At 70.1% G+C, this 57,671-nt stretch carries 41 protein-coding genes (2 of these 41 cut by a window edge); 25 read left to right on the forward strand and 16 right to left on the reverse strand.

The annotated features are described in order from the left end of the window. The 3 genes from ACFSVL_RS10570 to ACFSVL_RS10580 form a co-directional block, all read left to right on the forward strand. Window positions 1–36, forward strand: partial view of a hypothetical protein gene (locus tag ACFSVL_RS10570; RefSeq protein ID WP_378302928.1) — the end only. It extends 1,824 nt beyond the left edge of the window; the window shows 36 of its 1,860 coding nt (coding positions 1,825–1,860); its start codon lies beyond the left edge, outside the window; the stop codon is at window positions 34–36. A gap of 636 nt (window positions 37–672) precedes the next feature. Next, complete coding sequence (locus ACFSVL_RS10575) at window positions 673–2,343, forward strand: Eco57I restriction-modification methylase domain-containing protein (RefSeq protein WP_378302930.1); 1,671 nt, start codon at window positions 673–675, stop codon at window positions 2,341–2,343. Next, complete coding sequence (locus ACFSVL_RS10580) at window positions 2,333–3,058, forward strand: PaeR7I family type II restriction endonuclease (RefSeq protein ID WP_378302931.1); 726 nt, start codon at window positions 2,333–2,335, stop codon at window positions 3,056–3,058. The genes ACFSVL_RS10575 and ACFSVL_RS10580 overlap by 11 nt, the downstream gene beginning before the upstream one ends. Window positions 3,059–3,789: 731 nt before the next feature. On the opposite strand, the gene ACFSVL_RS10585 is transcribed toward ACFSVL_RS10580, so the two are convergent. Beyond that, complete coding sequence (locus tag ACFSVL_RS10585; protein WP_378302933.1) at window positions 3,790–4,044, reverse strand: hypothetical protein; 255 nt, start codon at window positions 4,042–4,044, stop codon at window positions 3,790–3,792. 398 nt (window positions 4,045–4,442) lie between these two features. Between ACFSVL_RS10585 and ACFSVL_RS10590 the strand changes: the two genes are divergently transcribed. The 6 genes from ACFSVL_RS10590 (at window position 4,443) to ACFSVL_RS10615 (ending at window position 14,438) form a co-directional block, all read left to right on the forward strand. Continuing rightward, window positions 4,443–5,822: a DUF4158 domain-containing protein gene (locus ACFSVL_RS10590; protein WP_378302935.1), complete on the forward strand. Its 1,380-nt coding sequence runs from the start codon at window positions 4,443–4,445 to the stop codon at window positions 5,820–5,822. A 122-nt stretch (window positions 5,823–5,944) separates the two neighbouring features. Then, entirely contained in the window at window positions 5,945–6,355 is a 411-nt protein-coding gene (locus tag ACFSVL_RS10595; protein ID WP_378302936.1) for an SCO4402 family protein, read from the forward strand. Between the two features lie 1,478 nt (window positions 6,356–7,833). Then, window positions 7,834–11,604: an nSTAND1 domain-containing NTPase gene (locus tag ACFSVL_RS10600; RefSeq protein ID WP_378302938.1), complete on the forward strand. Its 3,771-nt coding sequence runs from the start codon at window positions 7,834–7,836 to the stop codon at window positions 11,602–11,604. Window positions 11,605–11,919: 315 nt separating this feature from the next. Next, window positions 11,920–12,384: a hypothetical protein gene (locus tag ACFSVL_RS10605; RefSeq protein WP_378302940.1), complete on the forward strand. Its 465-nt coding sequence runs from the start codon at window positions 11,920–11,922 to the stop codon at window positions 12,382–12,384. Between the two features lie 342 nt (window positions 12,385–12,726). Next, window positions 12,727–13,317 carry a TetR/AcrR family transcriptional regulator gene (locus ACFSVL_RS10610; RefSeq protein ID WP_378302942.1) on the forward strand — a complete coding sequence of 197 codons (591 nt, stop codon included), beginning with the start codon at window positions 12,727–12,729 and terminating at the stop codon, window positions 13,315–13,317. Continuing rightward, on the forward strand, window positions 13,314–14,438 hold the full coding sequence (locus tag ACFSVL_RS10615) for a glycosyltransferase (protein ID WP_378302944.1): 1,125 nt from the start codon (window positions 13,314–13,316) through the stop codon (window positions 14,436–14,438). Before ACFSVL_RS10610 ends, ACFSVL_RS10615 begins: the two co-directional genes overlap by 4 nt. Before the next feature lie 750 nt (window positions 14,439–15,188). On the opposite strand, the gene ACFSVL_RS10620 is transcribed toward ACFSVL_RS10615, so the two are convergent. Then, the gene (locus ACFSVL_RS10620; RefSeq protein ID WP_378302946.1) at window positions 15,189–15,617 is read right to left on the reverse strand and encodes a HEAT repeat domain-containing protein; all 429 of its coding nucleotides are present in this window, start codon (window positions 15,615–15,617) and stop codon (window positions 15,189–15,191) included. A 246-nt stretch (window positions 15,618–15,863) separates the two neighbouring features. Here ACFSVL_RS10620 and ACFSVL_RS10625 point away from each other — a divergent pair, with 246 nt between their 5' ends. The 3 genes from ACFSVL_RS10625 to ACFSVL_RS10635 all read left to right on the forward strand — a co-directional run bounded on the left by ACFSVL_RS10625 (window position 15,864) and on the right by ACFSVL_RS10635 (window position 18,864). Then, window positions 15,864–17,330 (forward strand): hypothetical protein, encoded by a 1,467-nt coding sequence (locus tag ACFSVL_RS10625; protein ID WP_378302948.1) that lies wholly within the window; start codon window positions 15,864–15,866, stop codon window positions 17,328–17,330. A 268-nt stretch (window positions 17,331–17,598) separates the two neighbouring features. Beyond that, the gene (locus ACFSVL_RS10630) at window positions 17,599–18,240 is read left to right on the forward strand and encodes a VanZ family protein (protein WP_378302950.1); all 642 of its coding nucleotides are present in this window, start codon (window positions 17,599–17,601) and stop codon (window positions 18,238–18,240) included. 273 nt (window positions 18,241–18,513) lie between these two features. Continuing rightward, window positions 18,514–18,864 (forward strand): hypothetical protein, encoded by a 351-nt coding sequence (locus ACFSVL_RS10635; RefSeq protein WP_378302952.1) that lies wholly within the window; start codon window positions 18,514–18,516, stop codon window positions 18,862–18,864. Between the two features lie 73 nt (window positions 18,865–18,937). Here ACFSVL_RS10635 and ACFSVL_RS10640 read toward each other — a convergent pair whose 3' ends face one another. Continuing rightward, the gene (locus ACFSVL_RS10640; RefSeq protein WP_378302954.1) at window positions 18,938–19,699 is read right to left on the reverse strand and encodes a 2-keto-4-pentenoate hydratase; all 762 of its coding nucleotides are present in this window, start codon (window positions 19,697–19,699) and stop codon (window positions 18,938–18,940) included. 59 nt (window positions 19,700–19,758) lie between these two features. Between ACFSVL_RS10640 and ACFSVL_RS10645 the strand changes: the two genes are divergently transcribed. Continuing rightward, window positions 19,759–20,178, forward strand: coding sequence for an MmcQ/YjbR family DNA-binding protein (locus ACFSVL_RS10645; protein ID WP_378302956.1), 420 nt, complete (start codon window positions 19,759–19,761; stop codon window positions 20,176–20,178). A gap of 36 nt (window positions 20,179–20,214) precedes the next feature. Here the strand turns inward: ACFSVL_RS10645 and ACFSVL_RS10650 are convergent, their stop codons facing one another. Both ACFSVL_RS10650 and ACFSVL_RS10655 read right to left on the reverse strand, forming a co-directional pair. Further along, window positions 20,215–21,894 carry a DUF885 domain-containing protein gene (locus ACFSVL_RS10650; protein WP_378302958.1) on the reverse strand — a complete coding sequence of 560 codons (1,680 nt, stop codon included), beginning with the start codon at window positions 21,892–21,894 and terminating at the stop codon, window positions 20,215–20,217. Between the two features lie 82 nt (window positions 21,895–21,976). Next, entirely contained in the window at window positions 21,977–22,588 is a 612-nt protein-coding gene (locus tag ACFSVL_RS10655; protein ID WP_378302960.1) for a helix-turn-helix transcriptional regulator, read from the reverse strand. Between the two features lie 543 nt (window positions 22,589–23,131). On the opposite strand from ACFSVL_RS10655, the gene ACFSVL_RS10660 reads away from it, so the two are divergent. From ACFSVL_RS10660 to ACFSVL_RS10680, 5 genes are all read left to right on the forward strand, one after another. Next, window positions 23,132–23,887, forward strand: a complete 756-nt coding sequence (locus tag ACFSVL_RS10660; protein ID WP_378302962.1) for a DinB family protein — start codon at window positions 23,132–23,134, stop codon at window positions 23,885–23,887. 255 nt (window positions 23,888–24,142) lie between these two features. Next, a complete protein-coding gene (locus tag ACFSVL_RS10665; RefSeq protein WP_378302964.1) occupies window positions 24,143–25,939 on the forward strand; it encodes a PA domain-containing protein in 1,797 nt (598 codons plus the stop codon). A 40-nt stretch (window positions 25,940–25,979) separates the two neighbouring features. Next, window positions 25,980–27,521: an NAD(P)/FAD-dependent oxidoreductase gene (locus ACFSVL_RS10670; RefSeq protein WP_378302966.1), complete on the forward strand. Its 1,542-nt coding sequence runs from the start codon at window positions 25,980–25,982 to the stop codon at window positions 27,519–27,521. A 2-nt stretch (window positions 27,522–27,523) separates the two neighbouring features. Next, window positions 27,524–27,799 carry a phosphopantetheine-binding protein gene (locus ACFSVL_RS10675; RefSeq protein WP_378302968.1) on the forward strand — a complete coding sequence of 92 codons (276 nt, stop codon included), beginning with the start codon at window positions 27,524–27,526 and terminating at the stop codon, window positions 27,797–27,799. Window positions 27,800–27,844: 45 nt separating this feature from the next. Then, complete coding sequence (locus tag ACFSVL_RS10680) at window positions 27,845–29,368, forward strand: amino acid adenylation domain-containing protein (protein WP_378302970.1); 1,524 nt, start codon at window positions 27,845–27,847, stop codon at window positions 29,366–29,368. Between the two features lie 369 nt (window positions 29,369–29,737). On the opposite strand, the gene ACFSVL_RS10685 is transcribed toward ACFSVL_RS10680, so the two are convergent. After that, a complete protein-coding gene (locus ACFSVL_RS10685; RefSeq protein ID WP_378302972.1) occupies window positions 29,738–30,763 on the reverse strand; it encodes an IopA in 1,026 nt (341 codons plus the stop codon). A 281-nt stretch (window positions 30,764–31,044) separates the two neighbouring features. Between ACFSVL_RS10685 and ACFSVL_RS10690 the strand changes: the two genes are divergently transcribed. From ACFSVL_RS10690 to ACFSVL_RS10720, 7 genes are all read left to right on the forward strand, one after another. Beyond that, a complete protein-coding gene (locus ACFSVL_RS10690) occupies window positions 31,045–32,016 on the forward strand; it encodes a fatty acid desaturase family protein (protein WP_378302973.1) in 972 nt (323 codons plus the stop codon). A 31-nt stretch (window positions 32,017–32,047) separates the two neighbouring features. Further along, on the forward strand, window positions 32,048–33,811 hold the full coding sequence (locus tag ACFSVL_RS10695; protein WP_378302975.1) for a SidA/IucD/PvdA family monooxygenase: 1,764 nt from the start codon (window positions 32,048–32,050) through the stop codon (window positions 33,809–33,811). Continuing rightward, window positions 33,808–34,035 carry an MbtH family protein gene (locus tag ACFSVL_RS10700; RefSeq protein WP_378302977.1) on the forward strand — a complete coding sequence of 76 codons (228 nt, stop codon included), beginning with the start codon at window positions 33,808–33,810 and terminating at the stop codon, window positions 34,033–34,035. Before ACFSVL_RS10695 ends, ACFSVL_RS10700 begins: the two co-directional genes overlap by 4 nt. A 78-nt stretch (window positions 34,036–34,113) precedes the next feature. Further along, entirely contained in the window at window positions 34,114–35,934 is a 1,821-nt protein-coding gene (locus ACFSVL_RS10705; RefSeq protein WP_378302979.1) for an ABC transporter ATP-binding protein, read from the forward strand. Beyond that, on the forward strand, window positions 35,931–37,724 hold the full coding sequence (locus ACFSVL_RS10710; protein ID WP_378302981.1) for an ABC transporter ATP-binding protein: 1,794 nt from the start codon (window positions 35,931–35,933) through the stop codon (window positions 37,722–37,724). The genes ACFSVL_RS10705 and ACFSVL_RS10710 overlap by 4 nt, the downstream gene beginning before the upstream one ends. 41 nt (window positions 37,725–37,765) lie before the next feature. Next, complete coding sequence (locus ACFSVL_RS10715) at window positions 37,766–42,730, forward strand: amino acid adenylation domain-containing protein (RefSeq protein ID WP_378302983.1); 4,965 nt, start codon at window positions 37,766–37,768, stop codon at window positions 42,728–42,730. Continuing rightward, window positions 42,730–46,488 (forward strand): non-ribosomal peptide synthetase, encoded by a 3,759-nt coding sequence (locus tag ACFSVL_RS10720; protein ID WP_378302985.1) that lies wholly within the window; start codon window positions 42,730–42,732, stop codon window positions 46,486–46,488. Before ACFSVL_RS10715 ends, ACFSVL_RS10720 begins: the two co-directional genes overlap by 1 nt. Window positions 46,489–46,818: 330 nt before the next feature. Here the strand turns inward: ACFSVL_RS10720 and ACFSVL_RS10725 are convergent, their stop codons facing one another. The 10 genes from ACFSVL_RS10725 to ACFSVL_RS10770 form a co-directional block, all read right to left on the reverse strand. After that, on the reverse strand, window positions 46,819–47,487 hold the full coding sequence (locus tag ACFSVL_RS10725; protein ID WP_378302987.1) for an FMN-binding negative transcriptional regulator: 669 nt from the start codon (window positions 47,485–47,487) through the stop codon (window positions 46,819–46,821). 14 nt (window positions 47,488–47,501) lie between these two features. Continuing rightward, on the reverse strand, window positions 47,502–49,268 hold the full coding sequence (locus ACFSVL_RS10730; protein ID WP_378302989.1) for a gamma-glutamyltransferase family protein: 1,767 nt from the start codon (window positions 49,266–49,268) through the stop codon (window positions 47,502–47,504). Between the two features lie 38 nt (window positions 49,269–49,306). Continuing rightward, complete coding sequence (locus tag ACFSVL_RS10735; RefSeq protein WP_378302991.1) at window positions 49,307–49,705, reverse strand: cupin domain-containing protein; 399 nt, start codon at window positions 49,703–49,705, stop codon at window positions 49,307–49,309. 36 nt (window positions 49,706–49,741) lie between these two features. Further along, window positions 49,742–50,755 carry a class I SAM-dependent methyltransferase gene (locus ACFSVL_RS10740; protein ID WP_378302993.1) on the reverse strand — a complete coding sequence of 338 codons (1,014 nt, stop codon included), beginning with the start codon at window positions 50,753–50,755 and terminating at the stop codon, window positions 49,742–49,744. 7 nt (window positions 50,756–50,762) lie between these two features. Then, window positions 50,763–51,746: a hypothetical protein gene (locus tag ACFSVL_RS10745; protein ID WP_378302995.1), complete on the reverse strand. Its 984-nt coding sequence runs from the start codon at window positions 51,744–51,746 to the stop codon at window positions 50,763–50,765. Next, window positions 51,733–52,257 carry a VOC family protein gene (locus ACFSVL_RS10750; protein ID WP_378302997.1) on the reverse strand — a complete coding sequence of 175 codons (525 nt, stop codon included), beginning with the start codon at window positions 52,255–52,257 and terminating at the stop codon, window positions 51,733–51,735. Before ACFSVL_RS10750 ends, ACFSVL_RS10745 begins: the two co-directional genes overlap by 14 nt. Before the next feature lie 44 nt (window positions 52,258–52,301). Then, the gene (locus ACFSVL_RS10755) at window positions 52,302–53,165 is read right to left on the reverse strand and encodes an aspartyl/asparaginyl beta-hydroxylase domain-containing protein (protein ID WP_378302998.1); all 864 of its coding nucleotides are present in this window, start codon (window positions 53,163–53,165) and stop codon (window positions 52,302–52,304) included. Between the two features lie 74 nt (window positions 53,166–53,239). Continuing rightward, window positions 53,240–54,130 carry an LLM class flavin-dependent oxidoreductase gene (locus tag ACFSVL_RS10760; RefSeq protein WP_378303000.1) on the reverse strand — a complete coding sequence of 297 codons (891 nt, stop codon included), beginning with the start codon at window positions 54,128–54,130 and terminating at the stop codon, window positions 53,240–53,242. Then, window positions 54,127–55,542 (reverse strand): FAD-binding oxidoreductase, encoded by a 1,416-nt coding sequence (locus ACFSVL_RS10765; protein ID WP_378303002.1) that lies wholly within the window; start codon window positions 55,540–55,542, stop codon window positions 54,127–54,129. The genes ACFSVL_RS10760 and ACFSVL_RS10765 overlap by 4 nt, the downstream gene beginning before the upstream one ends. After that, window positions 55,520–57,671, reverse strand: partial view of a non-ribosomal peptide synthetase gene (locus tag ACFSVL_RS10770; RefSeq protein ID WP_378303004.1) — the 3' portion only. The gene runs 230 nt beyond the window's last position; only the last 2,152 of its 2,382 coding nucleotides appear in the window; its start codon lies beyond the right edge, outside the window; it ends in the stop codon at window positions 55,520–55,522. The genes ACFSVL_RS10765 and ACFSVL_RS10770 overlap by 23 nt, the downstream gene beginning before the upstream one ends.

Raw genomic sequence — 57,671 nt, forward strand, 5'->3', positions numbered from 1 at the left:
CACTGGGACGACCTGACGGTCATCGGCAGCGAGTAACTTCAGGCCCGCGTGGGCCGAGCCCGCTGGGGATACGGGGTGTGCCGCCGACCTGCTCGCGGTTGAGGCGCGCCCTCCGGTCTTCCGCCTCTGCGGACGGACCTTCCAAGTCGGCTCGCGGGTCGGGCTGGGTGGTGTCGACCTTGCAGAACATCACCCCGGCGGCGGCACCGGCACAGCGTCCTGGTTCGTGCGATCGGTCGATTCCGGACGTCAGGGGAGTGGGGTTGGTTGCAGAAGTCCCCGGGACAGCTGATGGGACGTGCTATTGGATCCGAAGGACGTGGCGGCCGGGAACGTCGTGCGACTCCGGCGGGCAGTGCGGGACCGTGTCGTCCGCTCTCAATCTCGCTCGTGGACGTCGCTCAGCGTTCGCAGACCCACTGAAGAGCGCCTGGAGGGGCGGATGCTGCGGCAGAAGATCTGGCGGATGACTCCGGCCGGCGCAGCGTCTGGGAGCGCAGAGGTCGATCAGTGCGGCCCTGACCAGGTTGCAGAATCTGCGCGAGGGGGATCGGCATGGAACTGCTTTGTGCGACGGACGAGCGAGGGTGTTGCAGCAGGTCGAGGACATTCGGACGCTATCGCGGCCGTGTCGGACGCAGAACTGTCAGTGGCCGTCTCTAGAGTGGCGGGGTGACCCGGACCGCTTCCACGCTGACGATCAACTACGGCGAGTTCTTCACTCGACGTTGGGTCGTCGACGTTCTGCTCGACATCACCGGCTATACTGTCGATCGCGACCTTGGCTCGATGCATCTGCTCGAACCGTCGTGCGGATCTGGGGCGTTCCTCGGCCCGGCGGTTGAACGCCTGATCTCGTCAGCACGAGCCCGAGGCCGGGACTTGGCACTGCTCGGCGACGCTGTCCGTGCGTATGACCTGCAGCCGGAGCATGTGAAGACTGCCCGCGGCCTTTGCCGCGACTTGCTGGTCGCCGCAGGCGTACGCGAAGAGACGGCTACTAGCCTCGCATCGACCTGGGTGCGTCATCAGGACTTCCTGCTGCCGGGCGTCGCCGACCTGGCGGCGGACGTCGCCATTGGAAACCCTCCGTACATCCGCTACGACGACCTCGACGCCAGCACTGCGGCCGAGTACCGCCGCGCTTGGACGACGATGAAGGGCCGCGGAGACATCTACGTCGGTTTCTACGAGCGCTGCCTCGCGATGCTGAAACCTGGCGGACGAGTCGGCTTCATCTGCGCCGACCGCTGGATGAGGAACCAATACGGTGGGGTGTTGCGCGACCTGGTGGCCTCCCGGTATTCGGTCCAGCACGTCTGGACTATGCACGATGTCGACGCTTTCGAGTCTCCGGTCTCCGCATACCCGGCGATTACGGTGCTGGCGAATCAAGCGCAGGGTACGGCGGTCGTAGCGGACACGACCGCCGCCTTCGGTGAGTCCTCCGCGCAGGCGCTGGCGAAGTGGTCGCGCGACGAATCTCTGACGCACTTCGCCGACTCCGGGGTGACTGCTCACCGCCTCCCGCATTGGTTCCCATCCGGCGAGATGTGGCCCACCGGTTCGCCGGCGCGCCTCGCGCTGATCGAGCGGCTCAACGACGGCTTCGCCTCGCTGCACAACGAGGCCACTGGTACTCGCGTTTCCATCGGCATCGCCACCGGCGCCGACAAGGCCTACGTCACCAAGGACGCTGACGCGGCGGAGCGGGATCGAATGCTGCCGCTCTCGATGCGACGAGACCTGATGTCGGGCTCGTTCAAGTGGCAAGGCAACTACCTGGTGAACCCGTGGGACGCAGACGGCAACCTTGTCGATCTTGCAGACTACCCACGCCTCGCCGCCCACTTGAGTGCGCACCCGGCGATCAAAGATCGATTCGTCGCGAAGAAGAACCCGGATCGTTGGCATCGCACCATCGACAAGGTGAACGCATCGATCATCGACAGGCCCAAGCTACTGGTGCAGGACATGAAGGCGCGTATCCACCCGGTTCTGGAACCGGGTGGATACTACCCCCATCACAACCTCTATTATGTCGTCTCGGACACCTGGGACATGGAAGTCCTTGGCGGAATCCTGTTGTCCCGGATCGCGCAGGCCTTTATCGAGGCATACTGCGTGCGGATGCGCGGCGGGACCTTGCGCTTCCAGGCTCAGTACCTGAAGAAGATCCGCGTGCCTGCGCCAACTGCGATACCCGGCGAGCTGGCTGACGAGCTACGCCTTGCCTTCCACGCGCGCGACGTCGAAGCCGCTACGCGGGCGGCGGCGCGAGCTTACGGAATCGACACTTCGGACTACGAGCTAACCGATATGGTTCCGGACTATGACGCGTGATATCGAACCGCTCTTGGTCAACTGGTGGAAAGAGAAAAACGAAGCCGTCGCCCGGCTGGTTGCCGACGGTAAGTCGGACACCGGCGCGCAGGCGCGCAATGCGCGACACATGCAGAGTATTGCGATGTTCGTCAAGCAGATGTTCGTTGACGCAGGGCTCGACGAGTCGGACGTCAGCTTGGACTGCGTAGTTCCGGGCTACTACCGGCGCTCGAAGAACTGGGACGTGGTGGCAATGCACAAGGGCCACCTGGTGGGCGTGGTGGAGCTGAAGTCGCAGGCCTCGAGTTCGGGTAACAACGCGAACAACCGGATCGAAGAGGCGATCGGAAGCGCCGTCGACGCGAAGGCTGTGCAGGAACTCACGGGAGTGTTCGGCAATCTCGGGGTCTGGGCCGCGTGGTGCATGACGTTCAACCGAGACGCGGAGAGCGGCAAGCCTATTCGTTTGAGGGTCGTGCAGAAGTCGAGGAGCCGCTTTCCCCTCAACGACTCTGCGTTCGAAAATATGACGTACGCGAGCCAGTACGCCACCGCGATCGAGCGGCTCATCTCGCAGAGGGTCTATGACGCGGGCTGGATGCTGACGACCTGGGTCAGGGCCGACGGCACCATCGGCCACGACGAGCCGATCCCGACTGCGACAGCCGAAACGCTGGCTACTCAGATCGAGGCGCGGGTTAAGTTTGCGATTCAAGCCCTGCGCAACGAATAGCCGGATCGGCGGAGCCTCCGCGGGTGGCAAACGGGTTTGAAGCAAGCTGGTTCGTGCGCTGCCATCCGCGGTGCGGCCGGGAAGACTCCGCGCCCCGAGTGTCCACACCGGACTCGGGGACCCGTGGAATGCCAGTGCCCGCACGGACGACGGCACTCCAGGCTCACACCACCTCGACCGAGATTCCGCCCACTTCGCTGATCTCCGCTCCAGCCGGTCGCCGGTCTGGATCGGGGCGTTGAGCGTTCCGCTGAGCACGATGTCGCCTGCCTCCAAAGACGCGATCCTCCGGCTGGAGTCGTCCGTCCCTGTCATCGCGGCGATGAGCTCGGCCTTCCCGGACGAGATGGGCATCGAACCCGGCGGTGTAGCCAGCACGGACGAGTGCTCGGGTATGCCCGGAAGCCGCAGCCGGACCGTCCGTGAACGTCGAGCAGGACGCATCGTTCCTGATTCATTTCTTGTCCTTCCAGTGTCCGGCGCGGATCGGGTGGCCGTCTTCGCCGAGCAGGGGCGCGCGATGCGACGGCCGGGCTGGGGTGCGCTAGAACTTCAGCGGCTGTCCTGCCACCTGGTAGCTGCGCCCGGTACCGGGTGGTCGAGTTCGACGAATGTTTCGCGGGCCTTGACATGCGGATCGGCGGCGGGGTCTTGCCGGTTGCCTCCCGCATCGCCGATGGGCCGTCGGTGCTGGCCGTTGCCGTGGCAGCAACGGCCAGCACCGGTCGTCGTCAACGTCCGATCACTCTCAACGGGCCGAGTTCGACGTTCACTCGCAGCAGCCAGATACCCGTGATGACCATGCCCAGCACGGTGACGGTGATCGCGATCAGCCGCCAGGTATGGCTCCAGCTCGACAACGCGTTGTGCAGGGTCCGATTAGTCTCGCTGGTCGCCTCGGACTCCTCGGGCAACCGTCCATCGCTGTCGGGCGACTGGTCGTCGTCCGGCTCTGGTTCCGGTTTGGTGGTGGGCCGTAGTGTCACTGGCGTGTCCTTTCACACGGGACAATCGGTGCCGGGGCGACGACAACGTCAGCAGCGACGTCGGCCCGGCGATGGGCGGTTGCCCGTGGCACGAGGACACACCGGTGATCGAGAGACGAGAACGATCACCGCGGGGCGGTTCCCCTGGCCGGGGGAGCCGCCCACCTTTTTGGTCTGGAGCGCCAGACGGGCGTGGTGAACGCTAAGCGGTCGGCAGGCCGGAACAGAAGCGAAACCGGCGTCAGATCGGTGACCGCTGGCGGTTCCACGGTGAGTGGTCAGTGGAGTTCGGCCCGCCTGAACGGCTAACTGCACAATGCGCGGATAATCCAACGGAATAGGCTCTGAGCAGCGTAGATGGAATCCTGCGCGACAGCGGCGGTGGGAGGCGACACTCGGTGGCGACCCGGTTCTTCTCGGCGGGCGAGATACGCGAGCTGGAGTCCTGGCCCGCGGAGGCGGGGTGGGCTGAGCTGGTGCGCCGCTTCCGGATGACGACCGCGGACGTGCAGTGGGTTCATCGCTCAACCCGGGGTGCGCCGAACAAGGTCGGGCTGGCGCTGCAGCTGTGCGCGTTGCCATGGCTGGGATTCGTTCCCGCCGACGTGCGGGCGGCGCCGACGGCCGCAGTGACCGATGTGGCCGCGCAGTTGGGGCTGGAGGCCGGGGCGCTGGCCTATTACGGCCACCGCGAGCAGACCCGCTCGGATCATCTGCGCCTGGTCATGAAGCGTCTGGGATGGCGGACCGCCGAGGAGGATGAACGGGCCGGGTGGAAAACGCTGCGCGAGTTCCTGGCCGACCTCGCCGTCGAGCGCGACCTGCCCGGCGAACTGTTTCGGCGGGCGACTGTCCACCTGGCCTCGGACCGGGTGCGGATAGTGCGGCCTGGCGTGGTCTCGCTGATGGAGGAGGTCGCGGCCGCTCGGAAGATCGCCGAGCGGGAGGTGTTCCGCCGGATCGAGCCTCTGCTGACCGAGCCGCGGCTCGCGGATCTGGACGGGCTGCTCGAGATGGCGCCGGAGATGCCGATGACTCGGCTGACGTGGCTGCACCGCCGCCCGACGAAGTACTTGCCCACGGCGATCCGCGCCGGTGCGGACAGACTGGTGTTCCTGCGCGACCTCGACGTGCACACATTGGATCTGTCGACGATCCCGGATTCCCGGCGGCGGCGACTGGTCGAGTTGGGCCGCCAGTTGCGCAGCCAGCCGCTGCGGGCGCGACAGCGGATGTCGAAATATCCGATCCTGCTGGCCACGGTGGTCGAGTGTTACGCGGAACTGCTCGACGAACTGGTGGAGATGTTCGGCCAGGCAATGTCGGATGCCGAGGATCAGGTGGCGGAGAAACGGGAGCGGCTGGAAGAGAAGTGGTACCGCAAGCATTCGTGGAATTGGTTCCCGTACCGCGGTCCCGGGACTGTGGACCTCATCAGCGACGGGGATCCGTTCACGTACCTGCGGCGATTCGCGCCGGTGGTGCTCGGGGAGATCGAGTTCGCCGGCAGCCGGGAAGCCCAGCCGCTGCTTCAAGCGGTGGAGATCCTGCGCGCCCTCTACAGCCAAGGCCGGCTCTGCGTCCCAGACGGGGCGGAAACCTCGTTCCTGTCCTGGTCCTGGCGGTATCATCTGGAGAGGGCCGCTGAAGCGGGAAAGCCGGTGCGGTATCGGTACCTCTGGGAGTGGAGCACCTTGATCAACCTTCGGGACGCACTGCGGCGGGGAGAGGTATCGGTGCCCGGTTCTCGTCGGCATGCGAACCGCTCGCATTCCTGAGCTTGCTTCGCGAGGACGGTCTGCGGCAGTGAACGATCGACCGATCGAGTACACCCAGGCCACGGATCTCGTCGAACGCGGGTCGATGATTTCGGAGTAGACACCCGCATTCCCCTGAGCGAATGGTTGAAGTGGAGAACGTGGAACAAGCCGTGACAAATGTCCAGGTGCCAGGCCTTCGGGCCTTGGTCGTCGAAGCCGTGCAGGCCCTGTCCGATCGCGAGCACCAGGAGCGCGTGTGGATACGGCTGGAGAGGCCGCATCCGGGTTATGAAGACAACCTGGACATGAACATCAGCATCCTGTTCGACGACACCAGCATTCTTCCGGACCCGCTGTCGGGTGTCGGCTGGTACATATATCCTGACGAAGTGGAGCCGTTGCGCGAGCTTGGCTCCGTCCTCGATCCGATGATCGATGAAATCGGCGATGCTGCCGACAGCGCCTATCTGGCTCATCCTCGGTGGAATGAGGTCGTTCGTCTCGCGGGCGTTGCATTGCAGGTCATGCGAACGCACGAGGGCGCGGTGTGACACACGGCGGTCCGCTGCTGCTGGACGTCAGGGTCCCGTGGACCGGGACATGGCTGAAGCTGGGTGCGCGCTTGGCCTTGATGCGATGCCGAACGGAAGGCGATCGAAGCGCAAGCCCCGCCGATCTGCTCGGTGGTCGCGCACAACCTTCCGCAAGGGTGCCGCGTACTCAGATCACGGTCGACGGTGTATCGGATCGCCGCAGCGCGACCAGACTCTTGTCGTCGTGCCGCTTGGCGCGGGGGAGTTGTTGGGCGGAGGGATCACCATAGCGTTCCCAATCCTCGGGCCGGGCGAGAAGCCGGTACGGCCCGCTTTCGTCCATCGTCGCCAGCCGCGGCCCAGGCGCCGCAAGGGTTTGCAGGCACCGTCGGTGGCGAGCATGGCCCATGGGATCTCGTCGGCGGGGAAGCGGTGCACGAGGGCGTGTCGGCGACCCCCTCCTTGCCTGCCCGTCCTTCTCAACAGCGTGGCTCTGAAGCCCGCTCGTGGGAGAGCGTCGAGTACAGCACGGAATCTCGCCAGTCCCCGACGAACTCGCCGGATTCCGCGTCATCGGGGAGAAACGCAACGCCGGATACTCGCTCGGCCGACCCAACTCGAAACCGGTCCCAGCGATCGAGCCGCGGCGGGTGAGGCACTGCCAGACCGCCCGTTGGTCTCGCCGACCGCGTGCCCCTCCGCATCTGGACATCCGCGCCACCCTGCATCGCTGATCGGGTTATTGCCGCCGTGACAGCGATCTGCCCGGGATCGTGGCATTCGACCGTCCGCGTCCGGCCCGATCAGAACAGAGATCTCCGCGTACACACGATCGAGCCAGTCGCTGAACGGTTATTGCTTCGTCTCGTGCCAGAGCGAACTGCGCCGAGGTGGGTTACAACGTGGCTGATCCTTGTCCTCGGCACGCTGCTGTTGCTCGGTTGGCTTGGCGGCCCCTGGCTTCCGGCAGTTTCGCGGGCGGTTCGCTCGCCGTCAGCGGACGCGTCTTGGCTCACTCACGTTCGAAGCGCTGATTTCCCGGCACCGCACGGGGCCGGTTTGAGAAAGACATCTTCTCCGAAGCACACGGACGCAGCGAGGTCGTGTGTCTTCCTCCGAGCGGGGTTGCCTCCGCGATCGTGTGGCGGAGAATGTCCCCGTCGGAGCGCGACGAACTGGGCGACCGCACGGAGATCCTCGCCAAGGTTGCCGAACTCTCACGCGAGTCCGCGCAGGTGCCGATCGAAGGCGAACATGGGCGCACATACGGCAAGTCCCGCGGTGGCTTCAGTACGGCGCGTGGCGGGCACTCCTGCGGAAGGCGCGTTCGGGCAGTCCTCTGAATCCGGATACCCGCGCCGTGCCGGTGTGGCTGCTTGCGGCAGATGATCAGACCCCGGCTCGCATGCAGCAGGTTGTCATACATCACCCGGCAGGCACGATGTACCTGGCGGAGCGTTCGGTGCGATGCACGGCGTGAGGCGGGGGTGGCTCGGGTGCCGCGTGAAGAGAACCCGTTGGCTGCGGGGGACGGGCCGCTGGTGGAGTTCGCGCGCGATTTGCGGTTGTTGCGGGAGAAGGCGGGCAAGCCTCCTTACCGGGTGCTGAGTGCGCGGGCGCATTACTCGGAGGCGGCGCTGTCGCAGGCCGCTGCGGGGCGGAAACTGCCCAGCCTGGACGTGACGCTGGCGTATGTGCGGGCGTGCGGCGGCGATCGCGGCGAGTGGGAGCGCCGGTGGCGCGAGGCGTCCGGAGCGTTGCAGCCGTCCATGCCGCCGGACGAGGCCGAGTCGCCGTACTCCGGACTCGCGCCGTTCGGGGTTGCGGACGCGGCACGGTTCTTCGGCCGGGAAAAACTGGTCGAGGACGTGCTCGCCTGCCTGTCCGCGCAGCGGGTGGCGGTCGTCGTCGGTGCCTCGGGCACCGGCAAGACGTCGTTGCTGCGGGCGGGAGTGGTGCCGAAGCTGACCGGGCCGGCGGTGGTGCTGACGCCGGGCGCGCATCCGTTGGAGGAGTGCCATATCCACTTGGCGCGCCTCGCTGGCACGCCCGTGGCAGCGCAGTCCACGGAACCCAGAGGACTGCATCAGGCCGTGCGGCGGTGCGTCGCGGAGGGCAGCGAACTGGTGCTGGTCGTCGATCAGTTCGAAGAGGCGTTCACGCTCTGCGCCGACCACGCCGAGCGGGCCCGGTTCATCGACCAACTGCTCACGGCGGCCACGACTGCACACAGCGGCTGCCGAGTGATCCTCAGCGTGCGCGCGGACTTCTACGGGGACTGCGTCGAGCATCCCGCTCTCTCGCGAGCTTTGCGCGACGGACAGGTGACGGTGGCCCCGATGACGGCCGACGAATTGCGCGTGGCCGTTGTCAAACCCGCAGTGCGGGCGGGCTGTGTTGTGGAGACCGCACTGGTCGCCCGCATTGTCTCGGACGCCGGTGGGCAGCACGGCGTGCTGCCCTTGGTTTCCCATGTGCTGATGGAGACGTGGCGGCGTCGCCGTGGTACGACGCTGACCTTGAAGGGCTACGAGGCCGCGGGCGGGATCGAGCACGCTGTGGCGCACACGGCCGAAGTCGCGTTTACCGCGCTTTCCGCCGAGCGCCGCAACACCGCTCAGCAAGTGTTGCTGCGGCTGTGCACGCTCGGTGAGGGGATCGAGGACACCAAGCGGCGGGCAAGGCGGGACGAACTGGACCAGCTCGGCGGCGACGTCCGTCCGGTGCTGGAACACCTGGCGGCCGCGCGGCTGGTGGTGCTGGGCGAGGACAGCGTGGAGATCGCGCACGAGGCTCTCATCCGCTCGTGGCCGCGCCTGCGCGCATGGCTGGCCGAAGATCGCGAAGGGCTGCGGGTGCACCGCGACCTCACCGACGCCGCAGCCGCCTGGCGGGCGCTGGACAAGGACCCGGGCGCGCTGTACCGCGGTGTGCGGTTGGCTCTGGCCCGGTCGTGGGCCGAGGACCGCGACCGGGCCCTCAGCAAGCCCGAGCGGGACTTCCTGACCGCCTCGGTGGCTGAAAACACGCGCGCCGAGGCTGCCGTTCGGCGGCGGGCGTCCCAGTTGCGCGGACTGGTGGCGTTGCTGATCGTTCTGCTCCTGATCGCGGCGGGTGCTACCTGGTATGCCCTGCGAGCCGCGCAGATCACCGCGGCGCAGCGCAACTCCGCGCTCGCGCAGAAGGTGGCCACGCAGGCACCGGCGCTGCGCACGGCCGATCCGGCGCTGGCGGGACAACTCGCTGTCGCGGCCTTCCGGTTCGACCCGACCGCCGATACCCGCGGCAGTCTGCTCAGCACCGTCCTCGGGCCCCGCACCACGGTCCTGACCGGCGACGCGGCCCGGCGGGCGGTGGCGTTCGGGCAGGGCGGCAGGGTGGTGGCCAGCGCCGGGGACAGCCGCACGGTCCGGCTGTGGCGGCTGCCCTCGCCGCACGCCCCCGAACTCGCCGCGGAGATCACCGGCAGGTCGGAGCGAGTGGAGTCGCTGGCCTTCAGCCCCGACGGAGCACGGCTGGCCGCCGCCGGGCACGACGGCGTGCTGTCGCTGTGGAATGTGGAGAATCCCGCCGCGCCCCGCCTGCTCGCCGCGGTGCAGGCTCACCGCGAAGCGGTGTACCACGTCGCTTTCAGCCCCGACGGCACCGCGCTGCTCACCGCGAGCAACGACGGCACCGCTGCGCTGTGGAACGTCCGCGACCCGAGCACACCCACCCGCGTCTCCGCGCTGACCGGTCACCACGGCTCGGTCGCCTGGGCCGAGTTCGCCCCTGGCGGACGCCGTGCGGTCACCGCGTCCGACGACGGCACCGTCGGCCTGTGGGACGTCACCGACCTTGCCCGGCCCGCCCTCACAACCCGGTTTCCGGCCCACTCGCCGATGGTCACTTCGGCGGTGTTCAGCCCCGACGGCACGCTGCTGCTCACCGCTGGGTTCGACGCCAGCGCCCGCCTGTGGGACCTGCGCGCCGAAGGCGAGCCCCGGCTGCTGAGCCGCCTGGCCCAGCAGCGGGACTCGGTTCAGGCGGCGCGGTTCTCGCCCGACGGCAGGACCGTCGTCACGACCGGTTGGGACTACACCGCGCTGTTGTGGGACGTGTCCGCCCCGGCCGCGCCCACTGTGCTTGACACCATCGCCGGCCACACCAACGTCGTGTGGACCGCCGATTTCAGCCCCGACGGCCGGGTGGTCGCCACCGGAGGCAACGACGGCACAGTCCGGCTCGCCGACGTGCCCGGCCGGGTCCTGGGCGGGCACACCGACACCGTCCGCGCCTCCGTCGTCTCGGCCGACGGGCGCACCGCCGCGACCGGCTCCCGCGACGGAACCGTGCGGCTGTGGGACGTGCACGACCCCGACCGGCCGCGTCGGCTGGCCTTGCCCGCGTCGGCCATGAACCAGGTCCGGTCCCTGGCACTGAACCGGAACGTGCTGGCGGCCGGGGACACCGACGGGCTCGTCCGGCTGTGGGACGTTTCCGACCCGGCGCACGCCCGCCTGCTGCCGCGCACGATCAAACATCCCGGCACCGCCCGGACGATCGGGTTCAGCCCAGACGGCGCGCTGCTCGCCGTCGGCGGCGACGATCCCGAACACGTGATCCGGCTGTGGTCACTGCGGGAGCCGTCCGCGCCGGTTCTCGCCGGGGAAGTCACGGGGGCCACCGACTTCGCTCCGGCCCTCGCGTTCTCCCCGCGCGGTGGCCTGCTCGCCGCCGCCATGTCGAACACCGTGCGCCTGACCGACGTGTCGGATCCCGCCCGGCCCCGGCTGGTGGCGACGCTGCAGGGCCACACCGACCGCGTGCTCGCGCTGGACTTCGCTCCCGACGGCCGGCACTTGGTCTCCTCCGGCCTCGACCGCACCGCACGCATCTGGGACGTGCACGACCCGCGTGCACCGGTGCCAGTGTCCACGCTGACCGGACACCAGGGCGCGGTGCCCGCGGTGGCCTACTCGCCCGACGGTTCCCGCATCGCCACCGCCGGGTACGACCACACCGCCCGGCTGTGGGAGGTGCGCGACCTCCGCGCACCCACGCCCTGGGCAACGTTGTCCGGGCACACCGACGAGGTGCACACGGTGGCGTTCTTCCCGGACGGCCGGAACCTGCTCACCGGCGGTCGCGACGGGTCCGGTCTGCTGTGGCGGATCGACCAGGACGACGCCGCGGCCGAGGCGTGCGCTCTCGCCCATCCGCTCGCCACAGCCGAGCAACTCAGCTCCTATTTCCCCGACGCCGACGTGTCCGCGCCCTGCCGATGACGCCCCGCTGAGAGCAGCACAGCCACGACGCGCCTGCCCGGCCTCCGGACACAGCGGGCCGCCCCTCGCCGAAATCCGGGTCGTCTTGCCTGGTCAGGCTTTTTCCATTCTTCACTGGTCATTCTTGACCGCTCGGCCGCCGATCGTGAACAACCTCGCGTCGCTACACCTGAGACATCCGCCTCGATGCGACCGGCCGCGCAGCCCGGCAGACGACCGCCGGATCCGCGGCGCACGGCCGCACCGGGGCGAGGCATCACGGGAATCCTCGTGCGATCGAGCGCACGAGATCCACCCAAGGTTGAGGAGGGAACCATGCGTTCGTCTGTTGTCGTGCGATCCCTGGCCGCGCTCGCGGTGGTGGTCGCCAGTGTCGGGTCCGGGCTCGCTGCCGCGTCGGCCGCGCCCGCGCAGGCATCGCCGTCGAGCGGATCCTGCGAGGATGGAATCGACCCGACGCGCTACCCGCCAGGCGAGAACTTCACGGTGGATTCGGTCTTGTTGCGCGGCAAGCCCGACAACACGCTGATCGAGCTGCGCGCCCACGACATCTTCAAGGAGCACTGCGAGTGGGGCAAACTGACCAGCGGCAGAGTGGGCGATCTGGTGTGGGTCGACCGCAGCTATGACGGCGGCACGACCTGGGCCCAACTCGGCATCACCCGGGTGGACACCGGGAAGTCCAACCACACGCCGGGATACGCCCCCGGTCTGATGAGAGCCTGCGGCCTGCCTGCCGGCGGGCGTCCACAGGACGTTCGCTGCACTCCGTGGTCGTGAAAATCAGCGCACCGAGAGATCCCCGGGCGCTCGTGGAAGTTCCTGAGGGCGACGGAACCCGGGTGGGGTGGCCGAGCCGGTGGTGACGTCGGCCCAGGACGTCGGCAGCATCCCGGGACGACTGCCTGACAGCTGATCCGGTGAGATCGCTGGCCTCGGCGTTCTCAACGCCCTGCGGCCCCCTTCGGCAACGCCGCCGGAGGGGGCCTTTGGCTGGGCTCGCGTCAGTCGGCGATACAGACGTGCCGAAGGCGAACGTGTCGAGGCTTCGCGCCGACTGCCGCCGACCTCCATGACCACGGACGGCACCGCTCGCACCAATTTCATGTTAAGCTTACTAACATGAATTCTGCGCGGCCGTACCGGATGCGGGCCAGGGCGGAAGCGGCCGAGGACACCCGGAGGCGGGTGTTCGACGCGGCGGCCGGTCTGCTGCGGCAGCGGCTGCGCGCGGACATCCGGCTGGAGGACGTCGCGACCGGCGCGGGGGTGACGGTGCAGACCGTGCTGCGGGTGGCCGGCAGCAAGGCAGAGCTGTTCCGGGTGGCCTTCGAGCACATCCTCGCGGAGATCGCCGGGCAGTTGCAGGGCGCGGAGCCGGGTGATGTCGACGCCGCCGTGCGGACCTGGTTCGACCACTACGAGCAGTTCGGCGACGTGGTCGTCCGCACCCTGGCCGACGAAACGGATCCGGCTGTCGGCCCGATCGTCGAAGTCGGCCGAGCCAAACACCGGCAGCGGGTGGACCACGTGCTGGGGCCGCTGCTGGCCAACCGGGCGGCGGACGAGCGGGCCCGCGTCCTCGACGCCCTGGTCTGCGCCTCCGACGTCTACACCTGGAAGCTGCTGCGGCGTGACTTCGGCCGTTCGCGTGCCGACGCCGAAGCGGCCATGCGGCTGATGATCGAGTCCATCGCGGGGAGCCGGCGATGACCCGGTTCCTCTTCTTGACGTGGCCCGGTGCGGGCAACCAGGTGCCCGCGATCGGTGTAGCCGCCGCGCTGCGGGAGGCCGGGCATCAGGTGACTTTTGCCGGGTACGCGGCACAGCGTGAACGGTTCGCCTCGTTCCCATTCCGTGTGCTGCCCGCGGCCCAGCGACGATGGCCGGCGCAGCCGCCGCGGGATTGGATGCCGGTCCTGGCCGACGCGGTGTGGGCGTGTCGCGAGCACCTGGACGACCTCGGGCAGCTGCTCGTCGACGAGCCGGTCGACATGCTGGTCGTCGACTGCCTGATGTTCGGCGCACTCGCCGCCGCCGAACGCGCCGGTATCCCGACGGCGGTGCTGGTGCACAGCTGCCCGAGCGCGTTGCTGCCGCCGACCGGCCCGTGGGAGCAGTCGCTTCTGCCCGCCGTCAACAAGGTGCGCGCGGCTGGGGGTCGCGCGCACCTCCAGCGGTTGTGGGAAGCCTGGAGTCCCTTCCGCACGCTGTGCACCAGTGTGTCGGAGCTGGATCCGCTGGCCGGGCGACTGCCCGCCGGGTTCACCTTCGTCGGCCCCGTCGACGAGCCGTGCGAGCCGTCCGGCTGGACGCCGCCGTGGCCGGTCGACGACCCGCGCCCGCTGATCGTGGCCAGCTTCTCCACCGGCCCGGCATGGGACCAGACCACCCGCGTGCAACGCACCCTCGACGCCCTCGATGACGGCTCGCACCGGGTACTGGTCAACGCCGGGATGGTCGACCTGCGTCGGGTTCGCGTGCCGGGCGACGCCGCGGTCGTTCCGTTCATCCCGCACGCCGAGGTGCTCCCGGACGCGGCTGCCGTGGTCACCCACGCAGGCCACGGCACAGTGGCGGCGGCCATGCGACACGCCGTGCCCGTGGTCGCGTTGCCCAACCAAGCCGCCGATCAACCGGCACTGGCCGCACACCTCGCCGAGCGGGGTGCCGGAATTGCGCTCGACGGCGAGCGAGCCAGCCCGGCGGACATCCGCGCCGCCGTCGGCAAAGTGCTGGGAGACAACGGCTACCGGGACGCGGCCGCGGTCATCGCCGCGGCAATCGCCGCCGCGCCTGGTGCGGCCGGGGCCGCCAGCCTGCTCGCGAGCTGAGAGCTTCCGGCCCGGGGACGGTTGTCTGACGGGCAACCAGAGTGGTGGGCGGAAAGGGAGGCCGCCCACCACCGCTTCGCCCGGCTTGTCCCCGCTGAACCGCTACCTTCGGAGCCGTTCCAGGTCGAACCAGTAGACATCGAGCAGTGCGAGGAAGGCATCGTACGGCGGCCGCCCCCGACGCCGGAGGTTCGCTTCCAGCTCGCTAACGACGGGCCGCTTATCGTCCACTGTGGACACGTGAGGTCAAGTCACCTCCGCGACACCGAGCGACGAAGGCATTCGACAGTCGCGACGGTGGAAGCGGGACGGTGCCGTCGATATCCGGAGGTGCCCTCATGGGCGCGCCGGGCGGCTGGCCACACCTCCGGCCCGGTCGGTCCGGCTTTCCGTTGTCGTGGCCGCTCTTCGCGAGGTTTGGCGTGTGCGGCAAGCGCGCACCGCCGACTGCCTGCCGTGTACCGACGGGAGCGGCGGCCGACGTCGGTCATACCCCCGTCGGGAGCCGCTCTGACGGCGGTGCGCGGAGAAGGCCTGTCCTCGGCTGTCAGCAAGCGAAATCAAGAGGGCCGCGAGAATGCTGGATCTCCGCTCCCGCCCGCCTGCGGTCAGCTCGGATCGAACGTCCATCGCTGGTAGCGTCCGTCATTGCAGGAAAGCGGAGCGCATTGGCCCGCACGGTCCGTTGAAGCCGTTTCTTCGCCGGGAAATGCCGCAAAAGACGGGCTGAGCGGTTTCGGTCGCGCTTCGTCAGGATCGCCGGAGGAACAGGTTGAGCGCGGCGGACACGTTGTCGCGCACGAATTCCTCCGGTTCGGCGGCCAGCACGGCCCGCATCGGCTCGACGCTGCTTTCCGCGCCCGGCACGTCGAACACGGCGCAGCCGGCGGCGTTGCGGACGTCCCAGTCGTCGTCCTCGCGGGCGAGCCGGAGCAGCGTGTCCCGGCATCGGCCGGCGAGGTCCGGTTCGGTGAAGTCCAGCAGCGGGATCGCCCGGATGGCCTCGACGCGGACCAGGTCGTCCTCGGCGGCGTCGTTCGCCGTCGCGATCAGGAACGGGCCGAGCACCGGCGAATCTCCCGTGCCGGGGACCAGCAGCCGCAACGTCTGGAAACGGTCGTCGTCGGCCATCTGGCCGAAGCGGTCGACCAGTTCGCGGGCGGTCGGCTCGGCGGGCATGGTCCTGATCGTATCGAGACGTCCGGCTCGGGGAAGCGCGCGGTCGCGCCGATGTGCCATGATGGTGCCGGTCCCGTGGGCGTTGCGGACGCCCGCGAGACAGCCGCGGTGTGGCTAGTGGAACCCACTAATCCCCGGGGACACACCCGGGCGATGGCTGCGGGCGGCTCCCTATTTGGTTCGGCCGGGGGAGCCGTATGCCCAAACGCGATATCGCCGATCGGCGTCGGTGCTAGCGTGCGGCGGGTGTCCAGCGACAGGAAGTTCTCGCGAATCTACCGCGAGTTCGGCGTCGTCCAGTTCCCGATCGCTGATCTTCGCGGGCTCGCCGAGGCGCCGACCGGACGGCTGAGCAGGCCGAGCTGGCCGGATCCGATCGCGGGCGCCGAGTTCGTGCGCGGCGCCGGCGCGGTGCGGGACCGGCCGGGCGGCGCGATCCGCGACTGGTCGGGGGAGCGCGCGTTCTGCGACGCGGCCGGGCTCCTGCGGTTCCCCGCACCGCATTCCCGGATGGCCAGCCGCCCGGGATTCTCCCCGCAGGGGGACGACGACGCGATCGCGATGATCCCGTGTTACCGGCGGCTGTACAGCGATCGGCTGTCGACGCGGATCGACGTCGCGTTCACCTCGCGGTGGCCCTTCATGACCTGGGCGTTCGCGCACCGCACGGACCTCGACTACCTGTCCGTCCCGGTCGGGCTGCCCTGGCGAGGCGACGGCACGTCGCCGCTCGGGTCGGTCGGCCGACGGCTGGCGCGGCGATTCGCCGAGATCACCACCCGGCACGGCAGCGAGGTGCGCTACGACCTGGTCGAGGCGGGCACGCCGATGGTGCTCACCGAATGGCACACCGACAAAGGACTCCCGCCGACCGCCGCGCGGCGGGACGGGGTCCACTTCCGCTGCCGGCCCGTGCAGTTCAAGGGGCAGCGGATGCCGTCCTGGAGGATCACCTTCCTCCCGCACTGCGACGGCAACCGGGCCCGGCAGGTCCGGGGAAACCTGTGGCGGCTGCACACCGAACGCGAGTCGCTCCGCGCGGCGATCCGGGCGTGGCGACGGGGCGAGACGGCGCTGGACCGCGAGCGCCTGCGGGACTACCTCGCGGAGCGGCTGAAGCTCCTCAACCGCGAGCACCGGGCCGGGGTCGAACAGGCCCCTCTGCTGGACATGGCGCAGCGGATCGAGTCGCTCGCACCGCCGGACGTGATCGACGACCTCCGCCGGGAATTGCGCCGCGAAAGCCTGGGTCTCCTGCGGTCGCTGGACCGCGTCATCGAGAAGACCATCGGCCACGACTACGCAGTGCCGGTCGAGCCGAGCCTCACCATCCACGTCGAGCACGGAGGACACATCACCATGAGCACCGGCGACACCTACAACGTCCACGGCGGAGCCTACGGAAGCGCGTTCGGCCCGCACGCCCAAGTGCACAACCGGGACTTCACCGTCGCACCGATCAGCAGCGAGGAGCTTCGCGGCTTGTCGGAGCGTGTTTCCGAACTGTCCAGGCTGGTGCCGGACGAGCAGCGGCAGGAACTGGCCGAGGCGCATGCCGAGCTTGAACAGGCCGCCAGCACGGATGATCAGAACCCGGGGAGGATTCGCGCTGCTGCTGAACGGCTTACGCGCGTCGCGTCGACTCTCGGCACTGTCGGGGTTCCGCTGCTGGAAGCGGTCACGAAGCTGCTCAACGCGTCCGGTCTGACCTGAGGGACTCGCCCCGCGGGTACCCGGCGGGATGCCCTTGCTCCGGGGGATAAGCCGCACTCCTCTCGCGGCCCCTTCGGCTACACGACTGGCGTAATTGCGTTAACCGGTCACCGAGTCCCGGACTCGCTGAAACCGCTGCAAGACACCGCATTCGGCCCCACGGCCGAGGCACGGCCTCCACCAGGTTGGGTGATCGTGACGACGCGACACCCTCTCCGGCCGATGCGAAGGTGATCTTGCCAGGGGTGTTCAGGGGAGGGGTGCCGGGATGGACTCGGTGGTCGGACGCATCATTCCGGTGACGGTCGTCGCGCTGCCGTTGTCGCAGATCCTGTGGGTCGTGCTGGCGGTGCGCCGCGGCCGGCGCTGGCCGGCCTCGATCGCGACGTTCACCGCCGCGATCGACACCGCGATCCTGCTCTGCGGCGGGCTGCTCGTCGTCCTGGTCACGGCACCCGCCGGGGATGCCGAAGGCAGCACGCTGCATGTGATTCCGGGCCAGGACGTCGCCGCCCTGGGCGACGATGCGAGCTGGCAGATCGCGGGGAACCTGGTTCTGCTGGCACCGCTCGCGGCGCTGGTTCCGTTTCGGTTGCGCTGGTTGCAGTCGCTCGCACGGGTAGCAGCGGCGGCGGCGCTCGTCTCGATCGGAATCGAAGCCGTGCAGTACCTGTTGGACGCTGGCCGGGTCAGTGCCACTGACGACGTCCTGTTGAACACCATCGGTGCGACCGCCAGCGCGAGCCTGACTCGCGGTCTCTGGGGTGCGCTTTCCCCGACGATCCCTCGTCCGCGCGAGGGTGTCGGGACCGTAGCCTCCATCCCGGCAGCACGCACTGGTGGGTCGGCGGATTTTCGGGCTGCGGCTCGGTCGGGGAACTCGGACTCGCGTGTCACCGATCAGCGTTAGAGCCTGGCCGCGCGGCCGTGCCGGGGCGTAACGCCGGCAAAAGCGCGGCCGACAAGAGATGGTGGGTCCGCGGACGAATGCGCGGCGGGCAAGCTGAGGTGTCTTTGACGCCGCGTGGGGAGTCTCCATGGTGGGTCGGATCCTGTGCAGTGCGGTATGTGCCGTCGGTGCGGCCTATCTGGTGCCACCGGCGCAGCCATGCTCTGGTTTTCGAGAACCGGAGCCGCCGCTGATCGCTGGTATTCGACTCCAGGCGCGGTAGGCATTCTCCTGGTGGCCGTGTTCTGCGTCTGGATCTCCGTGAATTCCTGGTGGACGATCTACTACTGGGCGGAGTTCGCTCCGGCGTACCTGGAAATATCGTTCCGGAAGGGCCGGCGTACCGAACGCGAGCACATCACCATTCCGTGGGCGCACCTCGCGAACATCTGGTCCGAAGACTCGGGAGGGCTCTGGGTGAAAGCGAATGCCGACGCGCCGGAGTTCCGGTGGAAGGGCGAGTCGAGCAGCTTTGCCGGAAGCCCCCAACGCGTGCAAATACTGGACAATTGGAACTTCCGCGATTCGGTGCGTATTCGGCGCGCGATCAACACCTATGCGAGCGAGATCCACCGCCGGGCATGAGGCATAAGTTTCCACAGTGGACTCTTGGAGCCGCGGAATGCCAGTGGCCACACTGGACTCCAGCACCCCGGACTCACACCACCTCGACCGAGATCCCGCCCACGCCGCTGATCTCCGCCTCCAGCCGGTCGCCCGCGTGAATCGGTGCGGGAGTGCTGAGCGTTCCGCTAAGCACGATGTCCCCTGCCTCCAACCGGTTTCCCGACCGGGCCAGGTGGCGGGCCAGCCACGCGACCGCTTCGGCGGGGTCGCCCATGACGGCGGTCGCGGCGCCCGGCACTGTCTGTGTCCCGATTCGCAGGATGCTGGTCTGCGCGGGCAAATCGGCGGGCAGCGGGACCTGCGCGCCGACGACCGCGGCGGCTGCGTTTGTGTTGTCGGCTACCAGCATCGGCAGGCTCGTCGGGCCGCCGCGCCAGCGGGTGTCCACGATTTCGAACGCCGGGGCCACCGCGGCAGTGGCGTCGCGGACGTCGGCGGCGGTGACGTTCGGGCCGCCGATCGGCGATGCCAGTACGAACGCGATTTCCACCTCCGCTTTCGGTCGGAAGAGGCCGGTCGCGGTGACTGGCTTGCCGGGCTCTAGCAGGCGGCTCGCGACGAGGTGCCCGGCGGTCGGCTCGGTCGCGGCGAAGGCCTTGCGGGCTGGGCCCGACGTCAGGCCGATCTTGTACCCGATCACTCGGTCGCCGGTCGCTTCGGACAGGTGCCGCTGGGCTTGGGCGACGGCGTATGCCTCGGCTAGGCCGGGAATGTCGGCGGGATCGGCCGGAACGCCGGTGCGGGCGGCGTGCTGCAAGCGCTCGGCGAGGTCGGTGACGGACGGGTTCTGCATGGTGTGCTCCTCACGCGCTCGGCGGCGTGCCCGGCCGGCGCCCGGCTATTGTCGGGGTCATGTCGCGCCCTGGAGATGTGCCGCCGGAGATCCTGGACCAGCTGCGCCGGATCTGCCGGGAGCTTCCCGAGGCGTATGAGGAACCGGCCTGGATCGGGGTCCGCTGGCGGATCCGGGCCAGGACGGTCGCCCATGTCTACACCCCGGACGCGGACCGGTTCGAGGTCTACGCCGCGCACGCGGTCGACGGCGAGGCGCCTACCGTGCTGACGGTTCGGGTGCCCATCGAGGACCTGTACGGCCTGACCGCCGGCGGCTTTCCGTTCTTCCGCGCGCCGTGGGGGAACAACGTTCTCGCCGTCGTGCTCGGCGACCACACCGACTGGACCGAGGTCGCCGAGCTTGTCACCGACAGCTACTGCGAGATGGCTCCGAAGTTCCTCGCCGCCCGGGTCATGGGTCCGCCGACCGCCGGCTGATCCGCGAGAGCACACAACAGCAGTGAATCGGCAGGATCAGAGCTGGGCCAGGCACTCCCGCAGCGTGTCCAATCCCATCGAGCCGAGTTCCAGGGCCTGCCGGTGGAACTCCTTGATGTCGAAGGAGTTCCCGTACCGCGCCTGCGCGTCGGCCCTCGCCGCGAGCCATTGCTGCTCGCCCAGCTTGTACGAAGGCGCCTGCCCGGGCCAGCCTAGGTAGCGGTCGATCTCGTCGGGAACGTGGTCCGGGTCGGTGAGGGTCCTGGTCGACAGGAACTCCAGGCCCAGTTCGGCCGTCCAGCGTTCGCCGTCGTGGAAGCCGGCGCCGGCCGGGATCGGCAGTTCCAGGTGCATGCCGATGTCCAGCACTACGCGGGCGGCGCGGAACAGCTGGGCGTCGAGCATGCCGAGCAGGTCGCCGTCCTCGTCGAGGTAGCCCAGTTCGCGCACCAGCCGCTCGGCGTAGAGCGCCCAGCCCTCGGCGTGCCCGGGCACCCAGCACAGCAGCCGCTGGAACCGGTTGAGCCGGGCGGCGCTGGTCACCGCGGTGCCCATCTGCAGGTGGTGGCCCGGCACCCCCTCGTGGTAGATGGTGGTGGTTTCCCGCCAGGTGGAGAACGTCTCGCGGTCGGCGGCCACCGACCACCACATCGTCCCGTTGCGGGACTGGTCGTCGCTCGGGCCGATGTAGTAGGCCCCGACGCTGCCGCCGGGCGGGGCGATCTTGCAGTCCAGCGTCATCAGGGCGTCCGGGATGTCGAAGTGCACCCCGCGCATGTCCGACAGCGCTTTGTCCGACAGCGTCTGCATCCAGTCGCGCAGCGCGTCCTGGCCGTTCACCTGGTAGCGCGGGTCCGCGTCGAGCAGGGCGGCGGCCTCGGCAGGCGTGGCGCCGGGCTTGATCCGGCCGGCCACCTCCTTCATCTCCGCCTCGATGCGGAGGAACTCGGCCCAGCCCCACTCGTAGCATTCGGCGAGGTCGAGCTCGGCGCCGGTGAAGTAACGCGACTTGAGCCGGTACTCCGCTTCGCCGACGGCGTCCCGGACCGGTGCCTGGGGGGCGAGTTCGGTGCGCAGGAAAGCGGCGAAGTCGGCGTAGCCCTGGCTGGCGGCCTCCGCGCCGGCCACGAGCTCGGCGCGCAGCCCGTCGCCCACCTTGGCACCGTCGACGAGCGCGGCGAAGAAGGGCTGGTTGCCGGTGCCGCCCGACCAGTTCTCGCACTGCCCGATCGCCTTCTCGACCTGGCGTACGGCCGCGATGTTGCCGTCGACGGCTGCCTTGGCCAGCGAAGCACGCAGCCCGGCCAGCGAAGCGGGCACCTTGGCCAGCCGGGCGGCGACGGCCTGCCAGTGCTCGGTGGTCTCGGTCGGCATCAGGTCGAACAGGACGCGCAGTTCCTGCACCGGACTGGAGATGCCGTTGAGCAAGGACAAGTCGAGCCCGGCGTCGTGCAGCTCGAGCGAGATTCTGTTGCGCTCCAGGAACACCGCCTTCGCGGCGTGTTCGGAGTCGTCGGAGGGGGCGCTGGCTTCGACCTCCCGCACGGCGCGCGCGGTCAGGTCCGCCCTCTCCTGGCAGCCCTCGGGGGACAGGTCAGTCAACTCGTGCTCGAAGCCGGAAATGCCGACGAAAGTCGCGGTGGTCGGGTCATGGGCGGCGTAGTCGTCGACGAAGGCGTCGCTGATCTCGTGCACGGATGGACTGGTGTTTGACATATAGCGTGATCCTCCAGGGCAATAGGCCGACGTTGCGCAACGCCTTGGACGCGGTCTTCAGCAGCGGTTTTCCGGGTTCTCCTTACCTCGCGGTGGTCGAGCAGCGGTGTTCGTGGTGGCTCCCGGCGGCGCCGTGACAGGGCAGGTGGCTCGGCTGCCCGCCCCGGTGCCGGAGGCCGGGGAGCCTGCCGAGAAGCGCGAGCCGGGTGAGTTCGGCCTTGTTCCCGACGCCGAGCTTGGCGCGGATGCGTTTGACGTAGGTGTCGACGGTGTGCGGGCTGATGCGGAGCCGCGTGGCGATCTGCCCGTGGGTCAGCCCGTGGGAGATCTGCCGGAGCACCTGCTCCTCGCGTTCGGAGAGGTTCGGCCCTGGCGCTTCGGAGCATTCCGCCGGGGGCGGGACCAGCTGCCCGTCGGGGATCACCCTCGTGCCGGCGATCACGGCCCGCAACGCCGCGATCACGTTCTCGCCGGTCTCGCGCTTGTCGATGACTCCGGTGGTGCCGGCGCGCAGGTACTCCTCGACGGGAAGGCACGGGTCGCCGAGCAGAACCAGGACCGTGGTCGTGCGGGCGGTCTCGGCGATGTACTCCAGGCTTTCGAGCCGGGGCAGGGCATCGACGTCCAGCACGGCCGCGTCGGCGAGCCAGGACAGTTCCTCGTCCGGCGTGGTTCTGGCCGAGACAACGGTCATGCCTTCTTTGTGGAGAATCTGGACGAGCCCGACGAGGTAGATAGGGCAACTGCTCAGAGCGTCGATCCGTATCACCGATACCCCCAGAGGCCGCTAACTCTGACGTGGCGTCCATCGCCGACCCGACTCGCCGATGCGATGGCCGCTTGTTCGAAACTGCACCCCCTCAGTTCGAACTGCACCCCCTACATGGGAAACTGCCCCCCTCTCCGTTCGAACCTGCCCCCTGAGGCATCCTCTAACACCTCCGGGTAGGTTGCCGGTCCCGTTAACGAGGGACATGAACAAGTCTTTGCGGTACCCCTAGCAGAGATCTTCGCGGCCGGCGGGCGATCACGGTGTCGTTGGAGTGACACTGGTTTTGTCCTTCCTGGACGCTGCGACGATCAGCTTGGCGCACTTTCGGCGGTGTCGGGAGAGCGTCTCGTGTCTTAGAGTGGCGAAGAACGACTCCGGGTCTTTCCTTGCACAGGGCCGTACTCTGACGTATGACAGAACTGTCAGCCATTGACGCACCTGGGACAGATCCAGAACACTGTGCCGATGCCTGCTGCGTACGTCGAAACTGACCAATTCCGTGATGCCCGCATCCACCTCTGCGACCTTGCCGGTCTTGAGATCCGCGATTGCGAGGTCAGCGGTCTGAAGATCGTGGATTGCTACGGGGGCGACGTCTCGCTCAGCGGCGCCTTCCAGCGCGTCCTGGTCAACGACATCGACGTCACCGCCTATGTCGAAGCCGAACTCGACCGGCACAATCCCACGCGGGCGCTGGCGCGCGAAGCCAAGTCCGCCGCCGAATACCGCGCCGCCTGGGACGCCGTCGAGGCGCAATGGAAAGCGACGCTCGACCGCGCCCGGCTCCTGCCCGAGGCCAAGCTGCACGAGCAGGTCGACGGCGAGTGGTCGTTCGTCGAGACCCAGCGGCATCTGCTGATGGCAAGCGATTCCTGGCTCGGCCGCGCGGTGCTCGAAGAGGATTCGCCGTATCACCCGCTGGGCCTTCCGTACAGCGGGATGCCGCGCGAGGCAACGGAGAAGCTCGGGGTAACCCTCGACGCGACCCCGACGCTCGACGAGGTGCTCGAGCCGCGGCTCGCCCGGATGGCCGCGATGCGGCGGGTCGTCGACGGGCTCACCGACGCCGAGCTCGACCGGGTGTGCGGCAGCAAGCCGGGGGAGTCCTATCCCGACCGGGAGTATCTCGTGCGCGGCTGCCTCACGGTGGTGCTGAAGGAAGAAGCCGAACACCACCGTTACGCGGTACGCGACCTCGCCGTGCTCGAAGCCGGTTCCTGAAGCCGGTTCCTGAGTTCACTGCCTGAAGTCACTGCCTGAATTCGGTGCCTGACTTCGGAAATTGCCCGCTGAGCGGGACTGCTCGCTGATCCGGTTGTCAGTTTTTGTCAGAAGCCGTTGGCCACCATCCCCGATTTGCGTGACATCTCGCAGTACAGCCTCGCCCGTAGCATCGGCGAAGAGCGGCGCCCACGGTCTTGGCGCCCGCCAGTCGCTTCTGTCCGGACGGGACGCATTGCTGCTGAGGAGGTACGCATGGTCGGCACGGAGGTGGCCAACGGCGACCGGCACGGGCTTGACCCGGCACCGCTGCCGTCCGTCTCGTACGGCGTGACGCTGCTGGGCAAGGCAACGGTCACCAACCCGTCGGGCGCCGGTCTCCGGCGGCACATCGCGGACGTGGCCGCGTACGGCGACTACGCGTTTCTCACGGTTTACCGGGAGCCGACGTGCGAGCGGACCGGCGCCTACGTCATGAACATCAGCGACCCGAAGGCTCCGTTCGAGGTCGAGAGCGCGTTCATCGAGACCACCGCGGGCAACTACGTCGGCGAGGGTCCGTGCGTGATCGAGATGGCCAACGAGCACTTCACCGGCGCGTTGTTCATCCACCCCAACGAAATGTACGCCAAGGCTGACGCGCCCGACCCGACCGGGCCGCGCCAGCGCGGCGGCATCAACATCTGGGACATTTCCGATCCGGAGAACGCCCGTCTCCTCGTCGCCCACGCCGGCGACTACACGGACGCGGACGACAAGCCCGCGGACCAGGCCCTGGCGGCGTACTACACCTGCGCCTGGACGGACAGCTCCACCGGCCGCACCTACGTCAGCTTCGTGACCGACAAGCCCACCACCGACATCGTCATCATGGAGATCACCGATCCCCGCAACCCGGTGCTGGTCAACGCTCTCGACCTGAGGGTGGCCCCGTTCGACGTGACCGGCGCGCCGTCGCGCGGCCTCACCTCGATGTTCGGGCACGCCGTCGAGGTGCGCCAGGTCGGCGGCCGGTACGTCATGAGCGCGACGTACTGGGACGGCGGGTACGTGCTGCTCGACGTCACCGACCCGACGCCGGGCAACGTCTCGTTGATCGCCCGGACCGAGTACGCCGAATTCGACGAGGAGCGCGCCAAGCGCGGGCAGCAGGTCTCGCCGGAGGGCAACGCCGAACACTGCGCTCTCTCGCCCGACGCCGAGTACCTGGTCGGCGCCGACGAGAGCATCGAATCCTATCGCCTGATCGGCACGATCACGTCGGGTCCGCACGCGGGCGTCGAGTACGTCGCGGACTGGAGCCCGGGCACCGCGCCGGTCGATGATGACCACCCCGTGTCCGGCACGCCGACCTTCGTCGGCTCCGGCTGCCCGGGCACCGTGCCGCCCGGGCGCGGGATTGCGCTCATCGAGCGGGACGCCTCGATCCTGACCGGCGGGTCGGCCCAGGGGTGCGCGTTCCAGGAGAAGCTGGACGCCGTCGTCGCGGCCGGCTACGACGCGGGCATCATCTTCAACCATCAGGGGCCGGACGCGCTGCAGCAGTTTCCCACGGCGTCCAAGGGAAAGATCCCGCTGATGTTCGTCAACCGCCTGACGGGGCTGCGGCTTCTCGGCGTGCCCGGCGTGACCGCGGAGACGGCTGGAACCACCCCGACCCCGGCCGCTCCGGCGGTCTGCGCGACCGACGTCCGGTCGGAGTTCGTCGGCTGGGGCTACCTCCGGCTGTTCAAGACGGACCTCGACGGCGGCCGGGCCACGCAACTCGACACCTACGCCATCTCCGAGGCGCAGGACCCGCGATACGCCACCGGCTTCGGCGACTTCTCGGCGTCGCACGTGGCAATCGACCCCGAGCGCCAGCTGGTGTACGCGACCTTCTTCGACGGCGGCCTCCGGGTGCTGAGCTACGGCGACGACGGCCTGCGGGAGGTCGGTGCCTTCCGTGAGCCCGGCACCGACTTCCTCGGCGTCGTAATCCACAAGATCGGCGAGAAGAACTATGTACTGGTCGCCGACCGGAATTTCGGCCTCTACCTCTTCGACAGCTGATCGCGCACTGATCCGCATCGTCTAAAACTGGGAGTCTGGTGTGTCTGATCCGACCGCGAAGTCCACTGAACCCGAATTCGCCGCCGGCGCCGAGCGGCCGGCCGACGCCAGCGTGGTGATCGTCGGAAACGGCGCCCTCGGCCTTTTCCTCGCCGACGAGCTGATCGAGCGCCAGATGGGCTCAGTGGTGGTGGTCGGTCCCAGCCATCGCGACACGGGCGCGAGCCACGCGGCCGGCGCGATGCTCGGCTGTTTCGGCGAGACCACCGCCGAATCGCTGCGCACCGAAGCCGCGCGGACCAGGTTCGAGCTGGGCGTCACCGCCCACGACAAATGGCCGGCGGCGCTGCGGCGGCTCCAGGAGTTCGCGCCGTCGAACCGTCCACTGCAGACTGCGACGGAATCGCACGTCATTTTGAACTCCATCGGCGCCGAGCTGGACAACGTGAACTTCGCCGCGATGATCGACGCCCTCGACCAGTACGAAAAACCGTGGACGGAAATCGACCCGAACGACATTCCCGGTTACCGCCCCCGCACCGAACAGCGGGCATTGCGTGCCATTCACCTGCCCGCCGAAGGGGCGGTGGATGCCCGCGGAGTGCTGGCGGCGCTGGAACGACGGCTGCGGCAGCGCGGAGCGATCTTCATCGATCAGACGGTGCGGAAGCTGATCGGCAGCGACGAGGAGGTGACCGCGGTCGAATTGGCCGACGGTCACCGCATCGAAGCCGGCAACGTCGTGGTGGCCGCCGGCGTCCACAGCGAATCGCTGGTGCGAACCGTCCTCGACGTGCCCGAGCTGATGCCGATCTTCCCGGGGCTCGGCTTCGCCATGATCGCCCGGCGGACCGAGGGCGACCCGTTCACCAGCGTGGTCCGGACGCCGAACCGGGGGTTCGCCTGCGGGCTGCACGTGGTGCCGCAAGGCGACGGGCTGGAGTACTACGGCGCGACGAACCGCTTGGTGCACACCATTTCCAGCGTCACCTGGATGGCCGACGTCCGCTTCCTGGCCCAGTACTCGATGCACCAGCTCGACGAAGCGGTCGCCACCCACGAAGTCGTGAACTGGTGCAGCGGCAACCGCCCCGTCACGCTGGACGGATTCCCCACGATCGGCTGGATGCCGCTCTCCGGCCTGTACCTGATGACCGGGACCTACCGCGACGGCTTCCACTGCGCGCCGCTGCTCGCCGAGCACGTCGCCAACGAATTGCAGGGCAAGTCCGGGATCATCGACCCGATTTTCCAGCCGATGCGCAAGCCGGTGGAGACCAGGACCGTCGAAGGGTCGATCGGCGAATACGTCGAGCACAGCCTCGCCGCCTGGTTCGAGACCGGCGCGCAGGCCGCGCCGCAGATGACGACCGCGCACCTCACCGACTACTACCGGACCATGGCCGTGCGGGTCTACGAACAGCTCGGCACCGATTACGCCCTCGGTCCCGACATTCTCTTGTACGCACAGGGAAATCTGCATGGAGCGCGTCGTGTCGCGCGCTATCTGCGGACCTCCGGGAGCGCAGGCGAAGCGGCCCGGCCGGCCGGGGTCGGGACGGGTACCGGGGGGAAGCAGTAGCCATGACCGTCACCCAACCGTCTCTCGGGGACAACATCCGCCGGCTCGTGCTGACCCAGCTCGACATCACCGGCCCCGAACCTCGTCCGGACGAGGATCTCCGGCGCTGGGGCATGACGTCCTTGACCTGCCTTGGCCTGATGCTGTCCATTGAGGACACTTTCGGGATCGAATTGCCGGAGGACGCGCTCCAGCAGTCGACGTTCCGCAGTATCGACTCGATCTCCGCGGCGGTCGAGAGTGCCCGGAAGCAGGCGGCGCAGCCCGCCGGGGAGTAGGGGAGAGGCGACCCGCGAGGCGGCCGAAAACACGAGGGAGTTGCGGTGCAGGATTCTCGGCGGTCGGCCCGGACCGCGGGCGCGCAGACCTTGGTCGATCTGTTGGAGCGCGAGTTTCGCGAACGGCCCGCGGCTACGGCTATCCGCACCGCGGCCCGCTCGTGGACCTACGCCGACCTCGACCGGCTTTCGGCGCGGCTGGCGCGGCGGCTGGTGGCCGAAGACGCCGGGTCGGTCATCGGCCTGCTCTCGCGCCGCAGCCCGGCCGCGCTGATCTGCATCGTCGCGATCCTGCGCAGCGGGGCGGCGTGCCTGCCGATGAACCCCGACGATCCGCCGCTGCGCAACAGCGGCGTGCTCGACGAGGTCGGCTGCAAGCGGGTGCTCGCCACCGAGCCGGTGGAATGGCTGCCCGACGCCCAGTTCGTCGACGAAACCGGCCTGGATCCGGGCGACGACGGCCGCGCCACGGCGGAGCTCCCTTCGCCACGGCCGCTCGACCTGGCCTACGCGCTCACCACGTCCGGGTCGACCGGACGCCCCAAGATCGTCGGCGTTCCGCACGAGGGGCTGCTGAACCTGATCGTCGCCTCGTTCGAGGACATGGACCTGATCCGGACTGACGACGTCATGCTGTGGACGACCGCGCTCACGGTGGACAGCACGATGCACGACTGCCTGATGCCGCTGTGCTTCGGCGCCTGCGTCGCTGTCGACGACGGCGGCGACCTGCCCGCCAACCGCATCCTGCACGCCGTCCGCGCGCTGGGCGTGACCGCGCTGGAAGTCCCGGCCGCCGTGCTCGGGCCGTACGGGCAGGCGCTGCTTCCCCGGCTGGCGGCCGAGGGCGTCCGGCTCGTCCTCACCGGCGGGTCTCAGCTCGACGGGCCGGGCTTGGGCAGCAACGACTCGCTGGTCGTCTACAACGGCTACGGCCCGACCGAGGCGTCGGTGGCCGCGACGTGGTATCCCTGCGACAGAACGACTCCGCGGTGGGTCCCGATCGGACGCCCGATCCGCAACGTCCGGACCTACGTCCTCGACGGGGAGCTGAACCCGGTCCCGGCCGGCGACACCGGCCAGCTGTACCTCGCCGGAGCCGGTCTCGCCCGGGGCTATCTCGGTCGTCCCGGGCGCACGGCGGCGGCTTTTCTCCCGGACCCGTTCGCCAGCAAGCCGGGCGAGCGCATGTACGCCACCGGGGACAATGTGCGGCTTCAGCCGGACGGGAATTTCGTGTACGTCGGCCGGATCGACGACCAGGTCAAGATCAGCGGATACCGGGTCGAGATCGGCGAGGTGGAACACCATCTGCGGGCTTGCCGGGGCGTGCTCGACGCGGCGGCCCTGCTGCGCGCGGACATTCCCGGCGCCGCGGCGATCGTCGCCTATCTGGTCGGCGAGCGGCAGACTGACGAGGAGCTCACGAGCCAGCTGACCGCCTGGCTGCCCGCGCCGATGATTCCGCGGTTCTTTGTCTGGCTGGAAGAAATGCCGCTCAACCGGTCGGGAAAGATCGACCGGCGGGCGCTCGCCGCGATCCCGCTCGGCCAGCCGGATCCGGTATGAACCGGCGCTTGCCTCTCCCCGCCGGGGGAGAAGCAACAATGCCAGGGACTTAAGGCGTCATGGGTGCGGCCGGGTGGTGTCCGCCCAGGCCGAGACACGGCTGGCGGGAGCTGAGCGTGCCGTCTGTGAGGGACTCCCTGAGGGAATCAGATTCCCTCAGGGAGTCCCTCACAGACTTGAAGAAACGGTCGTTCCTGGATTAATGGGGTATTTCACCGGCCTGGCGGATCGTGCGTCCGATCAGAACATCGGGTAGATGGACGCGTCGTTCTTCTTTTTCTTCTTCTTGCGCCGGAAAAACTTGGCTATCGCCCGCAGAAGCGCCACGGCGAAGTCACCTCCCCTCGCCCGCGAGTCGACGTCCGTGCCTTACGACAGTTCGAGGCTTTCGGCGAGCAGAGCCGCCGAAAGGTCGTAGCCGTCGTCGGTGCAGTGCCCACGATCGACGAAGAGCCAGTCCGACGGGGCCGCCGCCTCGGACATCCGGGAGTTGATGTCGACGAACCGGACGCCCCTTGGCGCGCAGGCCGCGCCGAGGGCGGCGGCGTAGGCGGCTCCGGTCTCGATGCTTCCTACCTCGCCGTAGCGCTCCTCCCAAGCCCCGAATTCGGAGAACTCGTCGAACTCGTCGAAGAGCAGTTTCTCTTGGCGGGACGGCGGTTTGCTCAGCCAGGTGGCCAGCGGCTGCAGGACGAAGCTCACCCGGGCGCCGGTCGCGCCCGCCACCACGAGCCAGCTGTCGAGGTGCCGCATCGTCAGGTCGACGGCGGACTCGATCATGGTCGCCGCCTGCGGGGCGGCGGGAGCAGGCTCCTCGTGTTTCGCCCCGGTCCGCCACCGCAGGCCCTTGACCGGCTTCGCGTACCGCTTCCGCAGTTCCTCCATTTTCTCGAAGTACTCGTTGCAGAAGAAGAACGGGCCCTGTCCCTGCAGCGGCAATCCGGCGAGCTGCGCCATGACGAGGGTGTTGAAACCGCTGAAGATGACGATCTCCTCGACCGGCGGAAGCAGGTGCCGGTAGAGCATGAACAGCATCAATTCCTGAGTGGAGTTGAAGTACGGGGCGCCGAAGTTGAGCCAGGGCTTGCTCGGCGCGTGTTTCGTCCAGAGGCGGGAGGACAGAGTCGTCGCGTCGCTCGTCGCGCCGTAGCTCAGCACCCCCGAACCGCCCACCAGCAGGCGCACCGGCCCGCCGGGATGCTCCCCGCCCACCGACGCCTTGCCGTCCAGGCCGTGCGAGATCCGGAAGCCGAACTCGTCGGTGTTGATCACGGCCGAGCGGAAATTCGGCCGGTTGAAGTACATGAGATAGGGCAGGTAATTCGTTTTCCCCCGGTCCAGGAATTCGAGATAGTCGGAGGTCTGGGGAGTCAACTGCTCGCTCGGCCGTACCACGTGGTCTCCTTCGCTGGTCACCGTTCGGCTCGACGCCGGCATCGCAAGCGGAAAAGGGCAGTGCGGCAAGAACCGGCCGGACCTCCTGCCAAGGAACCTAGCGCCGTGTCCTTCGCCGTCCGCGTCCCGTAAAACGGCCCCCGCCCGGCGTGTCGCCGGTTCACGTGACTGCGCCCGCACAGTCGGCGCTGCGTACGGTCGGTCTGTCTTCACGAGCGGCATTCACCCCGCCCGGACCGGGCCCGCCGCGTCGAAGAATACCCACGAAAGGTGATGGTGAAATGATCGAGCGCGAGCGACGACTATGGCGCAACAGCCCGGCCGACGCCATTCTGCTCGGGCTCAGCATCGCGCAGTTCGCCGTGACGATCGCGCTGGCCGCGCTGACGCCGGACGGACTGTGGTGGCGGATCGGCTCGGCGGCCGTGGTCGTCGCCATGATCACGTACTCGGTGCTCATCGTCAATCACATGTTCGTGCACCAGCCCTGGTTCGCCGACGAACGGCTGAACCGGGTGGTGTCGCTGATGATCTCGGCGAACATCGCGCAGTCGGCGATGGCGTACCACCTGAGCCACGTCCGCAACCACCACCGGTACAACAACGACCGCAAGCACGACGGGGTCACCGCGGACTTCAGCTCCACCTACCGCTACAGCCGCGACGACGACCACGCCCCGCTGTTCCGATATCTCGCTTACAGTCTCGTCGCCTCGATCCGGGAATTCGCGGGCACCGTGGCGTCTCTGCGCCGGCTGTGCGGCGTCGGCCCCCGGGAGACCACGCTCCGCACACTGGCCACCCGGCACCCCGTCCGGCGCGCGTCCGAGCTGTCCCAGGTTCGCTACGACCGCTTGGCACAGCTGATTTTCACCGCGCTGATCGGCGTCCTTTCCTGGCAGTGGCTGGTGATGTGCTACCTGCCGTCGGTGGCCATCGCCTTCACGTTGGTCAACGTGCAGAACTACTACCGGCACTTCGGCGCGGAGCCGGAAAGCCGGTACGCGAACTCGGTGAGCTATTACGGCCGGCTGTACAACCGGCTGACCTTCAACGACGGCTACCACCAGGAGCACCACCTGCGCCCCACGACGCACTGGACCCGGCTGCCGAAGGTCGCGGCGCAGTACCAGCAGCAGCTCGACGAGGCAGGCCGCGTCGTTTCGCCGGTGCCGCCGGTGATCGGCTTCCTGGACACCGGCCGCGTCGAACGCGTCGCCGAACGCTCCGCAGCGACCCGGGCCACCCAATGAGGCCGCGCGGACGTCGAGGAAGGAGCGGCACGTGAACGATCTCGGCACGCCGGACGAGCCCTACGACCTGATCGGACTGGGCTTCGGACCGTCGAACGTCGCGCTCGCGATCGCCGCGCAGGAGATCGCGCCGGACCGCCGCTGCCTGTTCCTGGAGCGCTCCCCGGACACGCGCTGGCACGAGGGCATGCTCATCGACGGCACGCGGATGCAGATCTCGTTCCTCAAGGACCTGGTGTCCCTGCGGAACCTGGCCAGCCCCTTCACCTTCCTGCAGTACGAGAAAGCCAAGGGGCGGCTGGAAAAGTTCGTGAACCTCGCCGAGTTCCGGCCGAGCAGGCTGGAGTTCCAGGACTACCTGCGGTGGGTCGCGGCGCAGTTCGCCGACATGGTGCGCTACGGCTCCGCTGTCCGAGCGGTGACTCCGGTCCGCGACGACGACGGCGCGCTGTCGCTGTTCCGGGTGAGCGCGACCGACACCGCGACCGGCGAAGCCGTCGAATACCACGCCCGCAACGTGGTGCACGCGCTCGGCGGAGTGCCCCGCGTGCCGGAGGCGGTGACGCTTGGCCCGAATGTCGTGCACTCCAGCGCTTTCTTGCCGACGGTTCCCCGGACCTACACCGACCACGACCGCGAGTGGGAGTTCGCGGTCGTCGGCGACGGGCAGAGCGCGGGCGAGATCGCGCACTACTTCCTCGACCACTACCGCAACGCCCGCGTCCACCTGATCCTGCCGGGATATTCGTTGCGCGCCACCGACAACAACCCGTTCGCCAACGAGCAGTACTTCGAGGCCAACGCCGACGACTTCTACTCTCGCGGCGAGGAGGACCGGCGCGTGTCCGGCGCCAGCCTGCGCACCACCAACTACGGCGTGGTGGAGGAAGGCTTTCTCGACGACCTGTACCGGCTGGCGTATGCCGACGAGGTGCGCGGCCGCACCCGGCTCCTGGTGCACGGCGGCTCCCGGGTGACCAGCTCCGAAGCCGAGGGCGAGGGCATCCGGATCGGGGTCGAGAGCCGCTTCGGCAGCGAGACCAGCGTCCTTCGCGCCGACGGCATGGTGCTGGCCACCGGGTACCGGCGGCGGTTGGACCCGGAGATGTACCGCGACGTCCTGCCGTATCTGAAGACCGACGGCGACAGCCGGCCGGTGGTCTCCCGGGAGCACCGGGTGCGCGCCACCGCGGAGCTGACTTGCGGCCTGTACGTGCAGGGCTTCGCCGAGGCGACGCACGGGCTCGGCGACACGCTGCTGTCGCTGCTTCCCTTCCGCTCCAAGCAGATCATCACCGCGATCGCCAAGGACGGCGGGTCACAGGCCCGCGCGTTTTCGCCGGCGCGGCGCGACGGCGGGCCGGACGCCGCGACGCTGGCGGAGCTGATCGACCGGTGCGGCTCCGGCACTTTGGTGAGTGCTGGTCCGCGGGAATTCCCGGTCGCGACGCGGCTGCCGCTGGTGCTGGACCGCGATCGCGGACGCAACGGCGTCCTGTTCGGCGTGCTCGACCGGACTGACCCGCAGCTGCGGCTGCTGGACGGCGGCAAGGTGCTGGCGGTGTTCCAGCCGGACGGAGCTTCGGCAGGCGAGCCGCTGTCGATCGACGTCCGCGGCTGCGCCCGGCTGGTGACCGACCGGGACCGGCTGGTGGCGCACGAAGCCCGCGTCGGCCCGGTGCCGCGCCCCGGCGGGTCGGTCGGGATCGAGATCGAGATCGAGGCCCTTTCCGGCCGGTTCCCCCTGTCCCCGGAGCCGCGCGCGGCCCGTGCCGAAAGCGAGAGCGAGAAATGACCGAAAGCGACGAGACATATCTGATCGTCCGCAACGAAGAGGAGCAGTACTCGATCTGGCGGTCGGACCGCCCGGTGCCCGCCGGGTGGGAGCCGGTCGGCGAGCCGGCGCCGCGGGACGACTGCCTGTCGCGCATCGCCGAGCTGTGGACGGACATGCGCCCGGCCAGCCTCCGGAACGCGATGAGCGCGTCCGCCGAAGAACAACGGACACACAGTGGCTGAGCGCGCGGACGCAGCCGGGTCCTGCGTCCCGGGTCCGCTCCGGACCCATGCCGGCTCATTCCGTGTTTCCGAGCAGCGATGACGACGGCGAAGAACGGGGGAGACGCGATGGCGGAACGGCCCCGGCTCCTGCGCCGCTCGTGCGCGCTGCTGCTCTTCGCCTTCCGCGCCCACCCGGGTTCGATGAGCCTGGGACTGACCGCCTCGATCCTGCACGGGACGGGGCTGGCGGTCTGGTCCGTCGCGCTCGGCGAGCTGGTCAGCGGCGTCGTGATCCCGAGGTTCGAGACCGGCCGCGTGGCCGCCGGCGCCGCCCTCGCGGTGGTGCTGGCCGTGCTCACGATCGGCTTGGTCCGGGGTGCGGCGGGGATCGTCCTGCGCTGCACCGCCGTCGCGACGCGGACCCGGTTCGACGCCACCCTGCGCGAAGCCGTCACCGAGAAGTACGACGCGCTGCCGATGGCGTATCACCGGGCCCACCCGACCGGGGAGAAGCTGGCGCACGCCACCACCGACACCGAGGCGGCCTCGGACCTGCCCGCCCGGCTGCCGCAGGCGCTCGGCATGTCCCTGGTCTTCCTGGTCACCGCGGGCTGGATGCTGACCGTGGACCCGATCCTGGCGGTGATCGGCGTCGCCATGGTCCCGGCGCTGTCGCTGGTCAACCACGGGTACCAGAAACGGTGCGCCGGGCCTGCCGCACAGGCGCAGGAGCAGCTGGGGCGCGTGGCCGCAGTCGCGCACGAGAGCTTCGACGGCGCGTTCCTGGTGAAGACGCTCGGCCGGGACGGCGCCGAGCGGGACCGGTTCGCTGCTGAGTCCGTGCGGCTCCGCGACGCGAAGATCAAGCTGGCCGTCCGGGAATGGCTGATGGACTCGCTGGTCGACCTGATCCCGAACGCCACGACGCTGGTCATCCTGGTGGTCGGGGCGTGGCGGGTGAACAGCGGCGCGCTCACCGTCGGCCCGCTGGTCAGCTTCGTGACCTTGTTCGCGGTACTGGGGGTGCCGCTGAGCTTGATCGGCAATGTCCTGGCGCACGTGCCGAGCGTGCTCGCCGGGTACGGCCGGGTCCAGACGGTGCTTCGCGAGACTCCGCCGCCGGAGGTCGCGGATCCGCAGCCGCTGCCGGACGGACCGCTCGGCCTGCGCGTCGACGGCCTCGGCTTCGCCTATCCAGACAGCCCGGCGGTCCTTTCCGACGTGAGCTTCGACGTCCCGGCCGGCACGACCGTCGCGATCGCCGGGAGCACCGGGTCGGGCAAGAGCACGCTGCTGCTGGCGCTGGCCGGCCTGCTGCCCCCGACCGGCGGCACGGTGCTGCTGAACGGGGTCGACCTGTACCGGGTCGCCGAAGCCGACCGGGCGGCGGCCTGCGCGGCCGTCTTCCAGCAGCCGTTCCTGTTCGCCGGCACGCTCGCCCAGAACGTCCTGCTCGACTTCGGCACCGACTCGGCGGAAGGTCTTTCCGACGCCGACCGGGAACGGCTGGACGAAGCGCTCCGGCTGGCCCGGATCAAGGCGCTGGTGGACAGCCAGCCGGACGGGCTGGCGACCCGGGTCGGCGAGCGCGGGATGACGCTGTCGGGCGGCGAACAGCAACGGGTCGCACTGGCCCGCGCCCTGGTCCGGCGGCCGCGAGTGCTGCTGCTGGACGAGGCGACGTCCGCCGTCGACGCCACCACCCGCCAGGAGATCATGAGCGGGCTCGCCGAAAGCCTGCCGTCCACCACCACGATCGTCGTCACCAGCAGCGCCGCGACGCTGGCGCTGGCCGACTCGGTCGTCTACCTCGACGGCGGCCGGGTCGCGGGCATCGGCACCCACGCGGAGCTGCTGCGGCTCGACGGCTATGACCGGCTGACCCGGGCCTACGAACGAGAGCGGGTGGCGTCGTGAACGCGGTGCCCGCCGACTCCGACACCCTCGCCGGGTCGACGTGGGCGGTGCTCCGCCGGGGCTTCGCCGTGATGCCGGAGATCCGCGAAGGACTGGCCCTGACGATCACCCTCGCCATGGCGGGCGGGTTCGGCAAGCTGGCCATCCCGGTCCTCATCCAGCTGCTTTTCGACCAGGGCCTCAGTTCCGGGCACCTCGACACCGGCCTGCTGCTTCGCCTGGGCGCGCTGGTGGCGGTGGTCGTGGTGGGCACCACCCTGATCAACTGGCTGAGCCTGGTGCGGCTCGCGAGCGCCAGCGAACGCGCGCTGTGCGGGCTGCGGGTCGGCGCCTTCGCCCACGTGCACCGGCTCAGCGTGGCCTACCACTCGGCCGAGACGCGCGGGAAGCTGGTGTCCCGGGTGACCTCCGACGTCGAGACCCTCAGCCAGTTCCTGCAGTGGGGCGGCGTCGCCTGGGTGGTGAACGGTGCCGCGATGCTGGCCGCCCTCGTCGGCATGGCGTACTACGACCTCTGGCTGACGCTGGTCGTGGTGGTGCTGATCGTGCCGCTGGTGGTCCTCATCGTCGTGCTGACCAAACGCCTCGGCGTCGCGCATTCCGCGGTCCGGAGCCGTGTCGCCGATCTGCTCACGGTGCTCTCGGAGACGATCCAGGGCGCGGCCGTCATCCGCGCCTACGGCATCACCGCGCCGAGCCTGCGGCGGACCCGGTCGACCATCCACCGGTGGCGGGACACGAAGACCCGCGCCGGCTATCTGGGCGGCGTGCTGTTCTCGCTCGCCGAGCTGTTCGCCGCGATCGTGGTGGTCGGCGTCGTCGCGGTGGGGCTGGCGATCGGCCCGTCGGGCGGGCACACCGCGGGCGAACTAGTCGCGTTCCTCCTGCTGGTGACCGTGTTCCTCGGGCCGGTCACGCAGTTCACCCAGGTCATCGACTACACGCAGAACGCCGCCGCGGGCTGGCGGCGCGTGCTGGCGCTGCTGGACATCGCCGAGGACGTCGCCGAGCCCGCCGACGGACGGCAGCTGCCCTCAGGCCCGCCCGCGGTGGCCGTCCGGGAGGTCACCTTCGGCTACCCGGACGCGGCCCCGGCCCTGACCGACGTGTCGTTCGAGGTGCCGGCCGGCCGCCAGGTCGTGCTGGTCGGCGCCACCGGCTCGGGCAAGACGACGCTGACGAAGCTGATCGCCCGGCTGGCCGACCCGGACCAGGGCGTCGTCCTGATCGGCGGCGTGGACGTCCGGGAGATCGCGACCGCGTCGCTGCGCTCGCGCGTGGTGGTCGTGCCGCAGGACCCGTTCCTTTTCGACACCACGATCGAGGAGAACGTCCGGTACGGGCGGCCGTCGGCCACTCGCGCCGACATCGAGCGCGCCTTCCGCGACCTGGGCGCGGGCGCGTTCCTCGACAGCCTGCCGCGCGGCCTGGACACCCCGGTCGGGCAGCGCGGCGAGAGCCTGTCCGCGGGCGAGCGGCAGCTGGTCGCACTGGCCCGCGCGCATCTGGCCGACCCGGCCTGCCTGATCCTCGACGAGGCGACCTCGGCCGTCGACCCGCGGATCGAGCTGACGCTCATCGAGGCGCTGCGCCGGCTCACCGCGGGCCGCACGTCGCTGACCGTCGCGCACCGGCTCGCCACCGCCGAACGGGCCGACGAGGTGATCGTGCTCGACGGCGGACGGCTGGTCGAACGCGGCCGCCACGACGAGCTGTTCGCGGCGGGCGGCGTCTATGCGGGCCTGTACGACAGCTGGCGGCGGGCCACGGCGGGCGGCGCGGCCGCCTGAACGCAATTCGTCCCTACGGCACGGATGGAGGTAGGCGATCGATGTCCGATCTCTGCGTACATCAGTTGATCGAGGCCCAAGCGGCGCGCACCCCGGACGCGCCGGCGATCTTTTCCGCGGAGGGGGTCCTGACCTTCCGCCAGCTCGACGACCGGGCGAGCGCGCTGGCCGCCCGGCTCGCCGCGCGCGGGGTGCGGCCGGAGGTCCGGGTCGGGGTCGCCGTGGAGCAGCGGGCCGCCCGCTGGCTCGTGACCGTGCTGGCGGTGTGGAAGGCGGGCGGCGTCTACCTTCCGCTGGACCCCTCGCTGCCGCCGAAGGTCGTGGCGGGGATGCTGGCCGACGCGGACGCCGAGCTGGTGCTCCGCGACGACCCGGAGCGCGAGTTCGAGGGTTCCGGCTTCGAGGTGGTCGACCTGGCCGACCTGGCCGACCTGACCGGCCCGGCCGACCGGCCCGCGGCTCCGGTGCTGTGGCCGGCCAACCTCGCCTACTGCTTCTTCACCTCCGGCTCGACCGGCAGGCCGAAGGCGGTCGGGATCTCGCACGCCAGCCTGATCGGGCACGCCACCGCGATCCGGGCGGAGCTGGGCATGCGGGCCGATGACCGGTTCCTCCAGTTCACCTCGATGCACATCGACGCCTCGCTGGAGGAGGTGCTGCCGGCGTGGCTGGCCGGGGCCGCGGTCGTGCTGCCGGACATGGCCCGGCCGACCAGCGTCGAGCTGACCGAGCTGATCGCCGCCCGCGAGGCGACGATGGTGAGCCTTCCGAGCAACTACTGGCACCAGTGGACCGACGACCTCGTCGCCGGGATCGTGTCGCTGCCCGCCAGCCTGCGCACGGTGTTCGCCGGCGGCGACAAGATGCGGATGGACCGGCTCGCCGCGTGGCTGGAGGTCGTCGGCTCGCGGCCGGTGGGCTTCGTCGCCGACTACGGGCCGACCGAGACCACGATCAGCTGCACCACCTACCGGCCGGACCCGGCGGATCTGCCGGACATCGGGCTCGTGCCGATCGGGCGGCCGCTGCCCGGGGTGACCCTGCACCTGCTCGACGAAGACCTGCGGCCGGTGCCCGACGGCGAACCCGGGGACGTGTGGATCGCCGGCTTCGGCCTGGCCCGCGGCTATCTCGGCGCGCCGTCCACCACCGCCGACCGGTTCTGGCCCAACCCGTTCGGGCCGCCCGGCTCGCGGATGTACCAGACCGGCGACCGGGCCAGCCTGCTGCCGGACGGGAACATCCAGTTCCTCGGCCGGTCCGACCGCCAGGTCAAGATCCGCGGCTTCCGGGTCGAGCCCGGCCAGGTGGAGAACGAGGTGCGGGCCTGCGCTGGCGTCCACGACGCTGTCGTGGTCACGGCCGACGACCCGGTGTCCGGCAACCGGCTGATCGCCTACGTCGAGGGGGAGCAGACGCCCGAGGCCGACGCCGCGCTGCGCGCCGAGCTGGCCGAGCGGCTGACCGCCGTCATGGTGCCGCAGACCGTCGTCTGGATGGACCGGATGCCGCGGTCCCCGCTGAACGGCAAGGTGGTGCCGAGCCAGCTGCCGCCGCCGCCCGCCCCGGCCGACGCCGACGAGTCCGAGTCGGTCACGTCGCCCGGTCTGGAAGGCGTCGTCGCGCGGCTCGTCGCCGACGTGCTTGGCCGCCCGGCCGGTGCCGAGGAGGACTTCTTCGCGGCTGGCGGCGATTCGCTGCGCGGGCTGCAACTGCTCAGCGGCATCGCCCAAGCCACCGGTGCCGCGCTGACGTTCAACCGGCTGCGCTCCGCGCCGACCGTGACCGCCCTCGCCGCGGTGGTCAAGGGAACCCGGCGGCAAGACGCCAGCGGCGGAATCGCCGCGGCGGCTGGCGAGCACGGCGAGTGGCGTCCGGCCTCGCGCGGCCAGGCCGCGCTGTGGTACCTGGACCAGCTGCAGCAGGGCGCCGCGACCTACGCCGTTCCCCTCGGCTACTGGATTTCCGGACCGCTCGACTTCGCGCGGATGGACGCCGCGCTCACTGCGCTGGTGGAGCGGCACGAGGCGTTGCGGACCACGCTCGCGGACCGGGACGGCCGCGTCTGGTCCCGGCTCCGGCCGCCGGAACCGGTCCGCACCGCGGTGGTTTCCGCCGCCGGCCACGCGGACGCGGTGCGCCTGGCCGAGGCCGAGGCGGCGCGGCCGTTCGACCTGTCCGCCGGGCCGCTGCTGCGGTCCTCCTGCTACCGGGTCGGCGACGAGGAGCACCTGTGGCTGCTCGACGTGCACCACAGCGCCTTCGACGCCTGGTCGCTGGGAGTGTTCTGGCGGGAGTTCGCCGCGCTGTACCAGGACCGGCCGCTGCCCGCTCCGTCCATCCGGTTCGCCGACTACGTGGCCTGGCAGGAGAACTGGCTGGGCTCGGAGGAAGCGGACGCCCAGCGCCAGTACTGGACCGAGCAGCTCGACGGCGGCGCACCGGCGCCGGAGCCCGGCAAGCCGACCGGAGCCGAAGGACAGTCCGGGTTCGCGATCCCGCTCGGGCTCGCCGGCGTCGAGCTGGACGCGGTGGAGCGGGTCGCGGGCGCGTGCGGATCCACCCGGTTCGGCGTGCTGCTGGCCGGTTTCCTCGCCGCGCTGCACCGGATGCCGGGCGGCGCCGACGACGTGGTGGTCGGGGTCCCGATGGCGGGCCGGGTCCGGCCCGGGACCGAGGACCTGGTCGGGTACCTGGTCAACACCGTGCCGCTGCGGATGCGGTTCGCCCCCGGCATGCGGTTCCGGGAGCTGGTGGAGCGCACGGACGCGGAGCTGGCCGAAGCGCTGTCGCGGCAGGACCTGCCGTTCGCGGAGATGGTCGGCGGCCTGGACCGCGGCGGGGACGCCGCGGGCAACCCCGTCTTCCAGACCATGTTCGTCTTCGAGTCCACCCCGATGGACGGCGGCGGCGAGATCGCCGGCCTGGAGATCGCCGAGCAGCAGCTCCACTCCGGCACCGCCAAGGTCGCGCTGACCTGCACGCTGCGGACGGACGGCGGGACGCTCACCGGCGAGGTGGAGTATGCCGACCGCCGGTTCGACCGCCCGTCCGCCGACCGCTGGCAGGACGGCTTGGTGACGCTCCTCGAAGCCGCGCTGGCGGACCCGTCGGCGTCGCTCGCGGAGCTGCCGCTGCTTCCCGCCGAGTCGGCCGCCGCGCAGATGGCCGCGATCAACGCTGGCCACGAGGACCGCGCTGCCGCCGAAACGCTCCTGCACGACGGTTTCGCCGCCGCGCTGGCTCGCGACCCGGACGCGGTGGCCGTGCAGGCGTGGACGAGTTCGGTCAGCTACGCCGAACTGGACGCCCGCGCCGAGGCGATTGCGACCGCGCTGGCGGCGGCGGGTGCCGGGCCGGAATCAGTGGTCGGAGTGTGCGTCCCGCGCTCGGTGGAGTCGATCGCCGCCGTTCTCGGGGTGCTTCGCACGGGTGCCGGCTTCGTGCCGCTCGACGCGGGCTACCCGGCCGAACGCCTCCGCTGGATGGCCGCCGACTGCGAGATGACGGCGGTCGTCGCGGCGGGGACGCCACCGGCCGGGCTGGAGGGCCTGCCGGTCGTCGACCCGGGCGCGCCGAACGGGGGAGAAGGCCGCGGTGCGGTCCGGATCCACCCGCGGAACACGGCCTTCGTCTATTACACGTCGGGGTCCACCGGCCGGCCCAAGGGCGTCGTGATCGACCACGGCTGCGCGGCGTCCCGGGTGGAGTGGATCGCCCGGCGGTACGAGCTTGAGCCTGGCAAGCACGTGGTGCACAAGACGCCGTTGATCTTCGACGTCGCGATCTGGGAGATCTTCTCGACGCTCGCCGCCGGAGCCACCATCGAGCTGGCCGAAGCGGGCTCGGAGACCGACGTGCCGTACCTGGCCGAGCTGCTCGCCGAGCCGGGCACGGTGCTGGCCCACTTCGTCCCGTCGATGCTGGACATGTACCTGGCCACCGTTCCGGCCGCCAAGTACCCGGACCTCGCCTGCGTGCAGACCTCCGGCGAGGCGGTGCCGGCGGCGCTCTTGGAGCGCTTCGCCGCGCACTTCGACGTCGACCTGCACAATGCGTACGGCCAGACGGAGACCTCGGAAGTCGCGCTCTGGACCGGGCGCTCCTGGCCGGACGGCGGCGTCCCGATGGGCCGTGCGGTGAACGGCTACCGGCTGTACGTCCTCGACGGGGCGCTGGCTCCGGTGCCGCCGGGCGTGGTCGGCGAGCTGTACGTCGCCGGGGTGAACGGCCTGGCCCGCGGCTACCTCGGCCAGCCGGAGCTGACGGCGCAACGGTTCCTGCCGCATCCCTGCCCGGTGGTGCCGGGCGAGCGGCTGTACCGCACGGGCGACCTGTCCTGGCTCGACGACGAGGGCGTGCTGCACTACGCCGGGCGCGCGGACGGCCAGGCCAAGGTCAGGGGAGTGCGGGTCGAGCCCGGCGAGATCGAGGCGGTCGCGGAGCGCCATCCGGCGGTCGAGCGGGCGGTCGTGGTGGTCCGCGAGGACGAGCCCGGCGCCAAGGAGATCGTGGCCTACCTGGTCGCCCCGGACGCGTTCGTCCCCGAGGTGGCCGACTACGTGGCCGGCTACCTGTCCCAGTACCTGCTGCCCGCGGTGTACGTGAAGGTGGACGCCCTGCCGCTGACCCCGTCCGGCAAGGTGGACCGGCGGGCGCTGCCCGTGCCGACCATCCGGGACCGGGAGGCGCGCACCAGCGCCTCGGAGGTCGCCTCGCTGATCGAGGCGGAGGTCGCCGAGGTGTGGTGCGACCTGCTGCAGGTCAGCCAGCTCGGGCGCAACCAGAACTTCTTCACCGTCGGCGGCACCTCGCTGTCGGCCCTGCAGTTGCTGCAGCGCATCAAGACCCGGTTCGGGGTGGCGATCTCCGTCCGGCAGTTCTTCGACGCACCGACGATCGCGGGCGTCGCCTCCTGCCTGGAGACGGCGCTGGCCGCCGAAGTGGCCACGCTGTCCGACGACGACGTCGCCGAGCGGCTCGGCGACGCGGACGGAGCACTCTGATGGCACCTTTGGACACCAACAAACAGCGCCTGCTCCTGAAGATGCTGCGCGAACGGGGCGGCGCGGCCGAAGCACCGCGCATCGCCCCGGTGCCGCGCGGCACCGCCGTTCCGCTCAACCCGTCGCAGGCGCGGATCTGGTTCTCCTGCCGGCAATACCCGGACAGCAGCGAGTACAGCATCCCGGACCTGCGGACCCTGGAACGCGCACTGGACTTCGAGACCCTGCGCGCCGCCACGGCGGAGCTGATGGCCCGGCACGACGTCCTGCGGGTGCGGATGTTCGAGCGCGACGGGGTGCCGATGCAGCAGGACTGCGGGCGGCTGGAGCCGCCGGTGACCTGGCACGACCTGCGGCACCTGCCGGCGGACGAGGCGGCGGAGAAGGCCGCCGAGACCGCGGGCCAGGCGGTCGAGCGCCCGATCCCGCTCGACGAGCCGTGTTTCTTCGCGATCATCGGCTTCGCGCTGCCCGGCGAGCGCACGATGCTGGCGGCCAACTTCCACCACCTGGTCGCCGACGGGCTGTCCCGGCAGCACGTCATGGCGGAGCTGGAAGCGCTGCTGGCCGGCCGGGCGCTCGACCCGCCCCCGCCGGTCGGCTTCCTCGACTACGCGGCCTGGGAACGCGAGCACACCGACGAGGCGCGGATCGAACGCGACCTGGCCTACTGGACCGGCAAGCTGTCCGGCGACCTGCCGGTGCTGGACCTGCCGCGGGACCGTCCCCGCCCGGCCAGGGCCAGCCGCGCCGGCTACACCGTGCCGGTCACGATCCCCGCTCCGCTGCTGACGCGGCTGCAGCGGCTGGCCGCCGACGACGGGGTCACCCTGTTCGTCGTCGTATTGGCCGCGTACAAGCTTTTCCTGGCCCGGATGGCGGGGCAGCGGGACATCCACGTCGGCGTCCCGCTGGCCGGCCGGGACGAGGAGGTCGCCGAGTCGATCGTGGGCTGCTTCGTGCGGTCGGTGCCGCTGCGCACCGACCTGTCCGGCGACCCGACGTTCCGCGAGGTCGTCCGCCGGGTGCACGAGGGACTCCTGGAGGCCCACGACCATCAGGCCGTGCCGTACGACCGGGTGGTGGCCGAACTGGGGCTGCCCCGGCTTTCCGGCGTGCACCAGGTGTTCCAGACCATGATCACGCTGGCGCACCCGGTCGGCGGAGGCGGGTCGGCAGGGAAGAGCGTCGGGCTGAACACGAACTCCGTGATGTGGGACCTGGCACTGAGCCTGTTCCCGGACGGCGACGGCCTGGGCGGGCTCCTGGTGTACGCGGCCGACCTGTTCGATCGGGAGACCGCGCTCCGGTTCGCCGGCGTTCTCGAGCATCTGCTGGCCGAGGCCGCCGAGCAGCCGGACGCGCGAGCGTTCGAGCTGCCGTTGCTGCCGTTGGCAGAGCCGGAGCACCGGCCAGTCCCGGACCTCCCGTATCGCACGCTGGCGCAGCCGTTCGAGGAACAGGTCCGGCGCACTCCGGACGCGATCGCGGTGCGCGGCGCGGAAGGCCAGCTCACCTGCGCGGAGCTGAACGCGCGGGCCAACCGGCTGGCGCGGTTCCTTCGCGACGTGGATCCCGTTGTGGCGCTTTGCCTTTCCCCGGGGACAGACCAGACGGTCGCGCTGGTTGCCGCGGCCAAGGCTGGCACGCCGTACGTAATGCTTGACCCGGAGGACGTCCGGCTCCGGGCGATGCTGGACGAGGCCGCCCCGGCGGTGGTGCTCGTCGACGGAGCGACAGCGGGCCGTGTGCCAGCCGGACCATGGCGGGTGCTTTCGTTCGCGGAGCCCGGCCCGTGGGCCAGCGGGTCCGCCGACGACCTGCCGGTCGAGGAAACTGGGCGGGACCTGTTCTGCCTGCGGTACGCGGAGGACGGCACCGACCGGCCGCCCGCGATCGCGTACCCGGTCGAAGGGGCGCTTGCCGAGCTGATGCAGCTTCAGCAAGACCATCCGCTCGACATCGGCGACGTGACGCTCCTGGCGAAGCCCGAGGACTGCTTCTGGCCGCTGTCGCAGGGTGTGACGGTCGCGCTGGCCCCGCCGGAGGTGCTCCGCGATCCGCGACTGCTGCCGGATTACGTTGAGACGTACGGAGTGACGACACTTTCGGTCGTGCCGTCGATGGCACCGGACCTGGCCGGGTTCCCGGGCAGCCTGGTCGCCGGGTACGGGCCCGCCGAGACCGGACGGATCACCGAGCACGGCAGGCCGGTCGCGCACCGCGCCCTCTACGTGCTGGACGAGGCACTGGCTCCGGTGCCGATCGGTGTGGCCGGCGAGCTTTACGTCGGCGGCGAGATCGGCCTCGCCCGCGGATACCACCGGCGGCCGGCGCTGACCGCGGACCGGTTCGTGCCAGACCCGTTCGGTGCCCCCGGCACCCGCATGTTCCGGACCGGCGAGCTGTGCCGGCGCCGGGCGGACGGCGTGCTCGAACACCTCGGCCCGATCGATCGGCAGGTCCGGATCCACGGTCTGCGCGTCGCGCTGGCCGAGATCGAGGCGGCCTTCGCCGACCAGGACGAGGTATGGCGTGCCGTCGTGGCCGCGACCCCGGAGGGTGGCCTCGCCGCTTTCGTGGTGCCGGACGGGGAACGCGAGCTGTCCGTGAAGAGACTCGTCGACGGTGCCGCCGTGCGACTGCCGGAGTACCTGATGCCGGAGACCGTCACGGTGGTGGAGGAGATCCCCCGGAAGGGCGGCGGCGAGATAGACGTGGCCGCACTGCTCGACCTCCGGGACCGCGACGCGGACGCCACCGACGCCGACCGCACCGACGCGCCGGAGACCGAACTGGAGGCGCGGCTGGCCGCGATCTTCAGCCGCATCCTGCGCCGGGACACGGTTTCGGTCACCGAGAGCTTCTTCGACATGGGCGGCCACTCGCTGCTGGTCTTCAAGCTGATCGAGGAATGCGCGAAGGAACTCGGGCTGGAGCCGAGCGTCCAGGACGTGTTCACCGGCCCGACAGTCCGCGCGCTGGCGGCGACGCTGGGCGCGATGCGCACCGCGGCGGGCGTCGAGCCGCTGGTGAAACTGGTCGAGCATCCCGGCGCTTTGCTGGTGGTCTTCGTGCACGCCGCGAGCGGTTCCGTGCTGCCGTTCTACCAGGTGGCCAAACGGCTCGGGCGAGAGTTCGCGGTGTACGCGCTCCAGTCGCCGCCCGACGCTCCGCCGTCGTCGATCGAGGAGATCGCGGCCCGCTACGTGGCCGAAGTCGACGCGGTGCGCGGCGTCGCCCCGGTCGTGGTCGCCGGCTGGTCGATGGGCGGCGGCGTCGCGCTGGAGATGTCCCGCCGCTGGCTGGACCGCGGCGAGCAGGTCGCCGCGACCCTGATGCTGGACACCTGGGCGCCGCCCGCGTTCATGTCCACGGCCGAGGATGCCGAGCAAGTCCGCCGTTCAGTCCTGGAACTCGACGTGCTGCGTTTGGAGGGAGCTGACGCCGCCACCGCCCGCATGGACGAGCTGACCGCGACGGTTGAGCGCAACCGCGCGGCGTTCCTCGACTACCGGCCGAAGCCCTACCCGGCGGAGGTGGACCTGCTGCGCGCGAGCGACCCGCTGCCCGCCGACGCGCCGCCGTTCCCGGCCGGCTACCTCGACGGCGACCGCGGCTGGTCCGCTGTCGCCGACGTGACGGCCAGCGAGATCACGGGAAACCACCTGAGCCTTTTCGACGAGGAGCACGCCGACCAGCTGGCCGAGGCGATCAGCGCTGCGATCGCCCGGAGGGCGGGCTACGAGGAAATCTGAACCGGGCCCGGCCGCCCCCGCCGGGGTGGCCGGGCGCGGCCCTGTCGCCGATGCCAGGGACGCAGAGCAGCGCCGTGGGTGCCGTGGCGGCTGGTCTGCTCAGGTCGAAGGGGCTGGCCAGGGCCGGTGCGGCTCGTGACGGGTCGGCGGGCGCAGGACTCGTGGTCCGTGAGGGGAACCTTCACAGACGCTGATTCCCTCAGGGTTCCCTTCACGGACCTTCGGGCAGGGGCGTGCGGGTATCAATCGGGCACTTCGGCGGCCCTGGCGTCCTTTGTGGACAGTCAGCGGACCGTGCCCGCGCGGCTGATGCCCCTGGCGGTACCGGGTTCAGCAGGGGCAGGCGGGCGACCCTCCTGCCTGCCCCATCCCGGTTTCCCGCATCAGCCGCGCCAGCGGCCAGCCCGTGCCGCTCGCGTCGGACTCGTAGCGGCGGATCACCGACTCCCGCACGGACTCCGGCTGCTCCTGGCTGAGCTTGAATAGAGCCTCCACCGAGTCGACCGTCATCCGGAACGCGCCGACGGCGGGCACGATCCGGCGGAAGTAGTCGACCGACGCGGCCTGGTCCCAGCCCGCCCCGAAACGGCCCTCCAGGCGCGCGGCTGTCCACCGGACCACGTCCAGCGTCGCCTCCAGCCCGTCGACCAGCCGGAGGCGGCCGCAGACGTGCACGGCCGCGAAGTTCCACGTCGGCGCGGCCGGGTCGCCGGGGTAGACCGCGGGCGTGACGAAGCCGCCCGGCCCGTCGAACATCAGCCGGGCGTGCATGCCGTCCGCCAGCGCCTTCCAGTGCGGGTTGGCGCGGTTGAGGTGGCCGACCAGTTCGGTGCCCGGCAGGGGACCGGACTCGGGCTCGCCCGGTGCGACGAGCGCGGGCAGGCGCGTGGCCAGCGGCGCGTGCTCGCCGTTGGTGGTGAACGTCGCCAGCGGGTGGCCGTCGATGATCCGGCGGTGCCACACCTCGTCTTCGATCCGGTAGTGGCTGGGCACGAACATGGCTTACCGCCTCACTAGCGACAGACCGCGTATGCCTGGCGCCCGCGCGGGCCCGCCGCGACCCGGACGAAGCCGGTCGCGGGGTCCACGCCGGCGGCACAGACCTTGCTGAGGGTGCCCGGGGGCACCGCGGCGACCCGGTGGCCCCGCCGTTCCAGCTCGGCGAGCACCTCCGGGCCGAACGAGCGCTCCGCGATCACCGAGCCCGGGTTCGACAGGCGCGGCGCGAACGACTGCGCGAAGTGGCCGATGTTGCAGGCCGGAATCTCGGTCGCCTCCTGCGGTTCGACCCCGAACTCGGCGATCGCGAGGAACGCGTGGAGGGTCCACTGGTCCTGCTGGTCGCCGCCCGGCGTGCCGAACGCCAGGAACGGCTCGCCGTCGCGCAGCACGACCGTGGGGCTCAGCGTCGTGCGGGGACGCCGTCCGGGGGCCAGCGAATTCGGGTGCCCCTCGGTGAGCCAGGCCGTCTGGCCGCGGGTGCCCAGCGCGAAGCCGAGCTCCGGGATCACCGGCGAACTCTTGAGCCAGCCGCCGCTCGGCACGGCGACCGCCAGGTTGCCCCAGCGGTCCACGACCGCGACGGTGCAGGTGTTTCCGGCGCCGGCGCGGGGCACGGCAGTGGTCACGGTGGGCAGGCCGCTGCGCAGCTGGGTCAGCCAGTCCGGCTCGTCGGCTCCCGGCTCCTCCGGCGGTTCGGCCTGCGGGATCCACGGCTCGCCGCTGCCGACCCGGCCGGGTTCGGGGTCGAGGTTCGCGCGGTCGCCGATCAGCGCGCGACGCTGCGCGGTGTATTCGGGGGCCAGGAGTTCGTCCAGCGGAACCGGCGTCTGCAGCGGATCCCCGTACCAGGCCTCGCGGTCGGCGAACGCGAGCTTGGCCGCCTCCGCGAGAGTGTGGATGTACTCGACGCTGCCCAGCCCCATGCCGCGCAGGTCGCAGCCGGAGAGAATGGCCAGCTGCTGAAGGAAAACCGGTCCCTGCGACCACGGCCCCGGCTTGTGGACGGTGTAATCCCCGTACGCCAAGGAGTACGGCTCTTCGACGCTCGGCTGCCAGGCCGCCAGGTCGTCGCCGGTGAGCAGGCCGCGGTGCGGGCCGCCGGTCGAGTCGAACACGTCGGTGGTCCGCGAGAAGCGGTCGATCTCATCGGCGACGAAGCCCTCGTAGAAGGCGCGGTGGGCCGCTTCGAGCTGGGCCACCCGGTCGTTCGACGCGGCCTGCGCCTCGCGGATCAGCCGCTCGTAAGTCTTGGCCAGCGTCGTGTTCCGCATCCGGGAGCCGGGCAGCGGAGCCTCGCCGCCGGGCAGGTAGGTGCGGCCCGACGCGGCCCACTCGGTGCGGAACAGCGGGGCCATCGTCGCGATCGTCGACGCGGCGGCGGGCAGCAGCGGATAGCCGCTGGAGGCATAGCCGATCGCCGGTTCGAGGACGGTGGCCAGCGGCATCGAGCCGAACTCCGCGAGCAGGCGCGTCCACGCCCCGAAGGCACCCGGCACGGTCGCGGGGAGCAGGCCCGCCGCGGGCATCTGCTTGATGCCCAGCGCGGCGAACCGGTCGATGGTCGCCGCCTGCGGCATGGGGCCCTGGCCGCAGATGACGCGGACCTTGCCGGTCGCGCGCTCGTAGACGGAGATCACGACGTCGCCGCCGGGCCCGTTCGAGTGCGGCTCGACCAGTTGGAGGGCGAAGCCCGCGGCGGCCGCCGCATCGAAGGCGTTGCCGCCGCGGTCGAGGATGTCCATGCCGACACCGGACGCGAGCCAGTGGGTCGCGGCCACGGCGCCGAAGGTCCCGGTGAGCTGAGGGCGCATTACGGTCATCGCGCGGCCGTCCCGGTCAGCAGCAGGCCGAGGCAGTACGTGCCGGGTTCGGCCTTGCGCGTCACGAAGTGGTGCACGGTCCCGGCCGGGATGAAGAACGTCGCGGGGGAGCTGAGCAGGTGGTGTTCGCCGTCGGCGACCACCTCGATGACGCCGCCGCCCGGGTTCGGGGACAGCAGGAGGTAGATCTCGGGGACCTCGTGGGTGTGCGGGGCGGCGACCGGCTTGTCCACCTTGTCGCTCAGCTCGCCGCCGGCCAGCTCGAACGCCAGCCCGCCGTACATGTCGTCGGTCAGGTAGAAGGGCGTCGGCGCGTGATGGCCCGGAACCTCCTTGAACAGCGGGAGATCGGTCCGGGAGGAGGGTGCGGCGGCGGGTGCGGGACGGGAGTCCATGGACGTTCCTCCGGGTACGGCGGGGATCGGGCCGGGTCAGGCCGGGGTCAGGTGGAAGATGAAGCTGGACGCGGGAAGGTCGATGAGCCGCTGGTCGGCGAGGTGCCAGCCGCTTTCGGCGATGACCGAGTACCACTCGTCGAGCGTCGGCAGATACTGGTCCATGATCGCGTGCACGGTCTCGAACCCGACCGTGAACATCGGCAGGTCCGGGCCTTCGACGCCCACCGACCGGCACGTGTCGCCGAGGATGAGGCCGCGCAGGTTGGGGAAGATCTCGCGCAGCCGCTGCAGGGTCTTCGCACAGGCGTCCCGCGGCCAGAAGTCGTGGCCCATCAGGAAGCAGGTGACCAGGTCGACGTCGGCGTACTCCGGCCGCGGCAGCATGTCCAGGACGTCGTCCTGGGTCAGCGTGATCCGGTCCTCGAGCTTCGCCTCCCGGACGGCCTCGCCGGCGACCGCCAGCGCGCCCCGCGCGATGTCGACGCCGATCGCCTGGACGCCGGGCCGCTCGCGCGCCAGCATGATGATCCGGTCGCCGCTGCCGCAGCCGAGGTCGGCGACGGTGGTGAAGTCGAGGCCGTCGAGGACCTCCCGCAGCGGCGGGTCGAAGAAGTTGCGGGCGATGCTCCGGCAGGCCACGCTGATCGCCCGCGCGTCCCGGCGCATCTGGCGGTCGGCGCCCTCCTCGACGCGGACCAGCGTGGTCAGGTCGGTGAACAGCTCGCCGCAGCCCCGGGTCAGCCAGTAGAAAAAGCCCCTGGTCCGGAACGCCTCGTCGAATCCCGGCCCGCGCCGGACGACTTCTCCTCCGGCGTCGAAGACCACGATCCGGCGGCTGGAGAGCGCGGCGAGGACCTGGCGGACCCCGTCCGGATGGGTGCTGGTGCGGGCGGTGAACTCGGGCAGCTCGACCGCGCCGCGCTCGGCGAGTTCCTCCAGCAGGCCGATGTCCCAGGCCGCGCTGAGGGCGGCCGCGGCCACGGCGCCGTTGAAGGTGTCCGCGCAATATCGCGATTCCTCGGGCGAGGTGTTCGGCACGACGGTCATGTAAACCTCAACTCTCGGATCGGGAGCTAGCCCGGACGGTCGTCGGTGGGTGGGACTGGCTCGCCGGCGCGCCCGCGAGGCACAGGATTTCCAGGACGCAGTCGGCCAGTGCGGCCTTGCGCTGCATCAGTTCCGGGGTGCGCAGCAGCGGCGGCTCGTCCTGTGCGCTCGATGCGAAGGCGGGGTACAGGCCGTTCGCGGTGACGTCGAGGAAAACGGCGTGCAGCCGGCGAACCAGCTGGCAGGCGAGCGTGTGCTGGGAGACGGCCGAGCGGGTGGTCAGGAAGATGCCGTCGTACAGCCACCGCAACGTGGTGCGGTGCAACTGCTTGCCGCCCTTCGGCCGGGGACTCCGCAGCAGCGAGGACACGCCCGTGGGCAGCACCTTGTCCGGGATGCCTTCGTGGACCTGCTCGTTGAGTTCGCACTCGCGGCGCAGGGCGTCCGTGGCTCCGCCGGGGGCGAACGCCGTCTTGCCCACGATCAACGGCCGCACCGGCGCGTAGTCCCGGGCCCATGCGCCGCTGAGATTGACGTGCTGGCGCGCCATCGGCATCCGGATGACCCGCGCGTAGATGTCGCGGGGCGCGGAGCTGGCGTAGAGCAGCAGCAGCGAATAGCCGCACACCAGCACGCGCGCCTGCTCGGCAAGCTCCGGGACTTCGCCCGGCGCGGCTTCGATCTCCTGGAGGACGGCCGCGAGCTGTTGCCAGATCAGGAAGGTGGTCTGATGGGCGGTGATCCACCGGAACCAGAACAGCCGGTCGATCTCTTCGTCGCCGTCCGGGCGCAGGTGGTCGAGAGCGGCGGGGGACACCTGGGCGAGCTGGCTCCGCAGCGCTCCGACCCGCGCCGGGTCGAGGACCGCGGTGCGCGGCAGCCACTGCGCGGGCAGGGCCAGCGGCTCCAACCCGTAGGGATGACCGCCGAACTCCCACTCCTTCCCGCCCGGGAAGTCCGTGACGACGGCCGGTGTCTCAAACGGATCCATCGGCGCTGTCCCGTCCCTCGGCGGCGTCCGGCTGGTAGGTGAACTCGACCTCCAGGCCGTTGACGTCGTAGGCGTAGAAGCTCTGCATGCCCTGCGCGTCGATGTCGATCTCGGTGGCCGGCTCGTCGCGGACGAAGGTGTAGCGGCCCGACTCGTACAGCTCCATCCACCGCAGCCGCCACAGCCGAAGCTGCTCGGCCGTGCCGACCCGGATGCACAGGTGCTGGAACTGGTTCGCTTCGCTGGCCGGCGGCGCGTGCTTCCCGGCGGTCCGGGTGAACAGGTGCAGCCGGATGTCTCCCGCGGCCACCTCGACCACGCGGGCCAGCCCGGGCAGCCGCTGCCTGCTGAGGGGGGAGAAACCGTCGTTCATCTCCCAGGAGACGGTGCCGCCCAGGAACTCCTGGTACCAGGCGACCGCGTTCTCCAGGTCCATCGTCTGGATGCCCACGTGGTCGATCGCCCCGGCCAGTGGCGCCGGGCGGACCACGTCAGATGTGGTGGTGGCCAAGGTGCTCTCCTGATTCGGCGGCCGTCGGGAACCGGCTCGCGCCGTTAGTCGTCGGCGGACCGTTCGATGGTGAAGTACCGGTGCAGCTCGTCGATGTGCCGGACTATTTCCGGATTCCCGGAATCGCGTGCGATGTCGGTCATCATGGTCCACACGAAATCGTCGCCGCCGTGGTAGCGGTAGTGCTTCTTGATGACGATGCTGAATATTTCCTCGACCGTGTCCATCGTGGCGACTCCGGCCAGTTTCCGCAGGGCGGCCCGGTCGGCGTCGGGCAGCGGCGGCCGGTTTACCTTCCGGTTTTCCGGGATGCCGGTTTCCGGGCTCCGGCCCTTGAGATTGACCAGCGGTTTGTCCGAAGGCGTGTCCACGAAGTCGAGCATCATGTGGATGCGTTGCTCGGTGGAGAGCACCGCCGCCGAATGGATCTGCGAGGCGTCGAGGAACCAGACCTCGCCCTTGCGCATCTGGAAGACCGTGTTGCCCTCGTTGAAGAAACAGTCCCCGTTGGTGACGAGCGGGATGTGCAGGCGGTGGACGCTGCGCGAGACGTCCGGGATTTCGGTGAATTCGAGCAGGTCCCGGTGCGGGATGATCACGCTGTTCTGCACCTTCGCCAGCCGCACGAAGTTCAGCCGCTCGAGGTCGACCAGGCCGCTGATCAGCTCGCGCAGATAGGGCATCTGGTTGGCGTACTCGGTGAACGCCGACGGCTGGCGGTGGTCGTAGGAGGTGACCACTCCGTCGCCGACCTGCCCGCCGCGGGTCCAGATCATGCAGCTTTTGTATGCGCCTTGGGAAAGGTAATCGCTGTGCGCCTCGGACCACGGGAACAACTCGGCCTGCGCGAGGTCTTTGGCGAGCCGGGCGTCGTCAAGCGGGGTGTCCGCCACATAGTGGGTTCGCATCGGATCACGCCATTCCGTTCAGTCGAATTTTGCACTCTCCTTCGAGCGTAGGCGACGGTCGTTCCGTCGCCGCGTCACGTGTTTCGGGGGCGATTCAGCTCCGCGGCCACTTTTTCCAGAATTTCCACCTCTCCGGAAAATGGCTCGCTCGTCCGCGGCCATTGCACGACGAAATCGGTGATGCCCGCTTCGGCGAATCGGCCGGCCGCGTCGAAGAACGCCGCCGGCGAAGCGAGGACCCCGCCCACGCTCGGGCCGCAGATCAGCAACCGGGCCACCGAATCCGGGTCGCGGCCGACTTCGACGCAGGCCTTTTCAAAAGCCTCCACCTGCTGTCGGACAATGGGCAGCGCCTCTTCGTACGGCGCGCTCTCGACCCGGCTGGTCACGCCTGTGGTCACCCAGTACGAGCCGTATTCGGCTGCCAGGCGCATGCCGCGGGGCCCGCCGGCGGCGATGGCGAACGGGACGCGGGGCTCCTGCTGACACAACGGGTGCGAGTGCACCTCGTTGGCCACGTAGTAGCGGCCGTCGAACGTGGTGACCGGTTGCCGCAGAAGCAGATCGGTGAGCCGCACGTACTCGTCGAAGCGCTCGGTGCGCTCGCGCCTGCTCCACGGGACGCGGCGCGTCATCGTGGCGTCGAAGCCCTCGGCACCGGAGCCGAGGCCGAGGATGAGGCGGCCGCCGGCGATGTCGTCGAGGGTGGTGACGTCTTTGGCCAGGTACGCCGGGTCGCGCAGATTGGGCGAGGCGACCAGGACGCCGAGCTTGATGCGCGAGGTTTCCACCGCGGCGGCGGTCAGCGTCGGGACGGCGGTGGCCCAGTCCTTCGCGCGGAACGCCCGCCAGTTCAGGTGGTCGTAGGTCCAGGCGTGGTCGAATCCCAGCTGCTCGGCCTGGCGCCACTTCTCGCGCGCGGTCCGCCAGGGGTCCTCCGGGACGATCTGGATGCCGAACTTCATGCGTCCTGCTCGTCCTGCTCGTCCCCGGTGCCGGGGTCGATGTTGAAGTTGTAGCGGAAGACGTTCTCCGGATCGAGCCGCCGTTTCAGCGCGACCAGGCGCTGCCACCGCCTGCCGTACGCCTCCCGCACGCCGTCGGCTCCCTCGTCGTTGAGGAAGTTGACGTACTTCCCGACGGCGTGCGGCGCCATCGCCTCGCTGAAGTCGCGGACCCAGGCGACGTGGCGGTCCCGGTCGTCCCGGTCGGGCACCCAGTGGCCGAACATGTTGATGTCGTGCGTGGCGTGGCGCGAGCCGAAGGCGGTGTCCTCGGGCGGGACCCGGCCGATCGCGCCGCCGAGGTGGTAGACCGGCACCGCCGACAGCGGCGAGGTGATCCGGGCGACGTGCTCGACGATGATCGCGATGATCTCGTCGGTGAGCGGCCCGAAGTCCACCGAACGCCAGTAGTAGTGGTCGCCGGCGCGCGAGGTGTCGTCGAGCATGCGCTGCAGGACCACGTACGGCATGGGGGCGACCGTGTCCAGCACCGGACGTCCGAACTCGCGCAGCGGGCGCAGGAATGCCTGTCCCTGTTCGTGATCGCCGGACCAGCACACGATGATCGCCACGACGGGGGTTCCGTGCAGCCGCTCGGGAATGGCGGCCACGGCGGGGCAGAGCCGGAGGTTGAGGATCGTCCCGAGCGCGTCGGGGGCGTCGGCGATGAGGTCGCGGTAGCGGGCCAGCACGGCGGGCGCGTCGTCGAGCGGGTAAATGAGCATCCCGGCCAGGACAGTCGGGTCCACCTCGTGCAGCCGGAGGCCGAAACGCACTACGGTGCCGAAGTTGCCGCCGCCGCCGCGCAGTCCCCACAGCAGCTCCGGGTCGCGCTCCGCGTCCACGGTGACGAGGCGGCCGTCGGCGGTCACCAGGTCGGCTTCGACGAGATTGTCGGTGGCCAGCCCGCAGCGGCGCATCAGGTGCCCAATGCCGCCGCCGAGCGTGAGCCCGCCGACGCCGGTCTCGCTGACGATCCCGCCGGTCGTGGCCAGGCCGTGCGCCTGGGTCGCCGGGTCGACGTCCTGCCACAGCGCGCCGCCCTGGACGTGGGCCAGCCGGCGCGCGGGATCCACGTCGACCGCGCGCATCGGCGAAAGGTCGACCACCACGCCGTCGTCGCACAGTCCTTGCCCGGCCACGCTGTGGCCGCCGCCGCGCACCGCGACGGGCATTCCCCGTCCGGCGGCGAACGTGACGGCCGCGGCCACGTCCGTCGCGTCGGCGCAGCGCGCGATCAGCGGCGGACGCCGGTCGATGTCTCCGTTCCAGACCTGGCGGGCCCGGTCGTAGCGGGGGTCCGCCGGGGTGATCAGCTCGCCGCGCAGCGCGTCGGCCAGCTTTTCGGTGTCACCGGTCGTCAGCGTGTCCAAAACCGTCCTCCGGTTGTCGTGCGGCGGTTCCGGCAGTGACGGAACTCTTCTTTTCGGGTGGCTGCCCTTCGCGGCGGATCGCCGTGGCGACGTCGCGCAGCGTCCCGTTCAGGAGCTGCGTGAGGTCGGGCGCGGTCCGCAGCGCCGCTTCGCACTCGTCCCGCAGCCGGAACGTGAGCATCGAATGGCCGCCGAGCGCGACGAACGTGTCCAGCGCGCTGACCGGTCTCGGGCCGAGGACCCGCCGGTAGATCTCGACCAGGCGCGCCTCCAGCTCGTCGGCGGGGGGCACGACCGCGCGCTCGCGCTCGGTCAGCTCCTGCCAGGTCTTGATCAGCGCGTCGTGGTCGAGCTTGCCGTTGACCGTCGCCGGCAGGCGGTCGACGGGCACGACCCGCTCGGGCCGCATCTGGCTGGGCAGGAGCCCGGCCAGGTACTCCAGCAGCGCGTCCGGGTCCAGGCGGGTGCTCGCGCGGGCGGGCACGACGAAGGCGAGGAGGCGCAGCGGCTGCCCGTGGGCGATCGCCGCGCAGTCGCCGACCGCCGGGTGGGCGGCCAGCGCCGACTCGATCTCGCCCGGTTCGACCCGCAGCCCGCGGATCTTGACCTGCCGGTCGATCCGGCCGAGGTGCTCCAGAGCGCCGTCCTCGCGGAGCCGGCAGAGGTCGCCGGTGCGGTACATCCGCGATCCCGGCGGCCCGTAGGGATCGGCGACGAACCGTTCGGCGGTCCGGGCGGGCTGCTGCCAGTAGCCGTCCGCCAGTCCGACGTCGCCGCTGAGGTAGACCTCCCCGGGCGTGCCGACCGGCACGAGGTCGAGGTTGGCGTCCAGCACGGTCGCCCGGAAGTTGTCGGCGGGCCTGCCGATCGGAACGGACACCCCGTCCCAGCCGGGCTTGATGACGTTGTCGGTGACCGGGCCGGCCTCGGTCGGGCCGAAGGCGTTGACGAGGGTGCTGGCGGGCAGCGCGGCGTAGAACTCCGCCGGGAGCCGCGGGCTCATCGACTCGCCGCCGCAGACGACCCAGCGCAGCGCGTCGGCGCCCACCGCGGAGATCTCGTCCAGGAAGGCCGGCAGCATGGTCGTCACCATGAAGACCTGTGTCACGTCGTAGTCGCGGACGACCCGGGCGAGATGCCTCGGGTCGCGCTCGCCGCCGGGACGGCAGATCACCACGCGCGCGCCGTGGTACAGCGGCCAGAAGATCTCCCAGATGTGGATGTCGAAGCCGGCGAAGGATTTGAACAGCGCCGTCTCGCCGGGGTGGAACGGGTACTGCCGCTGCATCCAGAAGACGTTGGCCAGCGCTGCGGCCGTGCGGGAGACCACTCCCTTGGGGCGGCCGGTCGTTCCCGACGTGTACAGCAGGTGGACCGGACCGCGGACGGCGCCGTCGTCGGGCGGATTCGTTGCGGGACAGTGCGTCCAGTTCCGCTCCGCGCGGGCGTCGTGGACCTCCCAGCCGCCGTCCGGGATGCGGGCGCGGCACGCCGGGTCGGTCAGCACGTGCTGCGGCGCGGAGTCGGCAAGGATCAGCGCGATGCGCTGGTCCGGCAGGTCGGCGTCGAGGGGGACGTAGGTGACGCCGGCCTTGGCCGCGGCGTAGGTCGCGACGATCAGATGGATGCCGCGCTGGAGACAGATGCCGAGCCGCGTGCCAGGGCCGGCGCCGCGCTCGCGCAGATAGTGCGCCAGCCGGTTGGAGCGCTCGTTCAGCTCCCGGTAGGTGACGGTGGTCCCGTCCTCGTCCTCCAGCGCGACGTCGTCCGGGGTGCGTTCCGCCTGCTCCTCGAACGGCTCCGCGAGGGTGCGGTACCGGATCTGCGGATCGCGCTGTGGGTTGAGGCCGTGCAGGATCCGAGCCCGCTCCTCGTCGCCGACCAGCGGATGGTCGAGCATCGGCAGATCGGGGTCCTTCGCCAGGGAAACCAGCAGCTGCAGGAAAGAGCTGGCCCAGGCCTGCGCGGAGGGCAGTTCGGCGGAGTCCGGCACGGTCTCCACATACAGATGCCGTCCGGCCCGGGCGATCAGGATCGTCACCGCGACCCGCGGGTCGTCGGAGCCGGGCGCGATGGCGGGCCCGGACGGGAGAGCCAGCCGGAGCGCCTCGCGGAAGCTGAGCGAGAGG

Source organism: Amycolatopsis silviterrae (assembly GCF_042684085.1).
Lineage (GTDB): Bacteria > Actinomycetota > Actinomycetes > Mycobacteriales > Pseudonocardiaceae > Amycolatopsis > Amycolatopsis silviterrae.

Excerpts from the sequence above, each read along its gene's own strand:
- ACFSVL_RS10720 (WP_378302985.1), top strand. The coding sequence starts at position 42,730 with ATGGCACCTTTGGACACCAACAAACAGCGCCTGCTCCTGAAGATGCTG.
- ACFSVL_RS10690 (WP_378302973.1), top strand. The coding sequence starts at position 31,045 with ATGATCGAGCGCGAGCGACGACTATGGCGCAACAGCCCGGCCGACGCC.
- ACFSVL_RS10655 (WP_378302960.1), bottom strand. The coding sequence starts at position 22,588 with ATGACCGTTGTCTCGGCCAGAACCACGCCGGACGAGGAACTGTCCTGG.
- ACFSVL_RS10725 (WP_378302987.1), bottom strand. The coding sequence starts at position 47,487 with ATGTTCGTGCCCAGCCACTACCGGATCGAAGACGAGGTGTGGCACCGC.
- ACFSVL_RS10645 (WP_378302956.1), top strand. The coding sequence starts at position 19,759 with ATGTCGCGCCCTGGAGATGTGCCGCCGGAGATCCTGGACCAGCTGCGC.
- ACFSVL_RS10615 (WP_378302944.1), top strand. The coding sequence starts at position 13,314 with ATGACCCGGTTCCTCTTCTTGACGTGGCCCGGTGCGGGCAACCAGGTG.
- ACFSVL_RS10740 (WP_378302993.1), bottom strand. The coding sequence starts at position 50,755 with ATGACCGTCGTGCCGAACACCTCGCCCGAGGAATCGCGATATTGCGCG.
- ACFSVL_RS10755 (WP_378302998.1), bottom strand. The coding sequence starts at position 53,165 with ATGCGAACCCACTATGTGGCGGACACCCCGCTTGACGACGCCCGGCTC.
- ACFSVL_RS10650 (WP_378302958.1), bottom strand. The coding sequence starts at position 21,894 with ATGTCAAACACCAGTCCATCCGTGCACGAGATCAGCGACGCCTTCGTC.
- ACFSVL_RS10735 (WP_378302991.1), bottom strand. The coding sequence starts at position 49,705 with ATGGACTCCCGTCCCGCACCCGCCGCCGCACCCTCCTCCCGGACCGAT.
- ACFSVL_RS10745 (WP_378302995.1), bottom strand. The coding sequence starts at position 51,746 with ATGGATCCGTTTGAGACACCGGCCGTCGTCACGGACTTCCCGGGCGGG.
- ACFSVL_RS10605 (WP_378302940.1), top strand. The coding sequence starts at position 11,920 with ATGCGTTCGTCTGTTGTCGTGCGATCCCTGGCCGCGCTCGCGGTGGTG.
- ACFSVL_RS10580 (WP_378302931.1), top strand. The coding sequence starts at position 2,333 with ATGACGCGTGATATCGAACCGCTCTTGGTCAACTGGTGGAAAGAGAAA.
- ACFSVL_RS10620 (WP_378302946.1), bottom strand. The coding sequence starts at position 15,617 with ATGCCCGCCGAGCCGACCGCCCGCGAACTGGTCGACCGCTTCGGCCAG.
- ACFSVL_RS10640 (WP_378302954.1), bottom strand. The coding sequence starts at position 19,699 with ATGCAGAACCCGTCCGTCACCGACCTCGCCGAGCGCTTGCAGCACGCC.
- ACFSVL_RS10715 (WP_378302983.1), top strand. The coding sequence starts at position 37,766 with ATGTCCGATCTCTGCGTACATCAGTTGATCGAGGCCCAAGCGGCGCGC.
- ACFSVL_RS10660 (WP_378302962.1), top strand. The coding sequence starts at position 23,132 with ATGCCTGCTGCGTACGTCGAAACTGACCAATTCCGTGATGCCCGCATC.
- ACFSVL_RS10700 (WP_378302977.1), top strand. The coding sequence starts at position 33,808 with ATGACCGAAAGCGACGAGACATATCTGATCGTCCGCAACGAAGAGGAG.
- ACFSVL_RS10675 (WP_378302968.1), top strand. The coding sequence starts at position 27,524 with ATGACCGTCACCCAACCGTCTCTCGGGGACAACATCCGCCGGCTCGTG.
- ACFSVL_RS10630 (WP_378302950.1), top strand. The coding sequence starts at position 17,599 with ATGGACTCGGTGGTCGGACGCATCATTCCGGTGACGGTCGTCGCGCTG.
- ACFSVL_RS10665 (WP_378302964.1), top strand. The coding sequence starts at position 24,143 with ATGGTCGGCACGGAGGTGGCCAACGGCGACCGGCACGGGCTTGACCCG.
- ACFSVL_RS10760 (WP_378303000.1), bottom strand. The coding sequence starts at position 54,130 with ATGAAGTTCGGCATCCAGATCGTCCCGGAGGACCCCTGGCGGACCGCG.
- ACFSVL_RS10705 (WP_378302979.1), top strand. The coding sequence starts at position 34,114 with ATGACGACGGCGAAGAACGGGGGAGACGCGATGGCGGAACGGCCCCGG.
- ACFSVL_RS10595 (WP_378302936.1), top strand. The coding sequence starts at position 5,945 with ATGGTTGAAGTGGAGAACGTGGAACAAGCCGTGACAAATGTCCAGGTG.
- ACFSVL_RS10610 (WP_378302942.1), top strand. The coding sequence starts at position 12,727 with ATGAATTCTGCGCGGCCGTACCGGATGCGGGCCAGGGCGGAAGCGGCC.